Source organism: Candidatus Rokuibacteriota bacterium, assembly GCA_016188005.1.
Taxonomy (GTDB): domain Bacteria; phylum Methylomirabilota; class Methylomirabilia; order Rokubacteriales; family CSP1-6; genus UBA12499.
The window spans coordinates 1-55788 of sequence record JACPIQ010000035.1 but is presented as its reverse complement, the minus strand read 5'-3'; the positions used below and the strand labels follow the sequence as shown (position 1 = coordinate 55788).

Annotated in this window: 54 protein-coding genes (1 of these 54 only partly in view); 32 read left to right on the top strand and 22 right to left on the bottom strand. The window is 71.3% G+C overall.

Annotated elements, in window-relative coordinates; genetic code table 11:
- The 4 genes in view from HYV93_07880 to HYV93_07865 are tightly spaced (at most 17 nt apart) and all read right to left on the bottom strand, a layout consistent with a single transcriptional unit that may run on beyond the window.
- Positions 1–396, bottom strand: the 5' portion of a protein-coding gene (locus HYV93_07880) for a methylmalonyl-CoA mutase (protein ID MBI2525889.1). It extends 1239 nt beyond the left edge of the window; only the first 396 of its 1635 coding nucleotides appear in the window; it begins with the start codon at positions 394–396; the stop codon falls past the left edge of the window.
- Positions 393–1385: a TIGR03560 family F420-dependent LLM class oxidoreductase gene (locus tag HYV93_07875; protein MBI2525888.1), complete on the bottom strand. Its 993-nt coding sequence runs from the start codon at positions 1383–1385 to the stop codon at positions 393–395. Before HYV93_07875 ends, HYV93_07880 begins: the two co-directional genes overlap by 4 nt.
- 9 nt (positions 1386–1394) lie before the next feature.
- Positions 1395–3134 (bottom strand): glutaconyl-CoA decarboxylase subunit alpha, encoded by a 1740-nt coding sequence (locus HYV93_07870; protein ID MBI2525887.1) that lies wholly within the window; start codon positions 3132–3134, stop codon positions 1395–1397.
- Between the two features lie 17 nt (positions 3135–3151).
- Positions 3152–4315 carry an acyl-CoA dehydrogenase family protein gene (locus tag HYV93_07865; protein ID MBI2525886.1) on the bottom strand — a complete coding sequence of 388 codons (1164 nt, stop codon included), beginning with the start codon at positions 4313–4315 and terminating at the stop codon, positions 3152–3154.
- A 261-nt stretch (positions 4316–4576) separates the two neighbouring features.
- Between HYV93_07865 and HYV93_07860 the strand changes: the two genes are divergently transcribed.
- The 4 genes from HYV93_07860 to HYV93_07845 all read left to right on the top strand — a co-directional run bounded on the left by HYV93_07860 (position 4577) and on the right by HYV93_07845 (position 7400).
- Positions 4577–4798, top strand: a complete 222-nt coding sequence (locus HYV93_07860; protein ID MBI2525885.1) for an acetyl-CoA carboxylase biotin carboxyl carrier protein subunit — start codon at positions 4577–4579, stop codon at positions 4796–4798.
- Between the two features lie 15 nt (positions 4799–4813).
- A complete protein-coding gene (locus tag HYV93_07855) occupies positions 4814–4993 on the top strand; it encodes an OadG family protein (protein MBI2525884.1) in 180 nt (59 codons plus the stop codon).
- Positions 4986–6122: a sodium ion-translocating decarboxylase subunit beta gene (locus HYV93_07850; GenBank protein ID MBI2525883.1), complete on the top strand. Its 1137-nt coding sequence runs from the start codon at positions 4986–4988 to the stop codon at positions 6120–6122. The genes HYV93_07855 and HYV93_07850 overlap by 8 nt, the downstream gene beginning before the upstream one ends.
- A gap of 78 nt (positions 6123–6200) precedes the next feature.
- Positions 6201–7400, top strand: a complete 1200-nt coding sequence (locus tag HYV93_07845; protein MBI2525882.1) for an MFS transporter — start codon at positions 6201–6203, stop codon at positions 7398–7400.
- Here the strand turns inward: HYV93_07845 and HYV93_07840 are convergent.
- A complete protein-coding gene (locus HYV93_07840; GenBank protein MBI2525881.1) occupies positions 7379–7765 on the bottom strand; it encodes a VOC family protein in 387 nt (128 codons plus the stop codon). The genes HYV93_07845 and HYV93_07840 overlap by 22 nt on opposite strands.
- Positions 7766–7790: 25 nt before the next feature.
- Between HYV93_07840 and HYV93_07835 the strand changes: the two genes are divergently transcribed.
- The 5 genes from HYV93_07835 (at position 7791) to HYV93_07815 (ending at position 13377) form a co-directional block, all read left to right on the top strand.
- Complete coding sequence (locus HYV93_07835) at positions 7791–9011, top strand: MFS transporter (protein MBI2525880.1); 1221 nt, start codon at positions 7791–7793, stop codon at positions 9009–9011.
- Between the two features lie 4 nt (positions 9012–9015).
- Positions 9016–9861: a tRNA (adenine-N1)-methyltransferase gene (locus tag HYV93_07830; GenBank protein ID MBI2525879.1), complete on the top strand. Its 846-nt coding sequence runs from the start codon at positions 9016–9018 to the stop codon at positions 9859–9861.
- Between the two features lie 81 nt (positions 9862–9942).
- On the top strand, positions 9943–10623 hold the full coding sequence (locus tag HYV93_07825) for an NCS2 family permease (protein ID MBI2525878.1): 681 nt from the start codon (positions 9943–9945) through the stop codon (positions 10621–10623).
- Between the two features lie 277 nt (positions 10624–10900).
- The gene (locus tag HYV93_07820; GenBank protein MBI2525877.1) at positions 10901–12814 is read left to right on the top strand and encodes a SurA N-terminal domain-containing protein; all 1914 of its coding nucleotides are present in this window, start codon (positions 10901–10903) and stop codon (positions 12812–12814) included.
- Between the two features lie 11 nt (positions 12815–12825).
- Positions 12826–13377, top strand: coding sequence for a cysteine hydrolase (locus HYV93_07815; GenBank protein MBI2525876.1), 552 nt, complete (start codon positions 12826–12828; stop codon positions 13375–13377).
- Here HYV93_07815 and HYV93_07810 read toward each other — a convergent pair.
- Together HYV93_07810 and HYV93_07805 are read right to left on the bottom strand one after the other, a co-directional pair.
- Positions 13367–16690: an efflux RND transporter permease subunit gene (locus tag HYV93_07810; protein MBI2525875.1), complete on the bottom strand. Its 3324-nt coding sequence runs from the start codon at positions 16688–16690 to the stop codon at positions 13367–13369. The genes HYV93_07815 and HYV93_07810 overlap by 11 nt on opposite strands.
- Complete coding sequence (locus HYV93_07805; protein ID MBI2525874.1) at positions 16690–18012, bottom strand: efflux RND transporter periplasmic adaptor subunit; 1323 nt, start codon at positions 18010–18012, stop codon at positions 16690–16692. The genes HYV93_07810 and HYV93_07805 overlap by 1 nt, the downstream gene beginning before the upstream one ends.
- Before the next feature lie 79 nt (positions 18013–18091).
- Here HYV93_07805 and greA point away from each other — a divergent pair, with 79 nt between their 5' ends.
- The gene (gene greA, locus HYV93_07800) at positions 18092–18589 is read left to right on the top strand and encodes a transcription elongation factor GreA (protein ID MBI2525873.1); all 498 of its coding nucleotides are present in this window, start codon (positions 18092–18094) and stop codon (positions 18587–18589) included.
- A gap of 7 nt (positions 18590–18596) precedes the next feature.
- On the opposite strand, the gene HYV93_07795 is transcribed toward greA, so the two are convergent.
- From HYV93_07795 to HYV93_07755, 9 genes are all read right to left on the bottom strand, one after another.
- Entirely contained in the window at positions 18597–19724 is a 1128-nt protein-coding gene (locus HYV93_07795) for a DGQHR domain-containing protein (protein ID MBI2525872.1), read from the bottom strand.
- Between the two features lie 181 nt (positions 19725–19905).
- Positions 19906–20475 (bottom strand): TMEM165/GDT1 family protein, encoded by a 570-nt coding sequence (locus tag HYV93_07790; protein MBI2525871.1) that lies wholly within the window; start codon positions 20473–20475, stop codon positions 19906–19908.
- 17 nt (positions 20476–20492) lie between these two features.
- Positions 20493–21197: an ABC transporter ATP-binding protein gene (locus HYV93_07785; GenBank protein MBI2525870.1), complete on the bottom strand. Its 705-nt coding sequence runs from the start codon at positions 21195–21197 to the stop codon at positions 20493–20495.
- Positions 21197–21817: a cysteine hydrolase gene (locus tag HYV93_07780; protein MBI2525869.1), complete on the bottom strand. Its 621-nt coding sequence runs from the start codon at positions 21815–21817 to the stop codon at positions 21197–21199. The genes HYV93_07785 and HYV93_07780 overlap by 1 nt, the downstream gene beginning before the upstream one ends.
- Positions 21814–23316, bottom strand: coding sequence for a dihydroorotase family protein (locus HYV93_07775; protein ID MBI2525868.1), 1503 nt, complete (start codon positions 23314–23316; stop codon positions 21814–21816). Before HYV93_07775 ends, HYV93_07780 begins: the two co-directional genes overlap by 4 nt.
- Before the next feature lies 1 nt (position 23317).
- A complete protein-coding gene (locus tag HYV93_07770) occupies positions 23318–24049 on the bottom strand; it encodes an ABC transporter ATP-binding protein (protein ID MBI2525867.1) in 732 nt (243 codons plus the stop codon).
- Complete coding sequence (locus tag HYV93_07765) at positions 24046–25011, bottom strand: branched-chain amino acid ABC transporter permease (protein ID MBI2525866.1); 966 nt, start codon at positions 25009–25011, stop codon at positions 24046–24048. The genes HYV93_07770 and HYV93_07765 overlap by 4 nt, the downstream gene beginning before the upstream one ends.
- Positions 25004–25876, bottom strand: coding sequence for a branched-chain amino acid ABC transporter permease (locus tag HYV93_07760; protein ID MBI2525865.1), 873 nt, complete (start codon positions 25874–25876; stop codon positions 25004–25006). Before HYV93_07760 ends, HYV93_07765 begins: the two co-directional genes overlap by 8 nt.
- Positions 25877–25913: 37 nt before the next feature.
- Positions 25914–27143 (bottom strand): ABC transporter substrate-binding protein, encoded by a 1230-nt coding sequence (locus HYV93_07755; GenBank protein ID MBI2525864.1) that lies wholly within the window; start codon positions 27141–27143, stop codon positions 25914–25916.
- Between the two features lie 194 nt (positions 27144–27337).
- On the opposite strand from HYV93_07755, the gene HYV93_07750 reads away from it, so the two are divergent.
- From HYV93_07750 to HYV93_07705, 10 genes are all read left to right on the top strand, one after another.
- Positions 27338–27790, top strand: coding sequence for a MaoC family dehydratase (locus HYV93_07750; protein ID MBI2525863.1), 453 nt, complete (start codon positions 27338–27340; stop codon positions 27788–27790).
- A gap of 3 nt (positions 27791–27793) precedes the next feature.
- On the top strand, positions 27794–28678 hold the full coding sequence (locus tag HYV93_07745) for a CoA ester lyase (protein ID MBI2525862.1): 885 nt from the start codon (positions 27794–27796) through the stop codon (positions 28676–28678).
- 107 nt (positions 28679–28785) lie between these two features.
- Complete coding sequence (locus tag HYV93_07740) at positions 28786–29967, top strand: amino acid ABC transporter substrate-binding protein (GenBank protein ID MBI2525861.1); 1182 nt, start codon at positions 28786–28788, stop codon at positions 29965–29967.
- 77 nt (positions 29968–30044) lie between these two features.
- Positions 30045–30923, top strand: a complete 879-nt coding sequence (locus tag HYV93_07735) for a branched-chain amino acid ABC transporter permease (protein MBI2525860.1) — start codon at positions 30045–30047, stop codon at positions 30921–30923.
- Positions 30920–31843 (top strand): branched-chain amino acid ABC transporter permease, encoded by a 924-nt coding sequence (locus HYV93_07730; protein ID MBI2525859.1) that lies wholly within the window; start codon positions 30920–30922, stop codon positions 31841–31843. Before HYV93_07735 ends, HYV93_07730 begins: the two co-directional genes overlap by 4 nt.
- A 232-nt stretch (positions 31844–32075) precedes the next feature.
- The gene (locus tag HYV93_07725) at positions 32076–32780 is read left to right on the top strand and encodes an ABC transporter ATP-binding protein (protein MBI2525858.1); all 705 of its coding nucleotides are present in this window, start codon (positions 32076–32078) and stop codon (positions 32778–32780) included.
- Complete coding sequence (locus HYV93_07720) at positions 32770–34269, top strand: glycosyltransferase family 39 protein (GenBank protein ID MBI2525857.1); 1500 nt, start codon at positions 32770–32772, stop codon at positions 34267–34269. The genes HYV93_07725 and HYV93_07720 overlap by 11 nt, the downstream gene beginning before the upstream one ends.
- A complete protein-coding gene (locus HYV93_07715) occupies positions 34247–34894 on the top strand; it encodes a class I SAM-dependent methyltransferase (GenBank protein MBI2525856.1) in 648 nt (215 codons plus the stop codon). The genes HYV93_07720 and HYV93_07715 overlap by 23 nt, the downstream gene beginning before the upstream one ends.
- A 47-nt stretch (positions 34895–34941) precedes the next feature.
- On the top strand, positions 34942–35607 hold the full coding sequence (locus HYV93_07710; protein MBI2525855.1) for an ABC transporter ATP-binding protein: 666 nt from the start codon (positions 34942–34944) through the stop codon (positions 35605–35607).
- A gap of 1 nt (position 35608) precedes the next feature.
- Positions 35609–36607, top strand: coding sequence for a c-type cytochrome (locus HYV93_07705; GenBank protein ID MBI2525854.1), 999 nt, complete (start codon positions 35609–35611; stop codon positions 36605–36607).
- 205 nt (positions 36608–36812) lie between these two features.
- On the opposite strand, the gene HYV93_07700 is transcribed toward HYV93_07705, so the two are convergent.
- Complete coding sequence (locus HYV93_07700; protein MBI2525853.1) at positions 36813–38171, bottom strand: MmgE/PrpD family protein; 1359 nt, start codon at positions 38169–38171, stop codon at positions 36813–36815.
- 175 nt (positions 38172–38346) lie between these two features.
- On the opposite strand from HYV93_07700, the gene HYV93_07695 reads away from it, so the two are divergent.
- The 3 genes from HYV93_07695 to HYV93_07685 all read left to right on the top strand — a co-directional run bounded on the left by HYV93_07695 (position 38347) and on the right by HYV93_07685 (position 40987).
- Complete coding sequence (locus tag HYV93_07695) at positions 38347–38856, top strand: DinB family protein (protein MBI2525852.1); 510 nt, start codon at positions 38347–38349, stop codon at positions 38854–38856.
- A 56-nt stretch (positions 38857–38912) separates the two neighbouring features.
- Entirely contained in the window at positions 38913–40256 is a 1344-nt protein-coding gene (locus HYV93_07690) for a hypothetical protein (protein ID MBI2525851.1), read from the top strand.
- A 62-nt stretch (positions 40257–40318) separates the two neighbouring features.
- Positions 40319–40987 carry a DUF1003 domain-containing protein gene (locus tag HYV93_07685; GenBank protein MBI2525850.1) on the top strand — a complete coding sequence of 223 codons (669 nt, stop codon included), beginning with the start codon at positions 40319–40321 and terminating at the stop codon, positions 40985–40987.
- 3 nt (positions 40988–40990) lie between these two features.
- Here the strand turns inward: HYV93_07685 and HYV93_07680 are convergent, their stop codons facing one another.
- The 5 genes from HYV93_07680 to HYV93_07660 form a co-directional block, all read right to left on the bottom strand.
- Entirely contained in the window at positions 40991–41227 is a 237-nt protein-coding gene (locus HYV93_07680; protein ID MBI2525849.1) for a hypothetical protein, read from the bottom strand.
- Positions 41228–41333: 106 nt separating this feature from the next.
- Positions 41334–42839, bottom strand: a complete 1506-nt coding sequence (locus tag HYV93_07675) for a long-chain fatty acid--CoA ligase (protein MBI2525848.1) — start codon at positions 42837–42839, stop codon at positions 41334–41336.
- Positions 42840–42852: 13 nt separating this feature from the next.
- Positions 42853–43290, bottom strand: coding sequence for a cobalamin B12-binding domain-containing protein (locus tag HYV93_07670; GenBank protein ID MBI2525847.1), 438 nt, complete (start codon positions 43288–43290; stop codon positions 42853–42855).
- A complete protein-coding gene (locus HYV93_07665) occupies positions 43250–44941 on the bottom strand; it encodes a methylmalonyl-CoA mutase (protein ID MBI2525846.1) in 1692 nt (563 codons plus the stop codon). Before HYV93_07665 ends, HYV93_07670 begins: the two co-directional genes overlap by 41 nt.
- A complete protein-coding gene (locus HYV93_07660) occupies positions 44925–45593 on the bottom strand; it encodes a TetR/AcrR family transcriptional regulator (GenBank protein ID MBI2525845.1) in 669 nt (222 codons plus the stop codon). The genes HYV93_07665 and HYV93_07660 overlap by 17 nt, the downstream gene beginning before the upstream one ends.
- Positions 45594–45796: 203 nt before the next feature.
- Here HYV93_07660 and HYV93_07655 point away from each other — a divergent pair, with 203 nt between their 5' ends.
- The 9 genes from HYV93_07655 to HYV93_07615 form a co-directional block, all read left to right on the top strand.
- On the top strand, positions 45797–46567 hold the full coding sequence (locus tag HYV93_07655) for an SDR family oxidoreductase (protein ID MBI2525844.1): 771 nt from the start codon (positions 45797–45799) through the stop codon (positions 46565–46567).
- Between the two features lie 10 nt (positions 46568–46577).
- Complete coding sequence (locus tag HYV93_07650; GenBank protein ID MBI2525843.1) at positions 46578–47720, top strand: acyl-CoA dehydrogenase family protein; 1143 nt, start codon at positions 46578–46580, stop codon at positions 47718–47720.
- Between the two features lie 34 nt (positions 47721–47754).
- Positions 47755–48951, top strand: coding sequence for an acyl-CoA dehydrogenase family protein (locus HYV93_07645; protein MBI2525842.1), 1197 nt, complete (start codon positions 47755–47757; stop codon positions 48949–48951).
- A gap of 31 nt (positions 48952–48982) precedes the next feature.
- A complete protein-coding gene (locus HYV93_07640; protein MBI2525841.1) occupies positions 48983–50029 on the top strand; it encodes a phosphotransferase family protein in 1047 nt (348 codons plus the stop codon).
- Between the two features lie 25 nt (positions 50030–50054).
- The gene (locus tag HYV93_07635) at positions 50055–50492 is read left to right on the top strand and encodes a hypothetical protein (protein MBI2525840.1); all 438 of its coding nucleotides are present in this window, start codon (positions 50055–50057) and stop codon (positions 50490–50492) included.
- Between the two features lie 292 nt (positions 50493–50784).
- Complete coding sequence (locus HYV93_07630; GenBank protein MBI2525839.1) at positions 50785–52380, top strand: acyl-CoA carboxylase subunit beta; 1596 nt, start codon at positions 50785–50787, stop codon at positions 52378–52380.
- A 4-nt stretch (positions 52381–52384) separates the two neighbouring features.
- The gene (locus HYV93_07625) at positions 52385–54418 is read left to right on the top strand and encodes an ATP-grasp domain-containing protein (protein ID MBI2525838.1); all 2034 of its coding nucleotides are present in this window, start codon (positions 52385–52387) and stop codon (positions 54416–54418) included.
- On the top strand, positions 54419–55282 hold the full coding sequence (locus HYV93_07620; GenBank protein ID MBI2525837.1) for an isocitrate lyase/PEP mutase family protein: 864 nt from the start codon (positions 54419–54421) through the stop codon (positions 55280–55282).
- A 140-nt stretch (positions 55283–55422) separates the two neighbouring features.
- The coding region (locus tag HYV93_07615) for a cobalamin B12-binding domain-containing protein (protein ID MBI2525836.1) at positions 55423–55788 on the top strand (366 nt) is incomplete at its 3' end.

The following is a 55788-nucleotide window of genomic DNA, read 5'->3' as shown; positions in this document are numbered from 1 at the left end:
GTCCACCGTGTCGATGGCGACGCCCACCCTGCCCACCTCGCCCTGCGCGCGCGGGTCGTCGGAGTCGAGCCCCATCTGGGTCGGCAGGTCGAAGGCCACCGACAGGCCCGTCTGCCCGTGCTCCAGGAGGAAGCGGTAGCGCGCGTTCGTCTCCTCCGGGGTGCCGAAGCCCGAGTACTGCCGGATGGTCCAGAGCCGGTTCCGGAACATCCCGGGATAGATGCCGCGCGTGAGCGGGAAGGCGCCCGGGACGCCGAGGCGCTCCCCGTACTCCGGCGTGAGGGCCGCGGGGAAGTAGCACGGGTCGAGCGGCAGTCCCGCGTGGGTGGCGGCGGGGCTCACCTCGCCAAGGTCGGCGAGCCAGCGGGTGCGGGCGTCGTCCTCCGGTGTCGTCATGGCTTCTCCTCCTCCGTCGCGCTCGCCGGTCGCGCCGCCCGGCGCTCCCCGGCAAACACGGGCGCCACGTCCTCCAGGAAGCACTGGTAGGCGTCCCAGTCGACCGGGGGCCGGAACGCGATGTTCAGGCCCTGGGCGCCCACCGCGCGGTACTGGCCGATGCGGTCGATGGCCTCCTGCGTGCCCCCGAGCAGCGCCCCGCGCCGGTGCGAGTCGGGCATCGCGGCGTAGCGCTCGCGACCGCGCGCGATGGCGTCGGCATCGGCGCCCATCAGGAAGTGCACGTTGACGGTACGCTGGAGCGTCCTCGGGTCGCGCCCGATCTGCTCGCAGGCGCGGTCCAGCTCCTCCAGACGCGCCCTGCAGTCGGGCGGATCCAGGTACGGCGTGTTGAAGCCGTCGGCGTACCGGGCGGCCACGCGCGGCGTGCGCCTGGGGCCGTGCCCGCCGACCCAGATGGGCAGGTGCTCCTGGAGCGGCTTGGGCGCGCAGATGGCGCCCCGGACCTGGTAGTGCCGGCCCTGGAAGTTCGTGACGGGGTCGCTGAACATGGAGCGGAGGATCTGCAGCGCCTCCTCCAGCATGTCGAAGCGCTGCCCGACGGGCGGGAAGGGGAAGCCGAACTCCTCGAACTCCTCGGCGAACCACCCCGCGCCCACGCCCAGCTCCACCCGCCCGCCCGAGAGGTGGTCGATGCTCACCACCGCCTTGGCCAGCAGCGCGGGATGGCGGAACGGCACGCAGATCATCATCGAGCCCACCCGGACGCGCCGGGTCGCCGCGGCGACCGCCGCCATGGTGGAGATGCCCTCGAAGCATGGGACCTGCCGCGTCGAGGGGGTGGTGAGCGGGTTGGCGTACAGGTGGTCGGAGACGGACACCCAGTAGAGCCCGGCCTCATCGGCCATGCGGTAGATGCGGAGCAGATCCTCCATGGAGTGGGTCATGGACCCGACGTGAACGCCGATCTTCATCGCCATCGTCGACATGCGGGCCCCTCAGCGCGCCTTCTTCGGGCGCTCCTGGCCACGGACGACCTGGGACCGGATCAGCCGGGGCAAGAGCATCTGGTGCTGGGGGCAGATGGACGGGGGATTCTGGTAGGCGGCGCCGGCGAAGGTGACCATGTAGCGGCGGAGGTCCTCGAAGGGCACGACCTCGTCCACGAATCCCCGGATGGCGCAGTAGATCGGCCGCGACTGCTCCTGGTACTGCCGGGCCAGCGCGTTCATCTGCTCGATCACGGGCCCGAGCGGCCGCCCGGCCTCCTTCTCCTTGACGAGGCGCCGCGAGAACGACGCCACGGCGGCCGTCTCCCCGTGCATCACGTTGAGCTCGGTGGCGGGCGTGCCGAGCGTGAAGGCGTTGTGGTTGTTGGCCGTGGGGCCGCCCATGATGTAGTGCGCCGCGGCCGTGCCCTTCCGGAGCACGACGAGCATCATGGGCAGCTCCGTGTGCTCGATGGAATAGATGAGCGACTGGCCCAGGCCCAGCAGCTCGGCCTTCTCGGCCGTGTCGCCGACGTCGATCCCGGTCGTGTCCTGGAACCAGATGATCGGCACCCGGTCCCGCCCGCACTGCGTGACGAACTCGCTCATCTTGATCAGGCCCTGGCGGTAGAGCTTGCCGCCGATGCCGATGTACTCGGTGGTGTACTCCGGGTAGTGCATCCCCAGCAGGCCCTGGCGGTTGCCGATCACGCCGACCAGGAGGCCGTCGACCTTGACCAGGCCGGTGTAGACCTCGGGGCCGAATCCCGGCCGGAACTCAAGGTGCTCGCTGCCGTCGACGAGGCGGGCCAGCGCGTCCTCGAAGCTGTAGACGGCCTTCGGGTTGAGGGGGACGATCGAGGCGAGGTCGGAGAGCGGATACCTGGGTTCTGCGGGCTCGGCGACCCGGAAGAACTTCGGGTCATACGCGGGCATCTGCGCCACGCACGCCTTGAGCGCGTCCAGGACCTCGGCCTCCGTGTCGAACACGGCCCGGAAGAAGCCGGTGGAGTCGTGGTGGATGCGGACGCTGCCCGGGGGAACCTCCTTGAAGCGGCGGGCGGCGGCGATGATCTGCTCCGCCCCGGCCTCGTCGAAGGAGCCCTTGGGGCTCATCCCGCTGACGATCCCGCCGCCCCCGACCGCCATGTTGGCGTTCTTGTGGGCGAAGAGGAGGGTGGGGCTGATGCTCTGATAGCCCCCGCCGGCCGGGTTCGTCCCGTAGATGCCGGCCACCACCGGGATGCCGTCCTGCTCGAGCTCGGCGTGGCGGAAGAACATGGTGCCGCCGCCCCGGCGGCCGGGGTACACCTCGTCCTGCTGGGTCAGCTTCACACCGGAGCAGTTGACCAGCCAGACCAGGGGCAGGCGGAGCCGCTTGGCGAGGTCGGCGACGCGCAGCTGGTTCTCGGCCTGGCCGGCGATCCACGCCCCGGACCTGCCGCCGATCCGGGCCAGCCCATCGACGACGCCGGTCACGCCCTCCTCGGTTTGGCGAGGGTTGTAGAGCGTGTGCAGAGGACAGAACATCCCGGGATCCACGAGGTACTCGATACGGTCCCAGACCGTCATCTCGCCCCGCTCCCGGATCTTCCCGGCCGGCAGCCCCGCGCCCTTCACGCGGTCCACCTCGGCGCCGAGCTCCCCGAGCATCGCCGCGATCTGGTCGCGGTTCTCGGCCATCTCCGCGACGTCGGCCGGCTTGAGCGGCTTGCCGAGCGCATCCATCTTCTCGAAGTACGGGCGCATGCGCGATCTCCCTCCGCTTACCTGTTGGCCTTGCGATAGCCGAGCTGATCGAGCGCGATGATCATCTTGCAGATGTTGGCCGAGCCCTCGACCATGAAGTACGTGGGGGCGTCCCGGTAATAGCGGGCGACGGGGTACTCGGTCGAGTAGCCGTAGGCGCCGAGGATGCGCATGGCGTAGCTGGCGGCCTTCGCCACCACCTCGCCGGCCAGGTACTTGGCCTGGGCCACTTCCAGCGCGTTGCCGAGGGTGCCCTGATCCTTCTGCCAGGCGGCCCGGTAGACCAAGAGCCGCGCCGCCTCGATCTCCGTGACCATCTGCGCCACCATGTCCTGGTTCATCTGGAACTGGCCGATCGGTTGCCCGAACTGCTCCCGCTCGGTGCAGTACCGCGTCACCTGATCCAGACACGCCTGGGCCAGACCCACCGCCCCCGCGGCCGCCTGGAGGCGCGTCTGGTTGAGGGAGCTGAAGACGATGCCGGCGCCGTCCCCCGGCCGGCCCAGGGTGTTCTCCTTGGGGATCCGCACGTTCGTCAGCGTCAGCTCCCCCGTGGGCGAGAGATACGATCCCAGCTTGTCGAGGTCCGAGGTCGTGACCCCGTCCACGCCCTTGAGCTCGACGACGAAGGCGGAGAGCGACCGGCCCCCCGCGCCCCGGTCGGTGTGGGCGTAGTAGATGACCACGTCGGCGAGCGTCGCGTTGGAGATCCACGTCTTCGATCCGTTCAGGAGCCAGTGGTCTCCGCGGTCCTCGGCGGTGGACTTCATGCCCATGACGTCGGAGCCCGCGGTGGGCTCGGTGATGGCGAAGCCCCCCAGGTACTCCGCGCTGACCAGCCTGGGGATGTACTTCCGCTTGAGCTCCTCGGCGCCGTACCGGAGGATGGGAAAGGCGCAGCCCACCGTCTCCATGTTGATCTGGACCCGGAGGGAGCTGCAGGCCCGCGCGATCTCCTCGGTGACGATCATGGTCGCGAGCCAGCCCATGCTGTTGCCGCCGTACTCCTCGGGGATCACCGTCCCCAGGAAGCCGAGCTCCGCCATGGGCTTGACGACTTCCCGGTAGGGGAAGTAGTGCTCGGCGTCCCACTGCTGGACGAAGGGTGTGATCCTCTCGGCGGCGAACTCCCGGGCCACCTGCGCGAGGGCTCTGAGCTCGTCGGACAGCTCGAAGTGCATGTCGTCGCCCCTCCTCTTGAAGAGCGGCTGCCATCCGGGTCCGGGGGGGTGAGCCCGAGGCGGAAGGATTGCCGTCGCGTCCCCGCTCGCAGGCCCGCTCACGCGCGGCGCCGGCCCGGGGCTGGGCCAGAATACCATGGCGACGGCGCCGAGGGCGACGGCGTCGAGTTTGACTGGCTCGGCCGGCGCGTGGTAACGTGGCGCGCCTGAAAAGGCGGGCCGGGGTCAACGCCGAACACCAGACAGAGGAGCGACGACGGAGTGGCTGAGGAGATCGTGGAGGCACCTGCGCCGGGCAAGATCCTTCGGGTGTACGCCGAGGCGGGCAAGCCGCTCGCCGAGGGCGACCGCATCTGCATCATGGAGGCCTTGAAGATGGAGCTGCCGATCGTGGCCCCCGTGGCCGGCACGGTCACGGCGGTCCACGTGTCTCCCGGCCAGACCGTCGAGGCCGGGGATCCGCTGGCCGTCATCGAGGGGTAGTCCCGGGAACGCCTCGTGCGCAATGCCACCTGGTTCGTCCTGGCTGGCATGGGGATCGTCTTCGCCACGCTGGGCCTCCTCGTGCTGGCGATGAGCGCCCTCAACCGCTGGTTCGGGCCGGAGCCGGCCGGCGCCCGCGACGAAGGACGGCCGGCACCTCGGAGCGCCCGCCCGACCGGGGCGAGGAATGCCTGAGGGAGAGTTGCTGGGTGTCTTCGCCCTGACCTGGCAGGCCGCCATCATGCTCGGGCTCGGCGGCCTCCTCGTCTATCTGGGCATCGCCAGGCAGGTCGAGCCGGTGCTCCTCGTTCCCATCGGGACCGGCGTCATCCTGGCGAACATCCCCCTGGGCGGCGTCGCGGAGGCCGGCGGCTTCCTCGCCGTGCTGAAGACCGCCGGGATCGACACCGAGCTGTTCCCGCTCCTGATCTTCATCGGGGTGGGCGCCATGATCGATTTCGGCTCCCTGCTGGAGCGGCCGTACACGGTCTTCCTGGGCGCGGCCGCCCAGTTCGGGATCTTCGGCACCTTCTTCCTGGCGTACTTCCTGGGCGACGGGGGCCTGCGCCTGTTCGACTTCAGCTTCAAGGACGCGGTGTCCATCGGCATCATCGGCTCGGCGGATGGCCCGACGTCCATCTACGTGGCCACCATCCTCGGCTCCAAGTACACGGCCTCCATCGTGGTGGCGGCCTACTCCTACATGGCCCTGGTGCCCATCATCCAGCCCCCCATCATGCGGGCGCTCACCACGGAGACCGAGCGGCGGCTCGCGATGCCCGCCCGGGCCCGGACAGTGTCCCGGCGCGCTCGCGTCGTGTTCCCCATCGCGACCATCCTCGTGGTGGGTCTCGTCGCGCCGAAGGCCACTCCGCTCATCGGCACCCTCATGTTCGGCAACCTCCTGCGGGAGGCGGGCGTGCTCGAGCGGCTCTCCCAGGCGGCGCAGAACGAGATGGCCAACATCGTGACGATTCTGCTCGGGCTCACGGTGGGAGGCATGATGGCGGCCCGGGACTTCCTGCGGCCGGAAACGATCATGATCTACGCCATGGGGGTCGTGGCCTTCGCCGTCGGCACCGCCGCCGGGCTGCTCCTGGGCAAGCTGATGTACGTGGCCTCCGGCAAGCGGATCAATCCCCTGATCGGGGCGGCCGGGATCTCGGCGTTTCCCATGTGCGCGCGGGTCGTCCAGAAGGTGGGCCTCGAGGCCAACCCGAGGAACCACCTGATCATGCACGCGGCCGGCGCCAACACGGCCGGCCAGATCGCCTCGGTGGTGGCCGGGGGCGCGGCGCTCGCGCTGGTTCCGTTCTTCGCGTGATGAAGCTCGTGGAACCCACCACCGCCGGCCCCCGCCGCCACGCGATCCCGACATTCCGCGAGGTCCGTTGACGACGGCGTGACCGGCGGGCGACGGGCGCTCGGCATCGCCGCGCTCACCCTGGCGGTGCAGAACGGCATCGTCATGGCCTTCGCGGTCCTCTACCTGCCCCTGGTCACCGAGTTCGCCGCCCCGCGCCGCGATGTCGCCGGCGTGCAGTCCGTGGCGCTCCTGCTCGGGGGCTTCACGGGGCCCCTGGTCGGCTGGGGGCTCGACCGGCTCGGCCCGCGGCGCTTCTTCCCGGCCTGCGCGGTGGTCGCGGCCTGCGGGCTTGTCCTGGCCAGCCGGGCCGGCAGCCTCGGCGCGCTGACGCTCACCTACGGCGTGCTGGGCGGCCTCGGCCTGTCGGGCCTCGGCAGCCAGGCCAACATGACGGTCGCGGCCCTGTGGTATCCGCGGGCGCGCGGCCAGGCCATCGCGCTCGTGGATCTCGGCACGGGGCTCGGCGCCTTCGCCTTCATCCCGCTGGCCCAAACCCTCGTGGCGCTGGTGGACTGGCGCGGCGTGCTGCTGGTCTGGGCGGCCCTCCTCCTCGCGGTGATCGCCCCTGCCAACCTCCTCCAGCGGCTCCCCGGGCCCGCGCCGGCCGCCGCGGCTCCTGCCGCGGCAGTCCCGACGGAGCCGGCCGGCTGGACACTCGCACGAGCGGCGCGGACGGCCGCCTTCTGGAACCTCGTGGCCTCACGCGGGCTCTCGGCCATGGCCTTCCCGCTCATGAACGTCCACATGGTGGCCTTCGCCATCGGGGCCGGCGTGGAGCCGGCGCAGGCAGCCGCCGCCCTGGGCAGCGTGAGCCTCGTGAGCCTCGGCGGGCGGCTCTGCACCGGGTGGCTCGCGGACCGGATCGGCCGCGCCCAGACGCTCTCGATCACCTATGCGAGCGCGGTGGGCGGGATCGCCTGCCTCGCCGCGCTGGGCTGGCAGGGCTGGCGGGGGTGGCTCCTCGGCTATGTCCTCCTCTACGGCGTCGCCCAGGGCTCCTCGGGCATCGTCGCCTCGGCGCGGACGGCGGACATCTTCGCGGGGCCCACCTTTGCGACCATCTACGGGTGGATGTCTCTCGCGGTGGGACCGGGCGAGGCGATCGGAGCGTGGGCCGGTGGCGCCATCTACGACGCCACGGGCAGCTACCTCGGGGGCTTCGGCTTCGTGGCGCTGGCGCTCGTGCTGGGGGCCGCGACGATGTGGCGCGTGCGTCAGCCGGCGGGGTCCACGTAGAGCTCGATGTCGTTGCCGTCCGGGTCCTTCACGCAGAAGGATGGCGCGGCCCCCGCCATCTCGCCGAATGGCACCAGGCCCTGCCTCTCCACCTCGCGCCGCGCCGCCGCGAGGTCGTCCGGGCTCCGGCCCACCCGGAAGGCGATGTGGTAGAGACCGGGCGCGCCCCGAGGGAGCGGCGCCCCCGCGCCGCGGGCGACCTCGAGGGCGATGTCATGAGGGCGCGCGCCGGCGGACAGGAAGGCGATGCGCCCGCCCTTGCCGCGTCCGGTCTCGCGCAGGCCGAGGAGGTCGCGGTAGAAGTGGAGCGCCGCCTCGAGATCGCGAACGAAGAGGGCGACGTGGCCGAGCTCGGTGACCTTCACCGCGCGGGTAGTGTAGCATAGGGCCATGACCCCGGACCCGGCCGCTCCGGCCGTGCCTCTGACTGCCTCTGTCGTCACGGCCGCCGGCGAGCGGGTCCGGCCGAACATGCGTCTGCTGGGGCTGCTCGGTCTCGGCCACATGGTGATCGACGTCAACCAGGGATCGCTGCCGGCCATCCTGCCCTTCCTCAGGTCGGCGCTCGACCTCTCGTACACGGCCACGGGGGTCATCGTGCTCGCGGCCAACATCACCTCGTCACTGATCCAGCCCCTCTTCGGGCACCTCGCCGACCGGAGCCGGCGACGCTGGCTTCTGCCCGTGTCGGTGCTCCTCTCGGCCGTGGGGCTCGGGCTGACCGGACTGGCGCCCTCCTACGGCGTCGTGGTCGGCCTCGTGATCATCACCGGCTTCGGCGTGGCAGCCTACCATCCCGAGGGTTACCGCACGGCGACGGTCGTGGCCGGAGACCGCAAGGCCACCGGCGTGTCGATCTTCTCCACGGGTGGGAACATCGGGATCGCCGCCGGGCCGCCGCTGGTGACGGCGCTGCTGACGGGCTTCGGGATGCCCGGCACGCTCGGGATGCTGATCCCGGGCTTCCTCGTGGCAGCCCTGCTCGTGGCCGTGCTGCCGATGCTGTCGGTTCCGGCGCCGGCCGCCAGCGCACCCGGCGCGGCCGCCGCCGGGACGCGGACCATGCTGGGAGCCATGAGCCTGCTGATCCTGATGGTCGCGATCCGCTCGTGGACGCAGCTCGGCTTCACGACGTTCATGCCCTTCTACTATCTCGACGTGCTCCACGGCGATCCGCGGATGGTGGGCACCATGCTCGCCATCTTCCTGGGGGCCGGCGCGCTGGGCACGCTCTGCGCCGGGCCCGTCGCCGACCGGGTGGGCGTGCGGCGCTACGTCGTGAGCGTCTTCCTGATGGCCGCGCCCCTCGGGGCCGGGGTGCTCTTCGTCGAGGGGGTCCTCGTCTTCGTCCTGCTCGGGGCGCTGGGCTTCGTCCTGGTCTCGACCTTCACCGTCTCGGTTGTGCTGGGGCAGGCCTACCTCCCGCGCAGTCCCGGCATGGCCTCGGGGCTCGTCGTGGGCTTTGCCATCGGGGCGGGAGGCCTCGGGGCGAGCGCCCTGGGCTGGGTGGCGGACCAGTGGGGGCTTGCGGCGGCGCTGTGGATCTCGGCCCTCTTGCCACTGGCGGGCTTCTTCGTGGCCCTGGCCCTGCCCGAGCCGGGCCGCCGCTAGCTCCATGCCCGAACTTCCCGACTTCGAGGACGGCGAGCAGGCGCTCCTGATCGACCAGCGCGGGCGCCGCCACCTCTTTCTCCTGCGCAAGGGCGACACCTTCCACTCCGATCGCGGCTTCATCCCGCACGACACCATCATCGGCCACCCCGACGGCTCCTGGGTCCGCACCTCCCGGGGGACGCGCTACCTCGCGCTGCGGCCGACGCTGGCGGAGTACGTGCTCGACATGCCCCGCGGAGCCCAGGTCATCTACCCCAAGGACCTGGCCATGGTGATCTTCTGGGCCGACATCTTTCCCGGCGCGCGCGTGCTGGAGGCGGGGATGGGCTCGGGCGCGCTCACACTGGCGCTGCTCCGGGCGGTGGGGCCCGGGGGGCGCGTGATCAGCTACGAGCAGCGCGAGGACTTCGCGCGGCGAGCGCTGGCCAACATCCACATGCGCGCGGGGGAGGTCACCACCCTGACCGTGCGGCTCCAGCCGGTCGAGGAGGGGCTCGCCGAGGAGGAGCCGGTGGACCGCGTGGTCTTCGACCTGCCCGAGCCGTGGCGACTCGTGGAGCCGGTGGCGCAGCGGCTCCGTTCCGGCGGAATCTTTCTCTCGTACGTGCCGACCATCATCCAGGCCCGGGAGACGAGCGAGGCGCTCCGGCGGCACCCGGGCTACGCCCTCGTGGAGACCTTCGAGACGCTGTTCCGCCCGTGGAACATCGAGAACATGTCCGTGCGCCCCTTTCACCGCATGGTCGCCCACACCGGCTTCATCACGGTGGGCCGCCGGGTTGTCCCGGAGGAGGGCGTGACGCCCCCGCAGATCCGGGAACGGGAGCCATCAGCCGAGGGGGACTGAGACGTGCTCGACGACTACTTCGGGCTGTCGGCGCGAGGGACGACGGCCGGTCGGGAGACGCGGGCGGGGCTCACCACGTTCATGGTCATGGCCTACATCATCTTCGTGAACCCGGCCATCCTCTCCTTCGCCGGCGTGCCGGGGCTCGAGGGCAAGGGCGCGCCCTTCGCTGCGACCCAGGCGGCCACCTGTCTCGTGGCCGGGGTGCTCACCATCGCCATGGGGCTCTGGAGCCACTACCCGCTGGCGCTGGCCTCCGGCATGGGGCTCAACGCGGTGGTGGCTTTCCAGCTCATGGCGGGGATGAAGCTCTCCTGGCAGGGGGCCATGGGCGTGGTCTTCCTCGAGGGGCTCGTCATCACCGTGCTGGTGCTCACGGGCTTCCGCGAGGCGATCATGAACGCCATCCCGCTGGCGCTCAAGCAGGCCATCGGCGCTGGCATCGGCCTGTTCATCCTCTTCATCGGGCTCGTCTCGGCCGGGATCGTCAAGCCGGGACCGCCGGGCGTGCCGGTGACGCTGGGCCAGCTGACCGCGGCGCCCGTGGCCGTGGCCGTCGCGGGGCTGCTCCTCACGCTGTGGCTGCAGGCGCGCGGGGCGCTCACCGTGATGCCCTTCACCTACTCCATCACCAACGGGATCGGCGCCGGCTTCGTCGCCTACTGCTTCATCAAGCTCTGCCGGGGGCGGGGCCGGCAGGTGCATCCCATGATGTACGTCGCCTCGGCCGCGTTCGTCGTCTACTTCGCCCTCGCGCGCTGACCCGGACTCTTCGCGAGCGGGGGCGTCCGGGGAGGGCGGGGCGGGGGGGTCTCCCCGTGGAACCGTGGCTTCTGCGTGATGCCGAAGCCGCAGACCTCGCTCTCGTGGCCCCTTCCGAGACGGGGCGCGGGTCGCGACTCAGCGTGTTCCGCGGGGAGGCCCCCCCGTCCCGCCCGGCGCGCTGTCTCCGGACCTGAAGGCGAGTGGCCGCGAACCGCTGTGGTAGGCTAGGAGGACGGGACCCAATCACTCCGAGCTTCTCCGGGAGGTCGCGTCAGTGATCAGCACCATGCGGGATTACTTCAGGGGGCTGAAGTTCGTCCTCCTGTTCGTCATCGTGGCCTTCGTCGCCACCTCCGTCGTGTACTTCGGGGCCAGCTCCTTCTCCGGCCCGAGCGGGCCCGGCGGCACCGCCGTCGCCACCGTCAACGGCGAGGAGATCCCGGCCGAGCGCTACCGGCGGGCCTACCAGGGCTACCTGGAGTTCTACCGCCAGATGTACAAGGAGCGGCTCACGCCGGAGCTGGCGGAGCGGCTGGGCATCTCGCAGCAGGTGATCGACGCCCTGGTGCAGGACGCGCTCATCGTGCAGCAGGCCGAGCGCGAGGGCCTGGGCGTCACCCACGAGGAAGTCAGCGCCCACCTGTGGAAGGTCCCCGAGTTCCAGGAGGACGGCCGCTTCTCCCAGCAGCGCTACCAGGAGGTCCTCAAGCGGAACCGGATCGACCCCAACGAGTTCTACGCCGGCCAGAAACGGGCGGTCCAGCGGCGCAAGATGGAGGTCCTCGTCAAGGACGGCATCCGCGTCTCGGACGACGAGCTGCGGCAGGCCTACGGCTTCCGGCGCGAGAAGGTGCGCGCCGCGTGGGCCGCCCTCGAGGTTCCGCCCCTCATGGCCCAGGTGACGGTGCCGGACGCCGACGTCGAGCCGTACCTCAAGAGCCACCAGGCGCAGTTCACCCGGCCGGAGCGTCGGCGGATCCAGTACGCGGTGCTGAGCACCAAGGCCTTCGCCCAGCCCGTCACCGACGCCGACGCCGAGGCGTACTACAAGGAGCACGGGGCGGAGTTCGACACACCCCGCCGCGCGCAGGCCTCCCATGTCCTGGTCCGCGTGCCGCCCACGGGCGGCAGCGAGGCTGAGGGCAAGTCGCGGGCGAAGGTCGCCGAGGTGATCCGGCGGGCTCGTGCCGGCGAGGACTTCGCCAAGCTCGCCCGTGAGACCTCCGAGGACCCGGCGACGGCCGCCCGGGGCGGCGACCTCGGCCTGGTCGGGCCGGGCGAGGTGGTGCCCCAGTTCGAGCAGGCGGTCTTCGCGCTGAAGAAGGGCGAGGTCTCTCCCGAGCCCGTGCGCACCCCGTTCGGCTACCACGCCATCAAGGTGATGGACATCCAGGAGGGCGGCCGCCAGCCCTTCGCGGAGGCCGCGGCGCGGATCAAGGAGAAGCTCCTCGCCGAGCGGAGCGAGAAGGGCGCCCAAGCCCGGGCCGAGGACAGCCGGACTCCGCTTGCCAGCACGAAGGACTTCACCGCCGAGGCGCGCCGGCTGGGCTTCGAGGCCCGCGAGGCGACCATCGCGCGGGGGGACGGGCTCGAGGGCATCGGGCGAGACGAGACGCTGGAGGAGGCGATCTTCTCCCTGGCCCCCGGCGGCGTGTCCACCCCCATGAAGACTGCCGGCGGCTTTGCCATCGTGAAGGTGGTGGAGTCGCTCGCCGCGGGGGTGCCCCCCCTCGGCGACATCCGGCTGCAGATCGTGGAGGCCATCAAGCGCGAGCGGGCCGAGGCCCTCGCCCTGGAGCGCGCCCGGGCGCTGGCGACGGCGGCCAAGGCCGGCGACCTGGCGCCCCTGGCCAGGCGTGACGGCTTCTCCACCGGCGAGACGCCGCTCTTCTCTCGCACCGAGCCGCCCAAGGGCGGCGCGGGGCTGCCCCCGCCGGTGTTGCTGGCGACGCTCCAGACCCCCGCGGGGCAGCTGGCCGAGCCTGTGCGGACGCCGACGGCCGTGTATGTCGTGAAGACCCTCGAGCGGGCGGCGCCGGACCCCCAGGGCTTCGAGGCCGAGCGCCCCGAGCTCGGCCGACAGGTGCTCGAGCAGAAGCGGACGCAGGCGTGGGAGAGCTGGGTCAAGGGGCTCCAGGCCGCGGCGAACATCCAGGTCAGCGGCCAGGTGGCGAGCCCGCGGCGCTAGGAGGGATCTCGATGGAGCGGAGTGCTCTCCTCGTGATCGACGCGCAGCAGGAATACTTCTTCCCGCTCGGCAAGCTCCCGCTGCCCGACGGGCCCGCGGCGGTCCAGCGCATCGCGCAGCTGCTCCGCTGGGCCCGGGGCCGCGGCGTCCCTGTCTTCCACATCGTCCACGAGAGCCGCAAGCCCGGCGCCGCCATCTTCGCGCCCGGCAGCCCCGGACTGGCGATCCACCCGTCCGTGACGCCCGGGCCGGGGGAGCCCGTGATCCAGAAGCACTTGCCCGGCGCCTTCACGGGCACGCCGCTGGAGCAGGAGCTCCGGCAGCGCGGCGTCGAGCACGTCATCGTGTCGGGCTTCATGACCCAGATGTGCTGCGACACCACCACGCGCCAGGCGGCGCATCGGGGCTTCAAGGCCACGATCCTGTCGGACGCCACGGCGGCCATGGCGGTCCGGGGGCCCGACGGGGTCATGATCCCGCACGACGTGGTCCACCGGACCCATCTCGGCAGCCTCAGCGGCTTCCTGGCCGAGGTCAGGCGGAGCGACGAGATCACCGCCTGACCGTGCCCGGCGAAGTTCGGCTCGATCCCCACGCCAGACGCCCGGCCAGCAACGCCTTCCACCGCGGGAAGCGCACCCACGAGAAGGCCCGCTTTCCGCGCAGGTCGTCGAAGGTCGAGTAGATCACCGGGGTCATCAGGAGCGTCACGATCAGGCAGAGCGCCTGGCCGCCCACCACGACCGTGGCCAGCGAGGCGCGGGAAGCCGCGCCGTCGCCCCGGCCGAGCGCCACGGGCAGCATGCCGGCCATGATCGCGAGCGTCGTCATGAGGATGGGGCGGAGCCGCGCGCGGTCGGCCTGCAGCTGCGCCTCGGCGCGCGGGAGCCCGCGCTCGCGCAGCACGTTGGTGTAGTCCACCTGCAGGATCGCGTTCTTCTTCACCACGCCCATCAGGAGAAACAGCCCCATGATCGAGTAGATGTTGAGCGTCTTGCCGACGATCATGAGGGTCAGGACCCCGAAGGGGATCGCGAGGAACATGGACACCATGATCGTCAGCGGGTGCACGAAGGACTCGAACTGGGCAGCCAGCACGATGTAGATGAACGCCAGCGACAGCACGAAGGCGATGAAGAAATTCTGGATGGATTCCTGCAGGAGCTTGCCGCGCCCGGAGGTCTGGATGCCGTACTCGGAGGGCATCCGCTGGGCGGCCACGGCGGCGTAGGCGTCCTTGTAGGCGTCGGCCAGAGGCTTGTCGTACAGGTTGGAGATGATGGTGATCGAGCGCTCCTGGGCGTAGCGCTCGATCTGCCCCGGGCTCATCCCCGCGCCCAGGGTGGTGACGTTCGACAGCTTCACGAGTGACCCCGCGCTGCCGGGGACCATGAGGGTCGGCAGTCCGGCGGCGTCCTTGCGGTAGTCCTCGGCCAGGCGCAGGCGGATGTCGTACTGCTCGCCGGCCTCCCGGTAGAAGCCCACCTTCTCACCGCCGACCAGCGTGCGCAGCGTCGCCGCCACGGTGTCCACCCGCACGCCGAGGTCGGAGGCCTTCTGCCGGTCGATCGTCACCTGCACCTCGGGCTGGCGGAGGGCCTGCGCGGTGTCGAGGTCCACGAAGCCGGGCCTGGTCTTGAGGGCGGCGATCACCCCCGCCGCCTGCCGCTCGAGCCCGGCCAGGTCGGGCCCGCGGAGGATCAGGTTGAAGGGGGTCTGGCGGAAGCCGCCGCCGCCGATCAGGCTGATGTTCTGGACGCTGATCCGCAGACCGGGGAAGGCGGCCAGGCGTCGCCGCACGTCCTGCATGAGGTCGATCTGCGAGCGGCGGCGCTCCGACAGGTGCTGGAGCCCCACGTAGATCGAGATGTCGGTGACGTTGGACTGGTGCTGCCCCCGCACGCCGATGGTGGTGAACAGCGTGACGACCTCGGGCACCTTCCGGATCTCCGCCTCCATGGCCCGGCTGACCTCGGCGCTCCGGGCGATGGACGAACCCGACGGGGCCTCGGCCACCACCTCGAACTCGCTCATGTCGTCGTCCACGACGAAATCGAGTTTCGAGTGAATGAGGAGGAAGTAACCGCCCACGAGGATCGTCCCGCCGGCGAGCAGGCAGAGGGCGCGGTGGCCGAGACACCAGCCCAGCGCGGTCTCGTAGGCCGTCTCCATGGCGCGGTAGAAGCCGGCCGCCTTCGAGGCCGGGCCGGCCCCGGGCGGCTGCGCGTGCGCGGGCCCGTGGCCGTCGTGGCTCGCGCCCGCCGCCAGCACGCGGGCGGCGAGCATGGGCGTGAGCGTGAAGGCGACCACCAGCGACGTCAGGATGGCGAAGGTGGTGGTGAGCCCGAAGGAATTCCAGAACTTCCCGACGAGCCCGCCCATGAAGGCCACGGGCAGGAAGATCACCACGAGGGAGATCGTGGTGGTCGTGACGGCGAGGGAGATCTCCCGGGTCCCCGTGATGGCCGCCTCGAAGGGCGGCCGCCGCTCCTCCTCCGTGTGCCGGAAGATGTTCTCGAGCACGATGATCGCGTCGTCGATCACGATGCCGGTGGAGAGCGACAGGCCGAGCATCGTGAGGTTGTTGAGCGTGAAGCCGGCCACGCGCATGGCGGTGAAGGTGGCGATGATCGAGGTGGGGATGGCCACCGCGGCCACGAAGGCCGGGCGGAGCTTCCGCACCGACAGGAAGAAGATCATGGTGGCCACGATGGCCAGGCCCGTCACCGTGATGAGCAGCCCGGGGGTGCCCTGGAGGAATGCCGTGGCCACGGCGGCGACGATGGCGGCGAGCACCGTGCGCTCCCACCACGTGAGCCTGCCGATGAAGGCGGCCACGATGAGGCTCGCGAGGAGCCCGCCCAGCAGGAGGTGGTCCTGGACCTCCTCGAAGGAGCGCTTGATGAACTTCGACAGATCCCGGACCACCTCGAACTTGATGTCCTGGGGGAGCCCCTTCTGGACCTCCTGGAGCCGCCGCTTGACGGCCTCGACCACCGCCACCGTGTTGGTCCCCGACTGCTTCCGGATGAGCAGGGAGACGGCGTTTTCCCCGTTCAGCCGCGACAGGGTCCGCGGCTCCTCCTCGCCGTCCACCACGCTGGCCACGTCCCGGACCCGGACCGGGCTGCCCTTGAAGTCGGCGACGATGAGGTCGTTGAAGGCCTCCACGGACTCGATGCGCCCGAGCGTGCGCAGCCCTTCCTCGCTCGTCCCGGCCGTCAGCCGGCCGCCCGGGATCTCCACGTTCTGGCGGAGGAGGCCCTCCCTGATCTGCTGGATCGACAGGGTGAAGGCTGTGAGCTTGTCCGGATCCACGCGGATCTGGATCTCCCGCTTGCGGTCGCCAACGAGCGTGATGGCGCCCACGTCCTTCACCGTCTCGAGCGCGCGCTTGACGCGCTTGTCGGCGATCTCGGTGATCTCGCGCGCCGAGCGCTGCCCGGAGACCACGAGCGCCAGCACCGGCGCGGAGTCCGGGTCCACCTTCTCGACGATGGGCGACTCGGTCCCGGCCGGCAGGCGCCCCAGGATCGTGCCCACCTTCTCGCGGACGTCGTTGGCAGCCTCCTGGACGCTCCGCTCGAGCACGAAGGTCGCGAAGACCTGGGACTGTCCCTCGATGGTGGAGGAGCGGAGCTCGTCGAGCCCGCTGATCGTGTTGATGACCTCCTCGATCGGCTTGGTGATCTGGCTCTCGATCTCCTCGGGGGAGGCGCCTGGCAGCCGCGTCGTGATCGTGATGGTGGGCAGATCAATCTTGGGAAAGATGTCCACGCCGAGCTGGGCGAAGGAGGCGAGCCCGAGGACGACCATGGTGGCGATGACCATGGTCGTCAGGACGGGCCGGCGGACGAAGACCTCGAGGAAGCCCACTACCGGCGGATCCTGTCGTCCACGAGCGTCACCGGGGCGCCGTTGAAGAGCTGGGCGAGATTGGTCGTCGCGACGGTGTCCCCCACCCGCACGCCCTCCACGATCTCGACGAGCGCACCCTGGCGGGCCCCGGTCTTGACCAGGCGCTCCTCCACCTTGCTGCCGACGACCACGAAGACCTTGCTGATGCCGACGAAGTAGACCACCGCCTCGGCGGGGACGAAGGCCACCGCGGCGTCCGTCCGGGTGAGGACGACGCCCTTCGCGAAGAAGCCCGGACGGAGCCGGCCGTCGGCGTTCGCGACGCGCCCCTCGAGGGCGAGGCTGCGCGTCTGCACTTCCACGGCGGGCGACAGCCGCGTCACCTGGCCGGGAAAGGTCTTCCCGGGGTAGGCCTCCACCGAGAGCGCGATCCGCTGGCCCACGCGCAGGTCGGGGGCGAAGCGCTCCGACACCGTGCCCGTGTACTTGAGCGGGTCGAGCGCCACCACGGTGAAGACCGCCGTGTTCTCCTTCACGTACTCGCCGGCATTGAGGTGGCGCTTGGCGATGACGCCGGCGATGGGCGCGCGGATCGTCGTGTCGCCGAGACGCTTCTTCGCGATGCCGAGGCTCGCCTCGCGGCGCGCCACCTCGGCCTCGGCCACCCGGAGGCCGGCGTGGTCGGCCTCGAGCTGGGCTTCGGCGATCCTCACCTGGTCCGGATGCTGGCTGCGCGCGTTGACGGCCAGCGCCAGCTGGGCGGCGGCCACGTTGTGCTGGTTGCGGGCGTTGTCCACGTCGCGCGCCGCGATGAGCTGCTTGGCGAAGAGCTCCTGGCTTCGCGCGAGCTCCGACTTGGCCCACTCCAGCTGCGACTGGTTGCGCGCCACCTCGGCCTCGAGGGCGGAGAGATTGTCCTTGACCCGCCGGAGCGCCGCCTCACTGGCCCCGACCGTCGTGCGCGCGCGGGCGAACGACTGGCGCGCGGAGAGCAGATCGGCCTCGGCCTGCTCGACGGCGAACTGGAACTCGCGCGCGTCGTATTCGGCGAGCACCTTGCCGCGCCCCACCGCATCCCCGAGGTCGGCGAAGAGGCGGGCGACGGTCCCCGGCTGCTCCGTCTTGACCACCACGTCCTGCCACGGCAACAGGCTGCCGACGGTCTCCACCGAGCGCTGGACGGGGCGCGCCTCCGCGCGCGCCACGGTGACGGGGAGCGGCTTGGCGGCCCCGGGCGCTCCCTGGGGCCGCACCGGGGGCTGGGCGCCCGATCGGCCTGCTCCGGTGAGCGCGGCGAGGAGAAGCCCGCAGCACAGGAGCGGCGCGCCGAGTCGAGTCATAGGCCGTCAGTGTACCGCAGCGAGATGCACGCGTGCGAGCGCTCGACCCGCCCGCGAGGCTGTCGTAAGATATCGGGCCATGGCTGTCCAGCGCACTCCCATGACCCGGGCGGGCCACGAGCGGATGAAGGACGAGCTCGAGCGGCTCAAGCGGCTCGAGCGCCCCGCCATCACGCGGGCCATCGCCGAGGCCCGCGCCCACGGCGACCTGTCGGAGAACGCCGAGTACCACGCCGCGCGGGAGCGGCAGAGCTTCGTCGAGGCGCGGATCAACGATCTGGAGGGCAAGCTCGGCGCCGCCGAGGTGATCGAGCCGCCCACGTCCGGCGACCGCGTCACCTTCGGCTCGACGGTGCGGCTCGAGGATGGGGACGGTAAGGAGGTCTGCTACCAGATCGTCGGCTCCGACGAGGCCGACCCGATCCGCGGCCGCATCTCGGTCCTGGCCCCGCTGGCCCGCACGCTCATCGGTAAGAGCGTCGGGGCCCGCGTCGTGGCCCAGCTGCCGGGCGGCAGGAAGGAGTTCGAGATCCTCGAGGCGAACTTCCCCTGGCCCGAGCCCGGGGGAGCAGGCTAGGGGCGGGCTAGGACCGGAGCGCCTCGCGCAGCTCGCGGGTGAGCGCTTCGACGGTGCCGCGCGTGCCGCCGGCCAGCTTGCTCTTCCATTCCCCCTCGGTCTCGAAGCGCCGGTCCTTGAGACGGTCGCCCCACGGCCTCACCGCCTCCCGGATGGCGTTGAAGTCGAAGGCGTCCTTCTTGAGCTCGCGGGCCCGCGCCATCACGTCGGGGGCCACGCGGATGAAGGCCCGCAGCGCGGCGCCCGTCTTGATGGAGTACTTCCGCCCCGCCCAGGCGGCGGGGAAGATGCCCGCCACGGCCTTCACGTAGTTGAGGAAGAAGCGCTTGGCGCCCTGGCGCAGCTCGTTCATGCGGCCCGCGCCGCCGATCTTCTCCACCGTCTCGAGGAACTCCACGATCTCCTCGGCCAGCGGCGCCTGCGAGACCCGGCCACGCCCCGTGCCGAGCATCTTGATCTCGCCGGCCAGCGGGGAGGTGTCATCCTCGTTCAGGGAACGGATCACGTCGTGGGCCAGCGCCTGGTTCGGGTCGGGGTAGAGCTTGCGCCCCGCCAGGCTCACGATGTGGGACGGGTTGAGGCGCGTGTGCTTGGCGTTGATCGTCACGAACAGCTCGACGATCTGGCGCGCGTCCAGCCGGTCGAAGAGCACCGCGGGGACCTCGATACCCAGGTTCTCCCCCGCCTGGGTGAGGGCGTGCAGCGCCAGGAGCCGGTGCTGGCCGTCGAGCACGCGGAGCACGCCATGCTCCTCGGGGATCTGGAGCAGCCCCAGATCGTGCTGGCTGGCCATGGGGGTGAACGTGAAGCGCTTCTCGGAGGTGATGATGACGGCGCCGGGAATGGCCGGCAGCGTGCCCGCTTCCTTGCAGTCGCGGTAGTAGGCGACCAGCTCGTCGATCTTGCGGCGGATCACCGGGCGCTGGTAGGCGCTCTCGCTCTCCCCGATCCGCTTCTCGAGCATCTCCCAGTTCACGCGGGCCCGGTTCACGCGCTTCGAGGGCTTCGGCGCCTCGGCGCCGGCGTAGCCGAGGACCTCGAACTTCACGAGGCGGTCGATGTCCTTGGCGGAGAAGGACGCCTGGAAGAACTCCACCCCGAACTGCTTCACCCGGTGCGCGGGAACCGTGATCATCCACCCCTCCAGCTCTGTGGGGCCAGCGTGTCGGATTGGGGTTTTTCGGCCGTTGATACTCTAGACCATACTTAAACCCTTGTCAACATGTGACTTTCTCGCTGCCCTGCTGGATGGGCACCACATGAGGTGGCAGTCTCGAAAGTTATCCACGACATGTGGGTAGCCAGGGGATAAGCGCTCAGACGAGGACACCCGCCAGGGCGGCGAGGCCGAAGGCGATGAACAGGGCAGCGGCGGCCCATCGCAGGCGCCGCATGGGCAGGAGCGAGCCAAGCCGGCTGCCGGCCCAGACCGCGAGGCCATCGGCTCCGAGCATGCCGGCGGTGGTCCCTGCCGTGACGGCCAGCACCGAGTGGAAGCGCGCACCCAGCGCCACCGTGGCGAGCTGAGTCTTGTCGCCCATCTCGACGATGAAGAACACCACGGTCGTCGTGATCAGCGGCCCCCAGCCCTCCCGCTCCCCGGGCTCCTGGGCCGAGTCGGGGAAGAGGGCCCAGATCCCGAAGGCGATGAAGCCGAGGCCCACGATCCATCCCAGCGTCGTTGCGGGAATCATCGCGGCCACCCACACCCCGACCGAGGAGGCCAGGGCGTGGTTGGCCAGCGTGGCGAGCAGGATGCCGAGCATGACGGTCCACGGGCGTCGGTAACGAGCGGCGAGGGACAGCGCGACGAGCTGGGTCTTGTCGCCCATCTCCCCGAGCGCCACCATCGCGAACGAGCTCCACAGGATCGAGACCAGCGCCATCTCCCCCGACAAGGACCTCAGCGCCCGAGATAGGCCTTCTGGGTGGCCTCGCTGGCGAGGAGATCGCGCCCGGAGCCCTCGAGCACGATCCGCCCGTTCTCGAGGACGTAGCCGCGCTGGCTCGCCGCCAGCGCCTGGCGGACGTTCTGCTCCACCAGGAGCACCGTCACGCCGAGGGCGTGGATCTGCTGGATCACGCGGAACACCTCCTGGACGATCTTCGGCGCCAGCCCCAGCGACGGCTCGTCGAGCATGAGGAGCGCGGGGCGGGCCATGAGGGCGCGGCCGATGGCGCACATCTGCTGCTCGCCGCCGGACAGCGTCCCGGCCAGCTGCGAGGCGCGCTCCCGGAGAACGGGAAAGCGCCCCAGCACCTCATCGAGCGTCGTGGCGCGCGCGGGCCGGGCCCGCCGGGTGTAGGCGCCGAGCTCGAGATTCTCCCGCACGGTGAGGGACGGGAAGAGCTTGCGCCCCTCGGGGACCTGGACGACGCCGTGCTCGACGATGCGGTCCGGGGGCAGGCGGTCGATCGGCCGGCCGTCGAAGCGGATCCGGCCGCCGCGGGGGTGCAGGAGCCCGGAGATCGTGCGGAGCGTGGTGGTCTTGCCGGCGCCGTTGCCTCCGACGAGGGTGACGATCTCGCCGGGCCTCACGGCCAGGGAGACGCCGTGGACCGCCTGGAGGTCCCCGTAGAAGACGCTGACCTCCTCGAGCTCGAGCATCAGGAGTCGTGAGGGGAGAGCGGCGTGAGGGCGCGGAGGTACGCGGCAGAGTCCATCACGGTGAGGTACATCCCCAGGCCGCGCAGCGAGGCCAGGTGCAGCTCCTCGTCGAAGGCCGCCACGCAGTCCTCGAGGATCACCACGGAGAAGTCGCGGATCATGGCGTCGCGCGCCGTGGCCTCCACGCCGCCGTGGGTCACGATTCCCGTCAGCACGACCGTGTCGATGCCCAGCGATCGCAGCAGCACCTCCAGGGGCGTGCCGTGGAAGGCGGAGAAGCGGGGCTTGTCCAGCTCGTAGTCCGGCGGCGGCAGCTCCGGGATGAGCTCGCGCCCCGGATCGCGCAGGCGAAAGCCCTCGTGCAGGAGGAACGGGCGCGCCTTGACGATGTGGTCGAGCCCCAGCGGCGCGCCTCCGGGCGAGGTGTAGATGGTGAACCTGGAGGCGAAGACCGGCACATGCGCGGCGCGGCTCGCGTGCGCCACCCGCTCCACGACGGGGATGATCCCGCGCAGCCGCTCCACGGGCAGGCCGTGGCGCGCGTAGACGCCGCCCGGATCCAGGAAGTCCCGCTGGAGATCCAGCAGGAGCAGCGCCGTCGAGCCGCGCGTGATGGTCACGGCGCGCCACCGCCCGGCGCCGGCGAGGGGCGCGGGATGTACTGGCCCACCGGCGGGCTCACGATCGTCCCCCTGTCGTACACCAGATGCCCGCGCAGGAAGGTGGCGCGGACCCGGCCCCTGAGCTCCTGACCCTCGAAGGGCGTGTAGCCCTGCGCCGACTCGGACTCGGCGGCCCGCACCGTGAAGGTCCGCGCCGGATCGAGGAGCGCCAGGTCGGCATCGTAGCCGGGGGCGATGTCGCCCTTGCCGCCGAGCCCGAAGCGGCGGGCCGGGTTCCACGAGAGCACCTCCGCCATGTGGTGGTAGGCCATGCCGCGCCGGCTCCCCTCGCTGAAGACGCCGGAGAGCAGGTACTCGGTGCCGCCGAAGCCCGACTTCGCCAGCCAGATGTCGTCGGGGCGCTCGGCGGCAACCTTGGCCTCGGTCGCGCAGCAGGCGTGGTCGCTCACGATCCAGTCCACCTTGCCTGCGAGGAGCATCTCCCACAGGAACTCGACGTCCTCGCGGGCCCGGATCGGCGGGTTGACCTTGGCCCGCACGCCCGTGGGGGCCTCCGTATCGAGCAGGAGGTGCCCCACCGTGACCTCGCGCCGGACCTCGACCTGCGGGAAGGCCTGCGGGACCAGGAGCGCGGCTTCCAGCGCCTTGCGCGAGGAGAGGTGCAGGAGATTGATGTTCCGGCACCCGGTCTCGTGCGCCAGGTAGGCGGCGATCCACACCGCGAGCCCCTCGGCATGCGGCGGCCTGGCGGCACTGTAGGCCCTGAGCCCGGAGAGCGAGGCGTCCCGCTGCGCCAGGCGCGTATAGGCGTTGAGGATGTCGGCGACCTCGCAGTGCAGACTCACGCTCACGTGCTCGGCCAGGTGCGGGTGCGCCTGCTGCACGCGTGCCGCCGCGCGCATGACGAACTCGAAGTGCGCGAGATCGTAGCTGTCCTCTTCGCCGATCATGAGGAACCGCCGCTGGGCGTCCCGGTCTGCCGCGCCGTGCAGCCCGTGGCCGCCGTAGAACATGAAGATCTTGAAGGATGGCACGCCGTGCCCGGTGGCGAGGTCCTCCATCTCCCCGATCTGCCGGCCGTCGATGGGCGCCAGGTGGTAGCCGTAGTCCGCCCAGTAGCGGTCCCGCGACAGGCGGAGCACCTCGGGGAAGAGCTCCGCGTACGGGCCACCGCGGTTGAGATAGTACTGGCCGCTGCGGAAATAGGTGAGCATGGTCGTGACGCCGCCAGTAGCGGCCGCCCGGCTCTCGGTCACCGCGTCCTCCCCGAGCGGCGCGTAGATCCCCACGTGGGTGTGAGCATCCACCACGCCCGGGAAGCCGAGGAGGTGGTCGGCGTCGTAGACCCGCTGCGCCTCGGACGCCGGGAGCTCCGGCGCGATGCGGACGAAGCGGCCGTCGCGGACCCCGAGGTCCATGAGATCCACCGTGGGTCGGTGGGGGCGCACGACCCGCACCCGCTTGATGAGGAGATCGAGGGGAGGGCGGTCGGCCATGTCACGCGTTCCAGTCTGTCAGGGGCTCGCCGAGATAGGCGTCGATCACGCGGCGGTCCTGCGCGATCTCGGCGGGGGACCCGGTGGCGATCAGCTCGCCGTGATGGAGGACGGCGATCCGGTCGGACAGCTCCATCACCGCCGCCATGACGTGCTCGATGACGATGATGGCCACGCCCCCGTCCCGGATGCCGCGGATCACCTCCGCGGTCTCCCGGACCTCGGTGGGCGTGAGCCCCGACATCACCTCGTCCAGGAGCAGCGCGCGCGGCCCCGTGGCCAGCGCCCGCGCCAGCTCGAGGCGCTTGCGGAGCCCGATCGACAGCGCGTGGGCGGGCCTCCGGGCCAGAGGGCCGAGGCCGGTCAGCTCCAGCACCTCGAGGGCCCGCCGCCGCGCCGCCGCAGCCGAACGGGTCCGGTTGAAGGCGCCGACCATGACGTTGTCCGCCACGGTCAACTCGGGGAAGGGCTGGACGAGCTGGAAGGTCCGAGCCAGCCCGCGCCGGCAGATCGCGTGAGGCGGCAGTCCCGTGATCTCCTGCCCGTCCAGCCACACGCTCCCGGTGTCCGGGCGCAGGAAGCCGGTGACCGCGGAGAAGAGGGTCGTCTTCCCGGCTCCGTTGGGGCCGATGAGCCCGAGGATCTCCCCCCGCGCCAGCGACAGGCTCACCTCCGAGAGCGCCTGGAGTCCGCCGAAGCGTCGGGACAGCGCGCGGACGTCGATGAGCATCATGCCCGGGCGCGCTCCCCGGCACCCCCGCCCAGGCTCCGGAGCGCCCCCATCACCCCGCGCGGGAGGAACACCACCGCGCCCATGAGGATCACGCCGTAGAGCATGAGGTGGAGGCCCGCGTAGCTCCTGACGAGGCCGCGCGTGGACTCACCCAGGAGCCCCAGCAGCACGGCGCCGAGGAGCGGGCCCCAGAGGGTCCCGGCGCCGCCGATGATGGGCCGGAGGAGGATCTCGATGGAGTTGCCCGGGCCGAAGCCGATGGTGGGGTCCACATAGGAGAAGTACTGCGCGTAGAATGCCCCGCCGAGCGCGGTGATCGCGGCTGACAGCGCCATGGCGGCGAGCTTCACCCGGTAGGGGTCGATGCCGAGGGCATCGGCAGCGGCCTCGTTCTCGCGGATGGCGATCATCTGGTAGCCCAGGCGCGAGCGCTCGAGTCGCGCCACCCCCCAGGTGACCGCGAGCAGCATCGCGAGGATCACGTAGTAGAAATGCCGCTTGTCCCCGAACTGGAAGAGCCGGGGCGCATGTCCCTGGAGCGGCACGAGGATGCCGAAGGAGCCACCGACATAATCCCAGTTGGTGGCGGCCACGCGGAAGATCTCGGCGACGGCCAGCATGACGAGGGCGAAGTAGGCGCCGCGGAGCCCGTAGCGGAACGACAGGTGTCCCGTGACGAGGCCCACCAGGACGGCGGCGGCGGCGCCCAGCCACATGCCGACCCACGGGGTGAGTCCCGCCTTGAGGAAGCAGAGGCTCGAGGTGTAGGCCCCGATCCCGAAGAAGAGGGCATGCCCGAAGGAGAACTGGCCGGCGTAGCCGCCGAGGATGTTCCAGCCCTGACCGACGAAGGCGAAGAAGCACATGAGGGTGAGCGTCCCGATGACGTACTCGGAGCGGACGAGGAGCGGGGCGGCCGCGGCGGCCACCAGGAGCCCGAGCCCCGCGGCCGTCCTACGCATGGCGCGCCCCCAGGAGCCCCGCCGGCCGGATCAGCAGCACGGCGACGAAGAGGCCGAAGATCCCGATCTGGGCCAGCGAGCCGTGGACGTAGAGCCCGCCGAGGGACTCCACCACGCCCACCAGGAGCCCGCCCACCAGGGCACCGGGGAAGGAGCCCAGTCCCCCCAGCACCACCACGACGAAGGCGGTGATGACGAAGGTGTTCCCCACCTCCGGCGACACGTAGAAGAAGGGCAGGGCCATGGCGCCCGCCGCGGCCACGCAGGCCGTCCCGATGCCGAAGGCCGTGGCGTGGACGCGCCCCACGGGGATGCCGCAGAGCGCCGCCCCATCGCGCTCCTCGGCGGATGCCCGGAGCGCCCGGCCGAGAGCCGTCCGCTTGAGGAAGAGCCAGAGGAGCCCCGAGATCACGAGCGCGCCGGCGAAGGCCAGCAGGCGGGGGAGGTTGAGGCGGATTGACCCCAGCGGCACCGTCGTCTGGGAATAGGCGACGAGCAGCGTGCGCGGGTCGGCCCTGAATACCACCAGCGCGAGGTTGTCGAGGAAGAGCGCCAGCCCCAGCGTCATCAGGAGCTGGTTGTGCTCGGGGGCCCGCAGCACCGGCGCGATGACGGCCCGCTGGATGGCGTAGCCGACGCCGAAGGCGGCGGGGAGGGTCACCAGGAGCGAGAGATAGGGGTCCAGACCCGCGCGCGTGGCCAGCCAGAAGCTCGCGTACATCGAGAGCATCATGAGCGAGCCGTGGGCGAAGTTGATCACCTTCATGACGCCGAAGATGAGGGTCAGCCCGAGCGCCACGAGCGCGTAGAGGCCGCCGAGCATGACGCCATTGGCGAGGCTCGACAGGATGACCTCAGCGCTCATGCGGGAGCGCGGGGCGGCGGGGGCCGGCGGCCCTCAGTCACATCCGCTTGTCCCAGGCGGGGACGGGGATCACCGGCTTGGTCTCCGCGAACTCGCCGGGGTACACGACGGCGATGCGCCCCTGCTGCACCTGCATCAGGAGCGGGCGGGCCCCGGGGTTCTGGCCCTTCTCGTCGAAGGAGATCGGATAGGGAACGATCTGGTTCGTGAGGCGCGTCCGGGCCAGGGCCTCGCGGACCTTGTCGCGGTCTGTGGCGCCGGCCCGCTCGAGGGCGTCCTTGAGCACCCAGGCCGACTGGTAGGCGAGCATCCACTCGTAGGCGAACGGCTGGCTGTAGGCCCGCTCGAAGGCCGCGATGATGCCCGTGATGCGCGGATGCTTCGGGTTGTACCAGTGGTTGCCGTCGAGCATGTAGTCGGCGAGCTTGCCCACGTCCTTGATGAAGCGGTACTGGCTGCCTGCCCCGCCGTACACCGAGAGGATGGCGCCCACGTCCACCCGCTGCTCGGCCATGGTGCGGATGATGAGCGAGTGCGCCGGGTAGTAGGTGGACGGGATCACGATGTCCGCCTTGGCCGCCTTGATCTTCAGCACCTCGTTGTTGAGCGAGGGGGCCGCGGCACTGTGGGGGATGCGCTCGATCACCTGCATGCCGATGCCCGGCAGGAGCTTCTCCAGCGTGTCCGCGGTGGACTTGCCGAAGAGGCCATCCTCGTGGATCAGCACCACGCGCTTGAGCCCGAGACGCATCTCGCGGGTGAGCCCACCCAGGTATTCCACGGTGGTCCGGGCGCCCATGCCGGCGCTCGGGCCGAGGCGGAAGGTGTACTTGAAGCCGCGCTCGGTGATGCCGTCGGCGACAGCGACGTCGAGCACGTGGGGGATGCGGTACTTCTCCGCTTCCTGCGTCGTCACGAAGGCCAGCCCCGAGGCGTAGGGCCCCAGGACGGCCACCGCCCCGGCGTCCTTGAAGCGCTCCATCGTGGAGATGGCCACCGGGGGCTTCGACTCGTTGTCGAGGACCATGAGCTTGAGCCGGGCGCCGCCCAGGGCCTTGATGCCGCCCGCCGCGTTGATCTCGTTGACGGCCAGCTCGATGCCCTGCTTCCCGAGATTGCCTTCTCGCGCGAGCCCACCCGTGAGCGGGTGGGTCTCGCCGACGAGGATCTCCCGCGCCTGCGCCCGCAGCACGCGCGGGAATCCCAGCGCGCCGGCTGCCGCTCCGGCCCCGGCCACCGTCCTGAGGAATCTCCTGCGAGTCGTCATGGCCGTGCTCTCCTTGCTGGTGGTGTTGACGGAGGATCGGGCCGCGCCTGTCCGCTAGTTAGGACGCTTCAGGCGGCTCTGTCAATAGCCCCAGGCCCACCGTCCCGCCCGCCGGCCCCGGCGGGGCGCATGGTAGCATGGGGCGTCACGCGCGCGAGCGGGCCGCCACGGCCCCCGAGAGAGAGGAGCCCCCAATGGCCGGGAAGCTGTTCGAGGAGCTCGTGCCGGGCCTGGTGTTCCAGCACCAGCCCGGGCGCACCATCACCGAGGCCGACAATGTCTGGTTCTCCTGCATGACCATGAACCCGCAGCCGCTCCACGTGGACTTCCACGCGGCCCAGCGGGCGGAGTTCGGCAAGCCGCTGGTCAATAGCCTGCTCACGCTCGGCATCGCGGTGGGCCTGAGCGTCGGGGAGACGACGCTCGGGACCACGGTGGGCAACCTCGGCTTCGAGAAGGTGGAGTTCCCGAAGCCGGTCTTCCACGGCGACACGATCTACGCGGAGACCGAGGTCGTCGAGAAGCGGGAGTCGAAGTCACGACCCCAGTGGGGCATCGTGATCTTCGAGCACCGGGCGAAGAACCAGCACGGGGACCTCGTCATGCGGTGCCGGCGCGCGGCCATGATGCGGCGCCGGGCGGGCTAGGGCATGCGTCGCTCGGTCCACTTCGTTCCCGGCGGCAACGAGAAGATGATGCAGAAGGCCCTCACGCTGCCGGCCGACGGGCTCATCCTCGATCTGGAGGACTCCGTGCCCCCTGAGCGGAAGACCGCCACGCGCCCCATCGTGCGGGGCTGGCTCGAGAGCCTCGACTTCGGCGGCCGCGAGCGCTGGGTCCGGATGAACCCGGTCTTCTCCGAGTACGCGGAGGGAGACCTCGAGGAGACCATCGTCGGGCGGCCCCACGGCTACATGATGCCGAAGCCTCGCACCGCCGCCGATGTCCGCCAGGTCGCGGCGATCCTCGACCGCCTCGAGGAGCGTCACGGGATCCCGTTCGGGTCCACCCGGCTCCTCCTCATCGCCACGGAGACGCCCGAGGGGCTGCTGAACATCAAGGAGACCGCCGCCGCCAGCCCACGCGTCTGCGCCATCTCCTGGGGCATCGAGGACCTGTCGGCCGCCATGGGGCTGCCCCGCACCCGGGACGCCGAGGGCCGGTTCCTGGACATCCCGCGGCATGCCCGTGTCATGTGCGCCGTGGCCGCCTCGGCGGCAGGGGTGGAGGCCATCGACACGGTGTACACCGACATCCACGACCTCGAGGGGTTGCGCCGCGAGTGCGAGGAGGCGGTGTGGATGGGCTTCTCCGGGAAGATCTCCATCCATCCCGGGCAGCTGGCGGTGATCAACGAGGTCTTCACGCCCTCCCGGGAGGAGGCCGAGGAGGCGGTGGCCCTCATCGCGGCCTTCGAGGCCGAGGCCCGCCGGGGCGCGGGGGCCTTCGCCTGGAAGGGGCAGATGATGGACATGCCCCATCTCACCCGGGCCCGGAAGATCGCCGAGCGCGCCCGCCGCGCCGGTGTCCTGTGAGCGCACGCGCCCGCGAAACCTTGACAGCCCCGGCCCGGTTTGGTAGAAACAAGGCCCACTTCCCGCGGGCCGCCGCCCGCAGCGGTCCGCCCTCAAGGAGGACGATCATGGCGATCACGTCCTGGAAACTCCCGGCCGCCCTCGCCGTCGCGGCGGTCCTGTGCGGCGCCCTTCCGGCCCAGGCCCAGGCGCCCATCAGGGTCGGCGCGTCCCTGTCGCTGACGGGGACCTACGGCAAGATCGGCAGCTACCAGAAGGAAGGGTACGAGCTCTGCGCCGAGGACCTCAACAAGAAGGGCGGGCTCCTGGGGCGGAAGATCGAGTTCGTGGTCTACGACGACCAGTCCACGCCGGCGACCGGGGTGCGCCTCTACGAGAAGCTCATCACCGAGGACAAGGTGGATGCGGTGATGGGGCCCTACTCCTCGCCCATCACGGAGGCCGTGGCCAACGTCACGGAGAAGTACAAGAAGGTCATGGTCTCGCCGCTGGCCGCCACCACCTCCATCTTCAAGAAGGGACGGAAGTACATCTTCATGGTGATCTCCCCCGCCGAGGTGTACCTGGAGGGGCTCGTGGACATGGCGGCCAAGCGCGGACTCAAGACCCTGGCCATCGTCAACGAGGACACCCTCTTCACGAAGTCCGCGGCCATCGGGACGGCCGAGCTGGCCAAGAAGCTGGGCATGCGGGTGGTGCTCCAGGAGGCCTACCCGAAGGGGCATACCGACTTCGCGGCGCTCCTCACCAAGATCAAGGCGGTGAACCCAGATGTGATCGCGGCCGCCACCTACTTCGACGACGCAGTCGCCATCACCCGGCAGATGAAGGAGCTGAACGTCAACCCGAAGATGTTCGGCGTCACCGTCGGTGGGGATCTGCCCGAGTTCTACGACCTGCTCAAGCAGAACGCCGAGTACGTCTACGGCGCCACCCAGTGGGAGGGGGCCCTGCCGTACCCGGGCCAGCGGGAGTTCCTGGAGGGGTACAAGCGCAAGTTCAACCGGGAGCCGGTGTACCACTCGGCGTCGGGCTACGCGGGCTGCCTGATCTATGCCGAGGGGGTGAAGCGGGCGGGGACGCTGGAGGCCGACAAGGTGCGGGAGCAACTGCTCAAGCTGGAGACGAAGACGGCCTTCGGCGACTTCAAGGTGGATCCGGACGGCTTCCAGATCGCCCACAAGATGGTCATCCTCCAGTGGCAGGACGGCAAGAAGGTCACCGTCTGGCCCGACGAGGTGGCCAGGGGCAAGGCGCGATTCCCCACCCCGCCGTGGAACCAGCGGTAGCCGGGTGAGCCGCTGAGGTCCAAGGCAGCGGGCGCCCGCCGGCTCCCCGGCGGGCGCTCGCGCGTTCCGGAGCGCCCATGAGCCTCGTCATCACGCCCGCCATGCTGGGCCAGGTGATCGTCTCCGGCCTCCTGGCGGGGTCCCTCTACGCCATGGTGGCTCTCGGGCTCGGGCTCATCTTCGGCGTCATGCGCGTGCTCAACGTCGCCCACGGCCCCCTCCTCATGCTCGGGGCCTACGTGACCTTCTGGCTCTTCAGCACGGTGGGGCTCAACCCCTATCTGTCGCTGCTCGTCTCCATGCCGCTCCTCTACCTTCTCGGGGTGCTCCTCCAGCGCTTCCTCGTGTACCGCGTGGTGGACGCCCCCGAGCTGTCCTCGCTGCTCGTGACCTTCGGGGTGTCCATCGCGATCGTGAACCTGGCGCAGCTCGCCTTCACCTCCGACCTCCGGGCCGTGGAGTACCTGACGGGCGCCTTCGTGCTCGGCCCCATCGCCTTCTCCAAGTCGCGCGTCATCGCCTGCGCCATCGCGGTGGCGATCACCGCCGCAGCCTTCCTGTTCCTGCAGAAGACGCGGCTCGGCAAGGCGATCCGCGCCGTCTCCCAGAGCCGGGAGGTGGCCCAGGTCTGCGGCATCAACGTCGGGCGCGTCCACGCCATCGCCTTCGGCCTGGCCTCGGCCCTGGCCGCGGCGGGCGGCTCGCTCGTGGCAGTGATGGTGGCGATCCAGCCGGAGATGGGACAGGTCTACACCTTCAAGTCCTTCCTCGTGATCGTGCTGGGTGGGGCCGGGAACTACCCGGGCGCCCTCCTGGGCGGGCTCCTGCTGGGGCTGATCGAGCAGCTCTCCTCCCTGTTCCTCACGACCCAGGTCAACGAGGCGGTGGCCTACGTGCTGCTCGTCGTCGTGCTCCTCGTGCGCCCCACGGGGCTCCTCGGGGGGCGGGCGTCGTGAGGCGTGCGGGCCTCACCGGGCTCGCCGCGGCGTTGCTCCTCGGGCTCCTGCTCTACCCGCTCGAGGGGAGCGGCTACGGCGTCCGCCTCATGCTCCAGCTCTTCATGTGGATCGCCCTGGCGCAGTCCTGGAACCTCATCTCGGGGCTCACCGGCTACGTCTCCTTCGGGCATGTGGCCTTCTACGGCACGGGAGCCTACGCCACGGGCATCGTCATCACGAAGCTCCACTGGCCGTGGCTCGCGGCCGCGCTCATGGGCGGGCTCGTGGCCGCCGTGCTGGCGCTGGTGATCGGCTGGCCGTGCCTCCGGCTCAAGGGCCCGTACTTCGCCATCGCCATGCTCGGCCTCAACGAGGTCCTGCGCGTGGCCGCCTCGTACTTCGAGGGGCTCACGGGCGGGGGGCTCGGGCTCTCACTGCCGACGCTGCACGCCAGCGTGCCGATCTACTACGCCATGGGGCTCACCGCCGCGGGGGTGACGCTGCTGGCCTACGTGATCCTCACCTCGCGCTTCGGCCTGCGCCTCATGACGATCCGCGAGGACGAGGTGGCGGCCGAGGCCATGGGGATCGACACCTTCCGCTACAAGCTCTACGCCTTCCTGCTCTCGGCGGTGGGGCCGGGCGTCGTCGGCGGGCTGTCGGCCCGGGACCAGGGCTACATCGAGCCCATCAGCGTCTTCCCCCTCCTCATGACCATCACCATGATCGTGATGGCGCTCTTCGGGGGCAAGGGGACGATCTGGGGGCCGGTGCTCGGCGCCGTCCTGCTCTTCGCCTTCCAGGAGGTGGTCTGGGCGCGCTTCATCTACCTCCACCAGCTCCTCTTCGGCGCCATCATCGTCGCCGTCGTGCTCGTGATGCCGCGCGGGATCCTGGGCGTGTTGCAGCAGAAGTACAACCTGCCTCGCACGATCTAGTGCCGGCCCAATGAACTTCGCCATACGTCGTTCTCGGTCGGCGCGGGCGCTCAACGTACACCCACGTACGCCTCGCGCCCGCGCTGGCTCGCTCCGCTCGCCCGCGTGCCCGTCTCCGCTCGCCTGGCCTGCGGCTGCGGCTCGCACTGCGGGGCCTCGTCTGGCTCGTTCCTTGGCCCGGCACGGTGCGGGCGCGCGCGTGGAATAGGCGAGACTCGTTGGAGGCGCACTGATGCCGCCCATCCTCGAGATCAAGAACGTCACCAAGCGCTTCGGCGGCGTGACCGCCGTGAACCGCGTCTCGCTCTCCCTCGACGCGGGCAGGATCTACGGGCTCATCGGCCCCAACGGCTCCGGCAAGACGACGCTGTTCAACTGCATCACCGGCGTCGAGCCGCGGGACAGCGGGGAGATCCGGTTCAAGGGGAGGCGGATCGACGGCCTCAAACCCCACCAGGTCTTCCACCACGGTCTCGGCCGCACCTTCCAGGTGATCCGGGTCTTCCCCGAGCTGACCGCGCTCGAGAACCTCATGGTGGTCACCACCGGGGACTACCGGCGGGCGCGTCGGCGCGCGGAGGAGCTCTTGCGGCTGGTGAAGATCGAGGCCCTCGCCGGCGAGTACGCGGGCAACCTCTCCTACGGCCAGCAGAAGCTCGTGGAGTTCGTCCGCGTGCTCATGACGGACCCGGAGCTGATCCTGCTGGACGAGCCCGCGGCGGGGGTCAACCGCACCCTGCTCAACGAGCTGCTGGACGCCGTCCGGGCGCTCCGGGACCGCGGGAAGACCATCTTCCTGGTCGAGCACGACATGAAGGTCGTCATGGGACTGTGCGAGACGGTGTTCGTCCTCGATCACGGCGAGAAGCTGGCCGAGGGCCCCCCGGGCGTGATCCAGTCCGACGAGCGGGTGATTGAAGCCTATTTTGGCCGCTAGCGGGCTGAGCGTGGCCTACCTGGGCTGGCGGTCGCTGGGCTGGCCGCTGATCCACGATGCCCCGCTGTTCCACTACATCGGCTGGCTCCTGACCCAGGGGGCGGTGCCGTACCGCGACATCTTCGATGTGAACATGCCCGGCGTCTATCTCCTGCACTGGGCGCTCGTCGCCACGGTGGGGATGAGCGACGTGGTGTGGCGGCTCTTCGACCTGGCCTGGCTCGCCGGCACCTGCGCGGTGGTGGTCGGCTACGCCGCCCCGGTGGCGGGCCGGCCGGCGGCCGCGGCGGGCGCTCTCCTCTTCGCCCTCCACCACCTGGCGGGCGGGGCCTGGCGGGCGGGGCAGCGGGACTTCCTGCTCTGCCTCTTGCTGCTGTCGGGGGCCTGGGGCGTGGCCCGGGCCTGGGAGGGCCGTGGCGCGCTCCAGCCGCTCTGGTGGAGCGGGCTGGCCCTCGGCGCGGGCATGATGATCAAGCCTCTCGCGGGGCTCTTCTGGCTCGGCTGCGCGCTGGCCGGGGCGCTGGGAGCGCGCCGGGCCGGGCGGTCGCCCCTGGCGGGCGCGGGCGCCGTCCTCGCCTCGGGTCTCGTCGTGCCGGCGGCCCTGCTGGGATGGCTCGGCTGGCGCGGCGGCCTCGGGCCTTTCCTCTCGGTCCTCACCGGCTATGTCCTGCCGCTCTACAGTCAGGTGGGCCGGGTCTCGGTCTGGCAGGCTATGTCCTGGTACCGGTACGGCTGGGCCGTCCTGGGGCTCCTCGCGGCGCTGGGCGCCGTGGGGCTCGCCGCCCGGCTCCGGCCCGGCTTCGAGATCAGGAGCACCCTGGCGGCGATGGGAGTGCTCTACGGCGTCGCCCACCTGGCCGTCCAGGGGAAGGGGTGGGAGTACCATCAGTACCCGCTCGTGTTCTTTCTCTGCGTCCTCGCGGCGATGGCGCTGGCGCCCGAGGCCCTCGCGGCGTGGCGCTGGCCCCTGGCCTTGCCCGCGCTCGGCCGGGCCGCCGCTCTCGGGCTCCTCGCCGCCCTCGTGGTGGTGCTGGACGCCAAGGGGCTCGACGCCATGGACGCGCGGTGGATCGGCGAGAAGGAGCGGCGAGTGTCGGCCGTGGTGCGCGACCTCGGGCCGATCCTGCGTGATCCGCGCGGCGGCGCCTCGGCGGGGCGCGCCGTCACCGTCCAGGTGATGGATCTGACCGAGGGCGGTGTTCATGCCCTCCTGCGGCTCGGGGTGCGTCAGCCGACCCGCTTCATCTACGACTTCCACTTCTCCCACGACGTGACCGACCCGCGCATCCTGGCGCTGCGCGCGGAGTTCGTCACCGGGCTCGAGACGGCCCCGCCGGCCGCCATCGTCGTCTTCCCGTATGCCTGGATCACGACGGGCTACGAGCGCCTGGCGGCGCTGCCCGAGATCCGCGCACTCCTGGAGCGCGCCTACACGCTGGCGGTCGAGGGGGACGGCTACCGGATCTATGCGAAGCGAGCCGGTTCTTAGCGTCATCCGGGCCTACGACGACTGGATCGTCCGCGGCTACTGCTGGGGGCGCTTCTGGATCCTGCGCCAGCGCTTCCTCGACGAGATCGGGCAGTACCTGCCCGAGCGGGGCCGCGTGCTGGACGTGGGGTGTGGCTTCGGCCTCTTCTCGCTCTACTACGCCTCGATCCGACCGGACCTGCGCATCGCGGGGCTCGACCGCAACGCGCGGCGGATCGCCATGGCCCGCGCGGCGGCCCGGCGCCTGGGCCTCGCCAACGTGCGCTACGAGGTCGGAGACGCCACCGAGTTCCGGGGCGGGGAGATCTTCGACGCGGCCTACATGCTGGACATCGTGCACCATGTCCCGGAAGAGGCCGTGCGCCCGCTCCTCGAGCAGCTGGCGAAGGCGCTGCCGCCCGGCGGGCGGCTCCTGATCAAGGACGTGGACCGCCGACCCGCTTACAAGCGCTGGTTCACCCACGCGCTGGATCGGGTCATGGACCCGAGGAGCCCGGTGCGCTACTGGGCGGCCGAGGAGCTCCAGGATCTGCTCGAGCACCTGGGCTTCCGCGTTCACCGGCACCTGATGGTGGACATCCTGCCCTACCCGCACGTGCTCTACATCTGCGAGCGGCTGCCGTGATCTCGACGCTCCTCCGCGCCGAGGCCATCACGGCCGGCTACGGCAAGATGGCGATCATCCACGAGGTGAGCTTCGTCGTCTCGCCCGGGGAGATGGTCACCGTCATCGGTCCCAACGGCGCGGGCAAGTCCACGGCCTTCAAGGTGATCGTGGGCTTCCTGCGCCCGACCAGCGGTCGAGTGATCTTCGACGGCCACGACATCACGGGGCTCCGTCCCGACCAGGTTCTCCCCCGTGGGCTCGCCTACGTGCCCCAGGGGCGCATCGTGCTCCCGCAGATGACGGTGCTCGAGAACCTCGAGATGGGGGCCTACATCGAGCGCAGCGAGGCGCGGATCCGCGAGGCCCTCGACCGGGTGTACGCGCTCTTCCCCATCCTGGCGGAGCGGCGCCGCCAGAAGGCGGGGACCATGTCGGGCGGGGAGCAGCAGATGGTGGCCATCGCGCGCGCCCTCATGACCACCCCCAAGCTCGTCCTCCTCGACGAGCCCTCGCTGGGGCTGTCGCCCAAGTTCGTGGGGCTCATCTTTGACAAGCTCCTGGAGATGAAGGGCTCGGGCTACACCCTCATGGTGGTGGAGCAGAACGCCGCGCGTGCCCTGGCCGTGGCTGACCGGGGATACGTGCTCGAGCTGGGGCGGAACCGGTTCGAGGGGACCGGGCCGTCGCTGCTGGCTGACCCCGAGGTAAAGCGACTTTACCTCGGGGGGTGAGATGAGTAGAATCGCCGTCATGCGTCTGGCCGGCCCCCTCATCGCCACCGTGGTCCTGGCCGCCGCCCTGGCCGCTGGCGTGCTCGCCTGGTCCCCCGCCTCCTCGGCGCGGGTGGCCACCGACGTCAAGGTGCAGCGCGGCCAGCAGGTGTTCGCCACGTACTGCGCCAACTGCCACGGTCAGAGCGGGAAGGGCGACGGCCTCTCCGGCCAGAGCCTGCCGATCAAGCCGCAGGACCTGACCCAGGGGGCTGTGCTCAACCCGCTGCCCGATCACTTCCTCTTCTCCCTCATCACCCGGGGCGGCCAGGCCGTCGGGCTCTCGCCCCTCATGCCCCCGTTCAAGCCCCAGCTCTCTGATACCCAGGTCAACGACGTGATCGCCTACGTGCGGACGCTGGCCCAGCCCGCCTTCGACCCCAGGGGGGTGCTGCCGATCCCCGTGAAGCGGGAGGGGCCGGTGCAGCCCATCTTCTTCAGCCACGCGATCCACGCGGGCTCGTACAGGATCGACTGCCAGTACTGCCATGCGGAAGCCCGGAGAAGCAGCCCGGCGGGGTTGCCGTCCGTGGAGCGCTGCATGGGCTGCCACAGGGTCATCGCCGCGCAGGGGAACCCGGAGGTCCAGAAGCTCCTTGACTACTGGGAGCGGAAGGAGCCGATCCCGTGGGTCCGGGTCTTCCGGGTGCCCGAGTACGTGAAGTTCACCCACAAGAACCACGTGCAGGCCGGGCTCCCCTGCCAGACATGCCACGGGATCGTCGAGGCCATGGAGCAGGTTGCCGCCGGCCCGACGGGCCAGGGGTTCGTCAACGACATCATGAACCTCGCCGGCATGACCCCCGTGCCGAACCGGCTCACCATGGGCTGGTGCGTGGAATGCCACCGCGCGGCGAACGCGAAGGCCCTGGCCAGCCTGGCGTGGATCGGCTCGCCGACGCCCACCCTCACCCGCGCCGAGCCCAAGGCTCCGCTCGAGTGCGTGAACTGTCATCATTGACCTGGCGCGGGCACCCGGGCTGTCGCCCGCCCGCGCCCGCCGGAATGTCGCGTCGCGCGGCTTTCTTCGGGCGATCTGAGCTGGTGTCAATCCAGGCGCGGGCACCCGGGCTGTCGCCCGCCCGCGCCCGCCGGATGGGCGCGCTGCGCGACTTTCGTCAGGCGATCTGAGCTGCTGCCGACCAGGGCTGATCCGCCGGAGTGACTCAGGCGGACGACAGGATCGCGGTGAGGCTCCGCAGGTCGGGGCAGCCGTCGAGCCCCTCCACCATCTCCCGGACCGCGGCCACGCGATCCTCCGGGAGCACCAGCCCCGCGCATTCGGTGAACTTGTCGCGGAGCGCCTCCCGCGTGAGCGGGTTGCCGGGATGCCCCGGTACCTGGCGCGGCCCCACCCGGAGCGTGCGGCCATCGGTGAGCCGGATCGTCACCCTCGACCACATGTGGCGCTCCAGGTCGCTGGGAATCTCGGGATCTACCTCGACCCGAACCCGCGCCATGAGCGCCCGGATGGCGCCGCTCCGGGCCTTGTCGTCCTGGAAGGTGCCAATCCCCACCCGTTCCTCGCAGAGGGCGGCGGCGGCGGCGAACTCGGCCGAGAACTTCGCCTCGAGCCCCGTGTGCGGGTCGTGGTGGATGAGGACCCTCGGCACCATCGCGTTGACCCCCACCGTGATCTCCGCCACCTGGTCTGGACGCAAGCCGTGGGTGCGCTTGAGGTCGAGGACGCCGTCGATGATGGAGTGGGTGCCGGCGCAGGAGGGGTAGGGCTTCACCGCAATGCCCGTCGTGAGGATCTTCCATGGCGCGCCCAGCGTGGCGAGCGCCTCGAGCCGGGGGGCGCCGGCGCCCAGCACGCTCACCCAGCCCTGCGGACCTTCGAGCGCCTGCTCGGAGGCTGTCCACCCCTCCCGCGCCAGGAGCGCCGCGAGCACGCCGCTCCGGGCCGCGTGCCCGACGTGGAAGGGCTTGGTCATGGTGCCGAAGTTCTCCTTGAGGCCCGAGGACTGGCTGGCGGCAGTGGCCAGTGCCATGCGCGCCTGCGCGGCGTCGAGCCCCAGGAGGCGGCTGGCGGCCGCCGCGGCGCCGAGGGTGCCGAGGGTACAGGTGGCGTGCCAGCCGTGCTCGTAGTGCTGGGGGTTCACCACCTCGGCCAACGTCGTCTCCACCTCGAAGCCCAGCAAGAAGGCGTGGAGCACCGCCCGGCCATCGGCCAGCGCCAGCTCCCCCGCCGCCAGCGCCGCGGCGAGAACGGGCGCCGAGGGATGGCCCAGCAGGGCGAAGTTGGTGTCGTCGAAGTCGAGCGCATGCGCCGCCGTGCCGTTGCAGAGCGCGGCCCAGACGGCGCCGGTGCGCTGCCCCGTCCCGACCACGGTGGCCAGCGGGGCGCCGCCCTCGGCCTGGGCCACCGATTGCACGATGCGCGCGGCAGGGTCGGCGGAGCCCGCCAGCATGACGCCCAGGCAGTCGAGGATGGCCCGCCGCGCAGCCTCCACCGCAGGCTCGGGGCACTCTTCCCAGCGGCTCTTGACGAGGAACTCGGCGATCGCGGTGGTGGCGCGCATGGACAGGTTCTCCTCTCGGCCCTCGAGGCTGAAGCTCGCGGCGTCGCGGGCGGGGTCTCGGGCTCGTGGGATGAGGGTAGCCGGCGCGGGGGGCAGGCGTCAATGGCCGGCGGGGACTCCGCGTGGACCCGAGCCGGGCGGCGAAGGTACACTGTGGCGGCACGGGAGGTGGGCGATGAACGACGAGGAGCGACGGATCCTGGACTACCTGCAGGCGCAGGGAGCGAAACAGGCGCCTGCGACGGTGGTGGACCGGGTGCGCGCTGCCATGGAGGAGCTCCGCGCCGCCGCGGCGGCGGTGCCGGCGGCGCGCTTCGCCGAGCGGCCCGCCCCCGACGAGTGGAGCGCCAACGAGGTGATGGCCCACGTGCTGTCGGCCGGCGCCTACTTCGGCGGCGCCATCGTGCGTGTGCTGGATGGGGCGCCCGCGGGGCCTGGCCTCAGGGAGGCGCTCCCGGCTGAGGTCCCGCGGCACACCGCAGGGGAATGGTGGAGCCTCCTCCAGCAGGAGAGGGAGGCGCTGTTCCAGCGGGTGCGCTCGGCCGATCCGGGAGCGCACCTCGACAGGAAGATCGAGCACCCGTTCTTCGGCCCCCTCGACTGGCGCGAGACCTTCCTCTTCATGCGGCTGCACGACCTCGACCACGCCGCCCAGCTCAGGACGATCGCCGCGGCGGTCGCATAGCCCAGGGTTGGAGGGTTGGCCCCTCGCGCGGGAAGGGGTATCATCGGGCGCAGGTGATGCGCTGGGTGCTCGGGCTCTTCGCCGTGGCGCTTGTCGCGGGTGCGCCCTCCGCGGCCCGGGCACAGCTGTTCTTCTCCACCCTGCCGGACTCCGGCTTCCGCATCGGCCCGCTGATCGTCCGCGCCAGCGTGACGCCCGACGAGGCGCCCGCCCGCGTGAATGTCCTGTGGAGCGTCGTGGCGCCGGCCGGTCAGAGCCGGGGCGCCTCGCCCCAGGATCTCTACCTCCTGTGGCCGGGGGAGGTCGGCGCCGGGAACGCGACCGGGGCCCGCGAACCTGCGCTGGCGAAGGCCGTGGAGGCGCTCGGCTTCGATGTCGTCGCCGAGGGCCGGCTGCCGCTCTACGCCCAGAACATCCGCCAGGCCGACGGGGCGGCGCACGCCGAGCCTGTGGGCGAGGGGGCGCCCTTCGTCACCTTCGTGCAGTACGGCGGCGCGCTCGGGCTGAGTCCCCCGGCGACGTGGATCCGGATCCCCTGGACGCCGAAGCTGGTGGACCCGGCGTGGCTCATGGATCTGCGCCTGACGAGCCCGGCGCTGGTCAAGCCCAAGGCCGCCAACTGGCTCGAGCGGCTCGTGCTGGGCCAGAAGCACCTGCTCTCCCTGAGCTTCAACGAGGTGCGCGACCGGCCGCTCTTCCCAATGTACTTCGCCCATCGCGACCGCGTGGTGCGGCTGGCCGATGCCCCGGCCGAGCTGGTGGCGCATTTCCCCGACGCGAGCCGGCTCAAGATCGACGAGGTGTACCCGCGCAACACCATCCGCCGGCTCTCGGAGACCCTTGAGAGCACCGAGGTCGTCTCCCTGTTCCTGGACACCAGCGAGGGGGTGGCGCCCCAGCAGATCGCCGTCCAGTATGGCTACTTCTCCCGGCTCCAGGCCATGGCGCTGGTGGTCATCCCGATGGTGTTCCTGGCGCTGGGCTATGCGGCGGGGCCCGTGCTCGGGCGGGTGGCAGCCCATGTGGGCGGCCGCATGGCGGCGCGAGTGCGAGTCGGTGCCTGGAACACGGCGCCGCGCGAGCGTGAGAGCGGCACCATCCTGCCGCGGGAGGTCGTCGCGAAGATCACCCCGGGGGAGACCACCTATGAGGAGGTGCTGGCTCTCTGCGGCGCCGATGCCGAGCAGTACGAGCGGCTCCAGGCGCCCGGCCGGCGCACGCTGGTCTACCGCGGCCGACGCATCCGCCCCCAGGCCGGCCGGATCTTCGGCTGGGTCGCCACCGTGCAGCACCTGGAGGTGGAGCGCCACGAGGTGAGGATCGAGCTGGAGCAGGACGTGGTGCGCGACGTGGCCGCGGACGTGCGGCGATCGCGGCTGGGGGTGGACGAGACGCCGTGACGGAGGGGCCTCGCACGATCGTCTGTCCCGTCTGCCAGGTCCCGCGGCGGCGCAGCGAGATCATGAGCGGCGAGATGGTGCACGGTCCCGTGGGCGAGCTGCTCAGACGGAAGCACCCGTCCTTCGGCCCCCAGGACGTCATCTGCCTGCCCTGCCTCACCCATCTCCGCGCCGAGTACGTCGAGGACGCCCTCGAGGACGAGAAGGGGGAGCTGTCCTCGCTCGAGCAGGCGGTGGTGCGAAGCCTCAAGGAGCAGGAGCTCCTCACGGAGAACCTCAACGTCGAGTTCGACCGCCAGCTCACCCTGGGCGAGCGCACCGCTGACCGGGTGGCCGAGTTCGGCGGGTCCTGGCGCTTCATCATCATCTTCGCGGCCGTGCTGGTCGTGTGGATCGCGCTGAACTCGGTAGTGCTCCTCTGGCGGCCCTTCGACCCGTACCCGTTCATCCTGCTCAACCTGGTGCTCTCCTCTCTGGCCGCGCTCCAGGCCCCCATCATCATGATGAGCCAGAACCGCCAGGCGGCGAAGGACCGCCTTCGCGCCGGGCACGACTACCGCGTGGACCTCAAGGCCGAGCTCGAGATCCGCCACCTGCACTGGAAGCTGGACCAGCTCCTGACGCATCAGTGGCGGCGGCTGCTGGAGATCCAGCAGATCCAGACCGAGCTGATCGAGGAGCTGGCGCGCCGACCGCGCGAGCGGCCACCCTCCGCTTCCGGCCCGCCTTGATCCTCATGCCGGCTTCCTGAAGGGCGAGCGCGCGGCGGCCGGTGGCGCCGGCGGCGCGCGGCGCACGGCGTCGGCCCGGAGGCCGGTGGTCGTGTCGCGTGGCTCGAAGGTCACCGTGTCGCCCACGCGCGGCCCCGCCCCCGGCGCCCGGCTGCCGCGGATGACGTAGACCCGCCCGTCCTCGCCGAGGATCACGCCCCAGGCCGTGGGCTCGTCGTAGAACTCGATGCGGCCTAACATGGCTCGCTCCCTCCACCGTGGTGGCCGGTCGCGCATCGCGACCGGCGTGGAGCGAGCCTACCCGCGGCGGCGGGGCCGCGGGAATGTCCAATGTTTCAGACAGGGCTCAGCCGGCTCCGCTGAGTTCCCCCTTGCGGATCTTGCCGGTGGCGGTCTTGGGCAGGCTCGCCATGAACTCGACGAGCCGCGGCACCTTGTAGGCCGCGAGGGACTCGCGGCAGAACTCCCGGATCTCGGTCTCGGTGGCGCGCGCGCCCTCGCGGAGCACGATGCAGGCCTTGGGGATCTCGCCCTTGTCGGCATCGGGCATGCCCACCACCGCGCACTCGAGCACGGCCGGGTGGTCGTGGAGCACGTTCTCGATCTCCTTGGGGTAGATATTGTAGCCCCCGCAGATGATCATGTGCTTGAGGCGGTCCACCATGTAGACGTACCCGTCGGCATCCTTGCGCATGAGGTCGCCGGTGTGGAGCCACCCGTCCACGATGGCGCGCGCCGTGGCCTCGGGCATCTCGAAGTAGCCCTTCATGACGTTGGGGCCGCGCATCAGCAGCTCGCCCAGCTCCCCCGGGGGGACCTCCTGGCCGCTCCCGTCCACCACCTTCGTCTCCATCCCGGGCAGGGTGAGGCCGCAGGCCCCCTCGCGCCGCGGCAGTCCGGGGCGCTCGATGGTCACCACGGGCGAGGCCTCGGTGAGGCCGTAGCTCTCGAGGAGCACCATGCCGATGTCGCGCTCGTACTCGGTCTTGAGCGCCGTCGGCACGGGGCCGCCGCCCGTGTCGCCGATCCGGAGCGACGAGAGGTCGTGCCGCGGCCGGTCGGGGTGGCGGAGGATGTAGATGAACATGGTGGGCACCCCCACGAGCACCGTGGCGCGGTGGCGCTCGATCAGACGGAGCGCCACGCCCGCGTCGAAGCGCTCGACGATGACGCTGCTGGCGCCCGCGGTCATCATCTGGAGATAGTCGAAGGCGATGGCGAAGGCGTGGAAGAGCGGCAGGATGCAGAGCGACCGATCCGAGTCGCGGAAGCCCACCGCCCGGACCACCGCGGCCGCATTCTCGAGGAGCCCGGCGTGCGTGAGCCTGGCCCCCTTGGGGTGCCCCGTGGTCCCCGAGGTGTAGAGGATCATCGCCACGTCGTCACCGTCCACGCGGGGGGGCGCGGCCGGCGGCGAGCCGGCCGCCACGGCCGCGTAGGGGCGCGTGCCCGGCACGGCCTCCCCCGCCACCACCACGTGGGCCAGGGACGGCATCCGGTCGCGGGCGGCCTGGACCCGCTCGGCGTCCCGGGGGGAGGTCACGAGGACCTTCGACCGCGAGTTGTTCACGACGTACTCGATCTCCCGCGGCGTGAACATCGGATTGAGCGGCACCGAGACGGCTCCGAGCTTGGCCGCCCCCACATAGGCCTCGAGGATGGGGAGGCCGTTGGGGAGGAGCACGGCCATCCGGTCGGCGGGGCCCAGGCCCAGGGTGGCCAGCCCGCCCGCCAGCCGGTCGGTCCTGGCGTCGTAGTCGCGGTAGCTGACCTGCTCCTCTCCGCAGATGAAGAGCGTCCTGTCCCCGTACCGCCGGGCCTGCTGCTGCGCGAAGCCACCGAGACTCGTCATGCCCGCTGCCTCCTCAGGCGCCGACCCGCTCGCGGATGAAGCCCACGACCTCCTCCACGGGAGTGCCCGCCACGAAGACGCCGTCGGCGCCGGCCTCGAGGAGCTCGGCGATGTCCTGCCGCGGGATGACCCCGCCCACCAGGAAGAGGACCTCCGTGAGGCCGCGGCTCCGGAGCGCCCGGGCGAAGCGCCGCGTGTGCGAGGCGTGCTCGCCCGAGAGGAAGGACAGCCCCACCACCTGGGCATTCTCCTGGATGGCGGCCTCGATCACCGCCTCGTGGGGGAGGAACTTGCCGAGGTAGACGACCTCCATCCCCGCATCACGCAGGAGCCGCGCCAGCACGCGCACGCCGCGGTCGTGGCCGTCCATGCTCACCTTGCCGAGCAGCACCTTGATGGCGGACACGGGCTCAGAGGACGGAGCGGACCATGCCGGCCGGATCGTACGCATGCCCATAGGCTTCGCGCATCACGCCCACGGCCTCGCCCAGCGTGGCGCCGGCAGCGACCACGTCCACCAGGCAGGGGATCAGGTTGTGGCGCTCGCCGCGGCCGGCCTCGCCTCGAAGCCTCTCCAGCGCGGCCGTCACCGCGGCCGCGTCGCGGCGCTCGCGGAAGCGCTTGAGGCCGTCGAGACGCGCGCGGACCTCGGTGGCCGACGGGCGCGGGTGAGCCGGCACCTCGTGGTCCTGCTCGGGCGGCACGCTGAAGGCATTGGCGCCCACGATGATGCGCTGGCGCCGCTCCACCTCCTGCTGATAGCGGTAGGCCGCGTTCTCCAGCTCCTGGTCCACCCAGCCCGTCTCGATGGCGCGGTACATGCCGCCCTGCTCGGCGATGCGGCCGAGGATGGCGCGCGCGTCCGTCTCCAGCCGGTCGGTGAGGGCCTCGATGAGGTAGGAGCCGCCCAGCGGGTCGGCCGCGTTCGCCGCGCCCACCTCGTAGGCCAGGATCTGCTGGGTGCGGATGGCGATCTGATGGGCTTGCTCCGTGGGCAGCGAGATGGGCTCGTCGTAGGAGCAGCAGTGCAGCGACTGGGCCCCCCCGAGCACGGCGGCCAGCGCCTCGTAGGCGACGCGCACGATGTTGTTGAGCGGCTGCTGGGGCACCAGTGAGACGCCCGCGGTGTGGACGCCGAACTTGAACTGCCAGGAGCGCGGGTCCCGCGCGCCGTACTCCTCGCGGAGCATGCGGGCCCACATCCGCCGCATGGCGCGGAACTTCGCCACCTCCTCGAGCAGGTCGATGTGGGCCGAGCAGTAGAAGACCATGCGCGGGGCCAGCTCGTCGATGGCAAGCCCCCGCTCGAGGGCGCGGTCGATGTAGGTGCGGGCCATGGCGAAGGAGAACCCGATCTCCTCCGCGGCGCCCAGCCCCTCCTCGCGGAGATCGTAGGCGTTGACGTTGATGGGGTACCAGTACGGCATCTGGCGGGCGCAGAACTCGAGGCAGTCCACCGCCGTCTTGAGCCCGAGATTCAGCGGCGAGTAGGCGGGCGGGTAGCCGCAGAAACGGTGGTGCAGGGGGTCGTTCTGGATCGTGCCGCGCAGCCGGTCGAGCGGCAGGCCGCGCTTGCGCGCCACCGCGAGGTACATGGCCAGCACGACCGGCGCCGCGTGGGAGGTCACGACGATGGACATGCTGATGCCGTCCAGCGGCAGGCCCTCCATGAGCGTTTCCATGTCCTCGACGGTTGCCAGCGAGGTGCCCTGGACCCCCACCTCTTCCTCCACCATCGGGTGGTCGGCGTCCATCCCGGTCATGGTCGGGATGTCGAAGATGACGTTGAGCCCCGAGGCGCCCTGGGCGAGCAGGAACTTCATCCGCCGGTTCGTCTCCTCCGGGCCGCCGTAGCCGCACACCTCGCGCCGGGTCCAGTACTTCCCGCGGTACATGTCGGCGTGGATGCCGCGCGCGTACGGGAACTGGCCCGGATCGCCCAGGCGGTCCCGGTAGGTGCCGGCCACGTCCTCGGGCCGGTAGACGGGCTTCACCTCGATGCCCGACCAGGTCCTGAGCCGCGCGGGCTTCTCGAAGTAGGCCTCGAGGTGGCCCTTGCGGGGGCCCTCGGGCCGGCGGGAGGCGTCAGGCGGAGTGGTCATCGAGAGGGGCGCTCTCCGCCCCGGCCCGCAGGGGAGCCGGCAGCTCGGGAGACGGTTGCTTGGTCAGCCCGCGGACGAGATAGGTCGCGAAGGCCTCGGCGATCTCGCGCGCCGGGCTCGGCCCGGCGGGGTGGTACCACTTGGGGATCCAGTGCACCGCGCCGAGGATGGCGAAGCCCACGAGCTTGGGATCGCAGGGGACGAAGACGCCGGCGGTGATGCCCGCGGCGATCATCCTGCGCAGCGCCTGCTCGTACTCGTCGCGGCCGCGCACGATGCGGCGGTGATGGGGGGGCGACAGGGCCCCCTGCTCGAGCAGCACCACCGTGCCCTTGAGCTGGTCGGCCATCCCCTCGATGTAGTGGGCCAGCGCGGCGCGAAGCTGCTCGTCCGGCGGCCCCGGCTGGGCCAGCGCCAGGTGGAAGCCCTCCATGCCGATGTCGAGCGCCAGCTGATGGCACTGGAAGAGCAGCTCCTCCTTGTTCTTGACGTGGTAGTACAGCGCCGCCTTCGTGACGCCGAGGGCGCGGGCGATGTCGTCCAGCGTCGTGCCGTGATAGCCACGCTGGTTGAACACCCTCCCGCTCACCGCCAGGATCCGTTCGCGCGTCAGGTGCGTGCCGCCCCGCTGTGCCGCTTTGCGCTTGCGCATGGTGCCCTCTCGGGCGAATCTACTAATCGTTCAGTAAACTGCACGATCAGGAGCGGCTTCATTCTAGGGGGTCGAATGCACTAAGATCAAGGCGCTCTTCGGGGCAGCCCAGCGAAATGAGGCAATCGCCTCATGGATTGTCACTGACCAGTCAGTCGATGGTGTGGGGCGCGAGAGGGAGGCCACATGGCGGAGGTGGGGGCGTGAAACCGCAGGAGGCGCTGTCACTCCAGGGACGGGTGGCGCTGGTGACCGGGGCCAGCCGCGGGCTCGGCCGCGCCCTCGCGCTGGCGCTGGGTGCCGCCGGCGCCGCGGTGGCCTGCGCCGCGCGCTCGGTGGAAGGGGTCGAGGACACCGCGGCCTGTATCCGCGAGGCGGGCGGGCAGGCGCGCGCCTTTCCGCTGGACGTGACGCGGGGCGATCAGATCGCCGCCACGGTGGCCGCCGTGGAGGAGGGGCTCGGGTCGCTCGACATCCTCGTCAACAACGCGGGGATCAACCTGGAGAAGCGGTTCGTCGAGCTCACCGACGCGGACTGGGAGGAGATCCTCGGGACCAACCTCACCGCGATGTTCCGCTGCTGCCGCGCCGTGGCGCCCTCGATGATCGCGCGGGGGCGGGGAAAGATCATCAACGTCGGCTCCATGTGGGGGCGGCTGGGCGTGCCGCGCTACAGCGCCTACTGCGTGAGCAAGGCCGGAGTGGACGCCCTCACGCGCTGCTTGGCCATCGAGTGGGCGCGCCACAACATCCAGGTCAACTGCCTGGCCCCCGGCTATCTCAGGACCGACTTCTCCCGGGAGAAGATGATGGAGCCGCGCGTCCGCGACCTCATCCTGTCCAAGATCCCCGCGCGGCGGCTGGCGGAGCCCGACGAGATGGGACCGCTGGCGGTGTACCTGGCCTCTTCGGGCTCCGACTTCATGACCGGCCAGACCGTCTACATCGACGGCGGCGAGACCGTCACCTGGTAGGGGCGACCCCATGGAAGACTTCGGCCTCGAGCGGGAGCACCGGGAGTTCAGGGACGCGTTCCGGCGGTTCGTCACCGCCAGGATCGCGCCGCTCGCCGAGGCGGGCGAGCGTGAGCGCCGCTTCCCGCGGGAGGTCTACGGGGTGCTCCGCGACGGCGGCTTCCTCGCGGTGAACTTCCCCGAGGCCGTCGGCGGCGGGGGGGCCGATCTGCTCACGGCCTGCATCTTCTACGAGGAGCTGACGCGCTCCGCCGCCGGCGTCTCCGCGGGCGTCTTCGCCCACCAGCACCTGGCCGCCGGCCCCGTCCTGCGCATCGGGACGGAGGAGCAGCAGCGCGAGTTCCTCGTGCCGGCGCTGCGCGGCGAGCGGATCGGTGCCTTCGGCCTCACCGAGCCGGATGCCGGAAGCGACATCCGCGGCATCAAGACCCGGGCGCGCCGCGACGGCGGCGACTGGGTGCTGAACGGCAGCAAGCTCTACATCACCAACGGGTCCATCGCCGACTTCATGGTGCTGGCGGCACGCACCGGGGAGGGACGCTCGGTCGACGCGCTCTCGCTCTTTCTCGTGGAGACGAGAGACCCCGGCGTCAGCGCGCGCGACCTCGTGAAGGTGGGCAACCACTCCTCCTCCACGGCCTTCATGAGCCTCGAGGACGTGCGCGTCCCCGCCCGCCGCGTCCTGGGGCAGGTGGGGCAGGGGCTCGGCCAGCTCAAGGCGACGCTCACCGAGGGGCGCATCCTCGTCGCCAACCGGGGGCTGGGCCTGGCCCAGGAGGCCTACGAGGCGATCCTTCGCTACGCGGGAGAGCGGCAGGCGTTCGGCAAGCCCATCGGGAGCTTCCAGGCGGTGGCCTTCAAGATCGCCGACATGGCGGCGCGGGTGGACGCCGCCCGCCTGATGATCTACCGTGCGGCCCGGCTCCACATGGCGGGGCGCGAGTGCATCCGCGAGGCCTCCATGGCCAAGTACCTGGCCAGCGAGACGGCCGTGCGCGTCACGAGCGAGGCGCTCCTGCTCCATGGCGGGGCCGGCTACATGGAGGAGATGAAGGTGGCGCGCCTCTACCGGGACGCCCCCGAGGCCTGGATCGGCGAGGGCACCAACGAGATCCAGCTGAGCGTCATCGCGCGGAGCCTGGGGCTCCTCTGAGCGCCCGCGTCCCACACCGACCGAGGAGACAGGCATGGACTTCACCCCCAGCGCCAGGGTCACGGAGCTCTCGAAGAAGCTCGCCGAGTTCATGGAGCGCTTCGTCTATCCGAACGAGCGCGCCTACTACGAGGCCATCGAGGCCTCGGGGGACCGGCACCACCAGCCCGCGCTCCTCGATGAGCTCAAGGAGCTGGCGCGCGGCGCGGAGCTCTGGAACTTCTTCCTGCCGAACCCGGCCCATGGCCCCGGGCTCACGAATCTCGAGTACGCGCCGCTGGCCGCCATCATGGGGCGTGTCGTCTGGGCCTCGGAGGTGTTCAACTGCTCGGCCCCGGACACCGGCAACATGGAGATCCTCGCCCAGTACGGCACCCCCGAGCAGAAGGCGCAATGGCTCGAGCCGCTGCTGGCGGGGAAGATCCGGAGCGGCTTCTCCATGACCGAGCCCATGACGCCGGGCTCCGACCCGACGCAGCTCCAGACGCGGGCCGTGCGGGACGGCGGTCACTACGTCATCACCGGACGGAAGTGGTTCACCACTGGCGCCATGCACGCCCGCGTCCTCCTCGTCATGGCGGTGACCGATCCGGCGGCCTCGCGCCACAAGCGGGTGAGCCTCCTCGTGGTGCCCATCGACACGCCCGGCGTGCGGGTGGTGCGGGCGCTGCCGGTGTTCGGCCACGTCAGCGGTCCCGGCGAGTGCGAGGTGGCCTTCGAGGGCGTGCGCGTGCCGCAGAGCGCGCTCCTGGGCGGGGAGGGCGAGGGCTTCGCCGTCGCCCAGGCGCGGCTCGGGCCCGGCCGCATCCACCACTGCATGCGCGCCGTCGGCATGGCTGACCGCGCCGTGGAGATGATGGCCCGCCGCGCGAGGACCCGCGTGGTCGTGGGGGGCGCGCTCGCCGAGAAGCAGATGGTCCAGGACATGATCGCCACCTCGCGGATCGAGGTGCACGCCGCGAGACTCGTGATGCTCCACGCCGCCTGGGCCATGGACACCATGGGGAAGAAGGAGGCCTGGCCCGTCATCTCCATGGCCAAGGTGCTCTGCGCCCAGACGGCGTGCCGCGTGGTGGACCGTGCGATCCAGATCCACGGGGCGCTGGGCGTCACCGACGATGTGCCGCTGGCCGCGATGTGGCGCTACGCCCGCATCCTGCGCCTGGGCGACGGGGCCGACGAGGTCCACAAGGCCAAGCTCGCCGAGCACGAGATCCGCCATTGCCCGTGACTGGCCGCCGCGCGGCGCCGCGAGCCCCGCGGTGAGTGCCGGGACGGCCGCTCCCGCCACCGCGGCGGAGTCGCTCCGTGCGGGGCTCGAGGCTTTCATCGCCGCCGAGGCCGGCCATCCCGCGGCGATCCGCGCGCTGTGGCGGCTTCCCGGCGGCACCATGCGGGAGGCCTGGGCGCTCGACGTCGAGATCGCGGGCGGGGCCTGGGCGGGAGCCCACCGGCTCATTCTCATGGCGGACTTGGGCGCCCGGATCCTCTACTCGCGCCTCCCCCGCGAGGACGAGCTGCGCGTCATCGCGGCCATGCACGCCGCGGGGGTCCCCTCGCCCAGGCCGTACTGGTGTATTCCCGAGGGGCGCCCCCACGGGCTGCCGCCGGGCCTCCTGATGGAGCGCGTCCAGGGGGAGACCGTGGCCCGCCGGCTCCTGGCCGATCCCGCCTACGCGGCCGTGCGTCCGCGGCTCCTCCGGCAGATGGCCGAGGCCCTGGCGCGGATGCACGCCGTGCCCGCCGAGGCGCTCGACGGGCTGCCCGGCACCGCGGCAGGCCAGGCCCCCATGGAGTTCCAGCTGCAGGAGATCGAGGCCGTGCTCCGTGCGCTGGGCGAGCCCCATCCGGCGCTCGAGCTGGGGGTCCGCTGGCTCGGCCGCCGCATCCCCCCCCGCGAGTGGCTGGCCCCCGTCCACGGCGACTACCGCCTCGGCAATGTCGCCGTGGATCCCGCGGAGGGGCTACGCGCGGTGCTGGACTGGGAGCTCACGCACCTCGGTGATCCCGGTGAGGACGTGGGCTGGGCCTGCATGCGCTTCTGGCGGAGCATCGACCGTCCCGGGGCCCCCGCGCTGGGCTCGCGGGAGCACTTCCTCGCCGCGTACGCGGCGGCGGGCGGCCGGCGCTTCGATCCCGAGGCCGCGCATTACTGGGACGTCTTCGCCAATGTGCGCTGGGCCGTCATCACGCTCGCGCAGGCCTTCCGCCACCTCTCCGGGCGCGAGCAGAGCCTCGAGCTGGCGAGCATCGGCCGCCACTGCGCGGAGGTCGAGTACGAGCTGATGCGCCTGCTGCGCGAGGGCTGAGCGGGATGGAGGCTCGCTGAGCGCCATGCAGGACCGCCCGTCCGTTCCCGAGGCGCTCGAGGCCGTGCGGGACTTCCTCGCCCGCGAGCTCCTGCCCACCCTCTCCGACCCGCGGCTCCGGTATCATCTGCAGATCGCGCTCAACGTCCTCCGGATCGTGGAGCGCGAAGCCGAGGGTGAGGATGCCCGGCTCCGCGCCGAGCACGCCGCGCTCCGCGAGCTGCTCGGGCAGCCGCCGGCGGCGGCGCCCGAGGATGCGATGGCGCTCCGCCAGGCGGTGCTGGAGGCCAACCGGAGCCTCTGCGCGCGCATCCGTCGGGGCGACGCCGACGAAGGTCCGTGGCGGCAGCGCGTGGTCGCTCACGTGGAGGCCCGCGTGGCGGAGAAGCTCGCCGTCAACAACCCGGCCGTCCTCGCCGCCTTCCGCGCCGAGGCCGCCGCCGCGTCACGAGGCGACGAATGAGCCCCGCGGGATACCTTGCCCGCGAGGCGCCGGGGCCCGAAGGGCGGATCCCCCGGGCGCGCTCCAGGTGGCTCGCCTGGACGCCGCACCTCGCTCGGGCGGGCCGAGCGCGACCCCCCATCCCCCGGATCCCCCGGAGGGGGCGGCGCGAGGGCTGCCGACCCGCGATCGCGCGCTCGCCCCGCCCTGCGCTTCGCGCGGCGACACGGCTCGCCACAGGGCGCCCCCGCGGGACCCGCCCTCCGGACCCCGGCGTTGCCGAGTTCCGCGCGATCCAGTAGAGGAGGCAGGGATGCAGGTGTACGCGACGACGCTGGACCGCGGGAGCGAGCGCTTCCGCCGGAACCGGGCCGCCATGCTCGAGCGGCTCGCCGAGATCGACCGCCAGCTGGCGCTGGCGCGGGGGGGCGGCGGGGCGCGCTACGTCGAGCGCCACCGCCAGCGCGGCAAGCTCCAGGTCAGGGAGCGCATCGAGCTCCTCGTGGACCGCGACAGCCCTTTCCTCGAGCTGTCGCCCCTGGCGGCCTGGGGGACGGACTTCACCGTCGGGGCCGCGGTGGTCACCGGCATCGGCGTGGTGTCGGACGTCGAGTGCCTCGTCATCGGCAACGACCCGACGGTGCGGGGCGGGTCGCTCAACCCTTACACCGTGAAGAAGACGCTCCGCGCCTTCGACATCGCGCGCGCCAACCGCCTCCCCGTGATCCAGCTCACCGAGTCCGGTGGCGCCGACCTGCCGACCCAGGCCGAGATCTTCGTCCCCGGCGGCCGTACCTTCTTCGAGATCACGCGGCTGTCGGCCGAGCGCGTCCCGACGCTCTCGCTGGTCTTTGGCTCTTGCACCGCGGGCGGCGCCTATGTGCCCGGCATGTCCGACTACACCATCTTCATCAAGGAGCGCTCCAAGGTGTTCCTGGCCGGGCCCCCGCTGGTCAAGATGGCCACGGGCGAGGAGTCCACCGACGAGGAGCTCGGCGGCGCCGAGATGCACGCCCGGGAGTCGGGGCTCGCCGACTACCTGGCCCAGGACGAGCCGGATGCCATCCGCATCGCGCGAGACATCGTCGCCCACCTCAACTGGCGGAAGCACGGTCCCGGGCCGTCCCGGCCGGCGGACCCGCCCGTCCACGACCCCGAGGACCTGCTGGGGATCGCCTCGGCCGATCTCCGCGAGCCCTTCGAGATGCGCGAGATCATCGCCCGCGTGACGGACGGCTCGCGGGTCGAGGAGTTCAAGCCGCTCTACGGCCGGACGCTGGTGACGGCCTGGGCCTCCATCCACGGCTACCCGGTGGGGATCCTCGCCAACAACGGCATCCTCTTCTCCGAGGAGGCCGAGAAGGCCGCGCAGTTCATCCAGCTCGCCAACCAGCACGACGTGCCCCTCCTGTTCCTGCAGAACATCACCGGCTACATGGTGGGGCGCGCCTACGAGCGCGGCGGCATCATCAAGGACGGCGCCAAGATGATCAACGCCGTGACCAACTCGACGGTGCCGCACCTCACCGTGATGATCGGCGCCTCCTATGGCGCCGGCAACTACGGCATGAGCGGGCGGGCCTACGACCCGCGCTTCGTCTTCACCTGGCCGAGCCACAAGATCGCCGTCATGGGCCCGGCGCAGCTGGCGGGCGTCATGTCCATCGTCCAGCGCCAGGCGGCCGAGTCCGCGGGGCGCCCGTACGACGAGGCCCAGGACGCCATGGTGCGCCGGGCCGTCGAGGAGCGGATCGAGGGCGAGTCGAGCGCGCTCTTCGCCACCGCGCGCATCTGGGACGATGGCATCATCGATCCGCGGGACACGCGCACCGTGCTCGGCATCGCGCTGAGCGCCTGCCACAGCGCCGAGGTCCGCGGCGCGGCGGGCTTCGGCGTCTTCAGGATGTGAGCGCATGCCTCCACTCACGAGACTCCTCATCGCCAACCGCGGAGAGATCGCGCGGCGGATCATCCGGAGCGCCCGGCGCATGGGGCTGGCCACGGTTGCCGTCTATGCCGATCCCGATGTCCACGCCCCCTTCGTCGCCGAGGCCGACCTGGCCGTGGCGCTGGGGGGCACGGTCGCGGCGGAGACCTACCTCGACGCGGACCGGCTGATCGCGGCCGCCCGGCGCGCGGGGGCCGACTGCGTCCACCCGGGCTATGGCTTCCTCGCCGAGAACGGGGCCTTCGCCGAGGCCGTCATCAAGGCCGGCCTGGTGTGGGTGGGGCCGCGCCCCGAGACCATCCGCGCCATGGGCGACAAGCTCCTGGCCAAGGCGCTCATGGCCAGGGCCGGCGTGCCCGTGCTGCCCGCCGTGGCGGTGGAGAGCGCGGCCCAGGCCGCCCGGGCGGCGGAGGCCGGCCTCGAGTACCCGCTCCTCGTCAAGGCCGCCGCGGGCGGGGGCGGGCGCGGGATGCGGATCGTGAGGCGCCCCGAGGAGCTCGTCGCCGCCGTCGAGAGCGCGCGGCGCGAGGCGCAGGGAGCCTTCGGCGACGACCGCGTCTTCCTCGAGCCGTATCTCGAGGGCATCCGCCACGTGGAGGTCCAGATCCTGGGCGACCGCCACGGCCAGGTCATCCACTGCTTCGAGCGCGAGTGCTCCATCCAGCGGCGCCACCAGAAGATCGTCGAGGAGGCGCCCTCGCCCGCGCTCACCCCGGCGGTGCGGGCGCGGATCTGCGAGGCCGCGGTGGCGGCCGGGCGCGCCATGGGCTACGAGAGCGCCGGCACCGTGGAGTTCATCCTCGACGGCCAGGGCCGTTTCCACTTCCTGGAAGTCAACACGCGGCTCCAGGTCGAGCACCCGGTCACCGAGGCCATCACCGGGCTCGATCTCGTCCGCGAGCAGCTCCGCATCGCTCAGGGCGAGCGGCTCGAGCGGAGCCAGGAGGAGATCGGGGCCGAGGGGCACGCCATCGAGGCGCGGCTCTACGCCGAGGACCCGGCCCATGACTTCCTGCCCGCGGCCGGGCGCCTCCTGGCCTGGGAAGAGCCCGCCGGGCTCGGCGCGCGCTTCGACTCGGGCGTGGTGGCGGGCAGCGAGGTGTCCGTGCACTTCGACCCGATGCTCGCCAAGGTCATCGTGCATGCCGCCACGCGCACGGAGGCGGCCCTCAGGCTCGCCACCGTGCTCGAGCGGCTGCGGCTTCACGGCGTCCCCACCAACCGCGACTTCCTGGTGGGCCTGCTCCGCCACGAGGCCTTCCTCGCCGGCGACACCACCACCGACTTCATCGAGCGACACCAGCCGGCGCGCCGCCGCGAGCCCGCCGCCGCCGAGCTGCGCTGGGCGGCGCTCGCCGCGGCGCTCGGCGGCCAGGCGCATCGCCGCGCGGGTGCCCGCGTGCTGCGGAGCCTGCCCTCGGGCTGGCGCAACAACCCCAGCGCGATGCAGGAGGTCACCTACCAACACGGTCCGGACGAGGTGGCGGTGCGCTATCGGCGCGGCCGCGCCGGCGAGTTCGACTGGGAGTGCCTGGGCGAGCGCGGGCGGGCGCGGCTCGAGGTGGTGAGCACGGCGAGCGGCGGCACGGACGCTCCGCCGGTGGCCGCCGGCCTCCACGACGCCCTCGTGGACCTCGAAGTGGACGGCCTGCGCTGCCGCATCCGGCTCCTCGCCCATGCTGACCACTGGTGGGTGCAGGGGGCGGCCGGCGAGGTGCGCCTCACCGAGAGCTCGCGCTTCCCCCAGCCCCGCCACGAGCAGGTGCGGGGCGCCCACACCGCGCCCATGCCCGGGAAGGTCGTCACCGTCTCGGTGGCGGTCGGCGATCTCGTCGAGCCCGGCTGGACGCTCGTCACGCTGGAGGCCATGAAGATGGAACATCACGTCACCGCCGTCGCCGCCGGCCGCGTCCTCGAGGTCCGCGTCGAGGCGGGCGCGCAGGTGGATGGAGGGGCCCTCCTGGTGGTCGTCGCGCCGGCAGAAGATGGAGAGGCGTAGGTGGCACACCCCGGGGGTGGACCCAGGGCATTGCGGGCGCTGCTGGGGGCGCCCGGGATCATCGTGGCGCCAGGGGCCTACGACGCCGTGAGCGCCAGGCTGGTGGAGCGCGCCGGGTTTTCCGCCGTCTACATCGGCTCCTACGCGACAGCGGCGAGCCGGGTCGGGCTGCCCGATGCCGGGCTCGTGAGCATGCGGGAGATGGTGGACCAGGCGGCGGCCGTCGTGGGAGCCGTGGAGCGCATCCCGGTCATCGCCGACGGCGAGAACGGCTTCGGCAGCGCCGTCACCGTGTGGCGCACGGTGGGCGAGTTCGAGCGCGCGGGGGTGGCGGGCATCCACCTCGAGGACCACGAGTTCGGCAAGCACCTGCCCGTGACGGGCCGTGTCCTGCCCAAGGCCGAGATGGTGGAGAAGGTGAAGGCGGCGGTGGAGGCGCGGCGAAACCCGGACTTCGTCATCATCGCCCGCACCGACGCGGGCTGGCTCGGGGGCGGGGGGCTCGACGAGGCCGTGGACCGCTGCCTGGCCTATGGCGCCGCGGGCGCCGACATGGTCTTTCCCGCCGGCGTGCGAACCCCAGCCCTCGCCGAGGTAGCCGCCCGCGTGCCCCATCTGCTCTGCGCCGTGGACTCCCCGGGCTCGACGGTGTCCCGGGACGAGGCCGCGGGCGTCAAGCTCGTCCTCTACTACTCCCTCCTGCTCTTCGCCGCCCACCACGCCGTGCAGGAGACCCTCGCGGCCTTCCGCGCCCACGGAGACCGCGGCGCTCTCGCGCCCCGCCTCACCCCCGAGGCCGACTTCGACGAGTTCATCGGCTTCCCGCGGATCCAGGCCCTCGCCGCCCGCCACGGGCTTCAGTGAGGGGCGCCGGAGGCCGGGCGCCCGCCCGAGGCGCGAGGGCCGGATGATCCAAACCCATAGGGGACCCAGAACTCGGGAACACTGAGGCCGAGCGCGAGCGAAACTCGCCGTTCTCTCCTCACCGACGAAGGAGCCGGTCTATGCTGCTCTACCTCATCAACCCGGGCAACCCGGTCGTCAGCATCACCAAGATCAGGTCCAGCCGTTTGAACAGGTACCGGACCTGGAAACCGCTCAGCCTCATGGTCCTTGCACGCCTGACGCCAGCGGAATGGTCGGTCGAGTTGATCGATGAGAATCTCGGTCCCGTCGACTATCAGCGCTATCCGCGCCCGGATCTGGTGGGGATTACCGCGTTCACGTCCCAGGCCCCGCGAGCCTACGAGATCGCGTCCACGTTCAGAGAGCTGAACGTGCCGGTGGTCATGGGGGGCATCCACGCCACCATGCGCCTCGAGGAAGCCCTGCAGTACGCCGACGCGGTCGTCACCGGTGAGGCCGAGGCC

What these genes read in the sequence shown, in the direction of transcription:
- HYV93_07875 (MBI2525888.1), bottom strand. Translation starts at nt 1,385, where the DNA reads ATGTCGACGATGGCGATGAAGATCGGCGTTCACGTCGGGTCCATGACC.
- HYV93_07870 (MBI2525887.1), bottom strand. Translation starts at nt 3,134, where the DNA reads ATGCGCCCGTACTTCGAGAAGATGGATGCGCTCGGCAAGCCGCTCAAG.
- HYV93_07865 (MBI2525886.1), bottom strand. Translation starts at nt 4,315, where the DNA reads ATGCACTTCGAGCTGTCCGACGAGCTCAGAGCCCTCGCGCAGGTGGCC.
- HYV93_07850 (MBI2525883.1), top strand. Translation starts at nt 4,986, where the DNA reads ATGCCTGAGGGAGAGTTGCTGGGTGTCTTCGCCCTGACCTGGCAGGCC.
- HYV93_07835 (MBI2525880.1), top strand. Translation starts at nt 7,791, where the DNA reads ATGACCCCGGACCCGGCCGCTCCGGCCGTGCCTCTGACTGCCTCTGTC.
- HYV93_07830 (MBI2525879.1), top strand. Translation starts at nt 9,016, where the DNA reads ATGCCCGAACTTCCCGACTTCGAGGACGGCGAGCAGGCGCTCCTGATC.
- HYV93_07825 (MBI2525878.1), top strand. Translation starts at nt 9,943, where the DNA reads ATGGTCATGGCCTACATCATCTTCGTGAACCCGGCCATCCTCTCCTTC.
- HYV93_07815 (MBI2525876.1), top strand. Translation starts at nt 12,826, where the DNA reads ATGGAGCGGAGTGCTCTCCTCGTGATCGACGCGCAGCAGGAATACTTC.
- HYV93_07805 (MBI2525874.1), bottom strand. Translation starts at nt 18,012, where the DNA reads ATGACTCGACTCGGCGCGCCGCTCCTGTGCTGCGGGCTTCTCCTCGCC.
- greA (MBI2525873.1), top strand. Translation starts at nt 18,092, where the DNA reads ATGGCTGTCCAGCGCACTCCCATGACCCGGGCGGGCCACGAGCGGATG.
- HYV93_07795 (MBI2525872.1), bottom strand. Translation starts at nt 19,724, where the DNA reads ATGATCACGGTTCCCGCGCACCGGGTGAAGCAGTTCGGGGTGGAGTTC.
- HYV93_07790 (MBI2525871.1), bottom strand. Translation starts at nt 20,475, where the DNA reads ATGGCGCTGGTCTCGATCCTGTGGAGCTCGTTCGCGATGGTGGCGCTC.
- HYV93_07785 (MBI2525870.1), bottom strand. Translation starts at nt 21,197, where the DNA reads ATGCTCGAGCTCGAGGAGGTCAGCGTCTTCTACGGGGACCTCCAGGCG.
- HYV93_07775 (MBI2525868.1), bottom strand. Translation starts at nt 23,316, where the DNA reads ATGGCCGACCGCCCTCCCCTCGATCTCCTCATCAAGCGGGTGCGGGTC.
- HYV93_07770 (MBI2525867.1), bottom strand. Translation starts at nt 24,049, where the DNA reads ATGATGCTCATCGACGTCCGCGCGCTGTCCCGACGCTTCGGCGGACTC.
- HYV93_07765 (MBI2525866.1), bottom strand. Translation starts at nt 25,011, where the DNA reads ATGCGTAGGACGGCCGCGGGGCTCGGGCTCCTGGTGGCCGCCGCGGCC.
- HYV93_07760 (MBI2525865.1), bottom strand. Translation starts at nt 25,876, where the DNA reads ATGAGCGCTGAGGTCATCCTGTCGAGCCTCGCCAATGGCGTCATGCTC.
- HYV93_07755 (MBI2525864.1), bottom strand. Translation starts at nt 27,143, where the DNA reads ATGACGACTCGCAGGAGATTCCTCAGGACGGTGGCCGGGGCCGGAGCG.
- HYV93_07750 (MBI2525863.1), top strand. Translation starts at nt 27,338, where the DNA reads ATGGCCGGGAAGCTGTTCGAGGAGCTCGTGCCGGGCCTGGTGTTCCAG.
- HYV93_07745 (MBI2525862.1), top strand. Translation starts at nt 27,794, where the DNA reads ATGCGTCGCTCGGTCCACTTCGTTCCCGGCGGCAACGAGAAGATGATG.
- HYV93_07740 (MBI2525861.1), top strand. Translation starts at nt 28,786, where the DNA reads ATGGCGATCACGTCCTGGAAACTCCCGGCCGCCCTCGCCGTCGCGGCG.
- HYV93_07735 (MBI2525860.1), top strand. Translation starts at nt 30,045, where the DNA reads ATGAGCCTCGTCATCACGCCCGCCATGCTGGGCCAGGTGATCGTCTCC.
- HYV93_07725 (MBI2525858.1), top strand. Translation starts at nt 32,076, where the DNA reads ATGCCGCCCATCCTCGAGATCAAGAACGTCACCAAGCGCTTCGGCGGC.
- HYV93_07715 (MBI2525856.1), top strand. Translation starts at nt 34,247, where the DNA reads ATGCGAAGCGAGCCGGTTCTTAGCGTCATCCGGGCCTACGACGACTGG.
- HYV93_07710 (MBI2525855.1), top strand. Translation starts at nt 34,942, where the DNA reads ATGGCGATCATCCACGAGGTGAGCTTCGTCGTCTCGCCCGGGGAGATG.
- HYV93_07705 (MBI2525854.1), top strand. Translation starts at nt 35,609, where the DNA reads ATGAGTAGAATCGCCGTCATGCGTCTGGCCGGCCCCCTCATCGCCACC.
- HYV93_07700 (MBI2525853.1), bottom strand. Translation starts at nt 38,171, where the DNA reads ATGCGCGCCACCACCGCGATCGCCGAGTTCCTCGTCAAGAGCCGCTGG.
- HYV93_07695 (MBI2525852.1), top strand. Translation starts at nt 38,347, where the DNA reads ATGAACGACGAGGAGCGACGGATCCTGGACTACCTGCAGGCGCAGGGA.
- HYV93_07690 (MBI2525851.1), top strand. Translation starts at nt 38,913, where the DNA reads ATGCGCTGGGTGCTCGGGCTCTTCGCCGTGGCGCTTGTCGCGGGTGCG.
- HYV93_07685 (MBI2525850.1), top strand. Translation starts at nt 40,319, where the DNA reads ATGAGCGGCGAGATGGTGCACGGTCCCGTGGGCGAGCTGCTCAGACGG.
- HYV93_07680 (MBI2525849.1), bottom strand. Translation starts at nt 41,227, where the DNA reads ATGTTAGGCCGCATCGAGTTCTACGACGAGCCCACGGCCTGGGGCGTG.
- HYV93_07675 (MBI2525848.1), bottom strand. Translation starts at nt 42,839, where the DNA reads ATGACGAGTCTCGGTGGCTTCGCGCAGCAGCAGGCCCGGCGGTACGGG.
- HYV93_07670 (MBI2525847.1), bottom strand. Translation starts at nt 43,290, where the DNA reads ATGCGTACGATCCGGCCGGCATGGTCCGCTCCGTCCTCTGAGCCCGTG.
- HYV93_07665 (MBI2525846.1), bottom strand. Translation starts at nt 44,941, where the DNA reads ATGACCACTCCGCCTGACGCCTCCCGCCGGCCCGAGGGCCCCCGCAAG.
- HYV93_07660 (MBI2525845.1), bottom strand. Translation starts at nt 45,593, where the DNA reads ATGCGCAAGCGCAAAGCGGCACAGCGGGGCGGCACGCACCTGACGCGC.
- HYV93_07650 (MBI2525843.1), top strand. Translation starts at nt 46,578, where the DNA reads ATGGAAGACTTCGGCCTCGAGCGGGAGCACCGGGAGTTCAGGGACGCG.
- HYV93_07645 (MBI2525842.1), top strand. Translation starts at nt 47,755, where the DNA reads ATGGACTTCACCCCCAGCGCCAGGGTCACGGAGCTCTCGAAGAAGCTC.
- HYV93_07635 (MBI2525840.1), top strand. Translation starts at nt 50,055, where the DNA reads ATGCAGGACCGCCCGTCCGTTCCCGAGGCGCTCGAGGCCGTGCGGGAC.
- HYV93_07630 (MBI2525839.1), top strand. Translation starts at nt 50,785, where the DNA reads ATGCAGGTGTACGCGACGACGCTGGACCGCGGGAGCGAGCGCTTCCGC.
- HYV93_07625 (MBI2525838.1), top strand. Translation starts at nt 52,385, where the DNA reads ATGCCTCCACTCACGAGACTCCTCATCGCCAACCGCGGAGAGATCGCG.